We start from the raw sequence: 54,671 nt of genomic DNA on the forward strand, positions 1-54,671 counted from the left end.
CACCAGGCTGGGCCAGGGCCGGCACCAGCGTGATCGCCGTCGCCCCGGAGCCGACGACCACCACCCGGCGCCCGTCGTAGCTCAGGTCCGCCGGCCAGAACTGCGGGTGGACCACGTCGCCGGAGAAGTCCGCCAGCCCGGGGACCTGGGCGTCGTGCGGGTCGTCGTAGGAGTAGTAGCCGGTGCAGACGTGCAGGAACCGGCAGGTCCGCTCCTGCCGACCCTCCGGGGTCTGGACGGTCAGCGTCCAGCGGGCGGCTGCCGTGTCGAAGGAGGCACCGACCACCTTGTGCCGCAGCCGGACCCGCTCGGTGATGCCGTGCTCGGCAGCGGTCTGCCGGAGGTAGTCGAGGATCTGTGCCCCGGACCCGATCGCCTCCTGCTCGCGCCACGGGGCGAAGGGGTAGGCGAGGGTGAACATGTCGGAGTCGGACCGCACCCCCGGGTAGCGGAAGAGGCTCCACGTGCCGCCCAGGTCGTCCCGGGCCTCGAGGACCTCCAGGCGCAGGTGCGGCAGGGCCGTGCGCAGCCGGTGCGCGGCGCCGATCCCGGACAGCCCCGCCCCGACGACCACGACGTCGACGTCCACCGGCGCGCCGAGGTCGGCCAGCCCTGTCATCCGCGCGCCGACCCCAGCGACGCCTGCACGCCGGCCAGCAGCGCGACGCGGTCCCGGCGCCCTTCCGGGGTGGGCAGCAGGACGTGCACGTGCGGGGACCCTTCCGCCACCTGGACGGTGATGTCGGTCCCGGCCTCCCGGCAGCGACGCTCCAGGACCGCGACGTCGGGCCAGCAGATGTCCCGGGTGCCGGAGTAGACCTGGATCGGCGGCAGCCCGGAGAGGTCGCCGAAGACCGGGCTGACCCTCGGGTCCTGCAGGTCGAGGTCGCCGGCCCAGGCCTCCAGCAGCGGCGCGGTGCCGGCCCGGGAGAGCCACGGGTCGGAGGGCTCCACCTCCGCGATGGCAGGGTTGGACTGGCTCAGGTCGAGGGCCGGGCTGATCAGGGTCACGCCGACGAGCCGGGGGTCGCCGCGCAGGTGCTGGGCGGCCAGCAGGGCGATGGCGCCACCGGCGGAGTCACCGGCGAGGTGGATGCGCACGCTCGCCGGGCCGTCCCCCTCCCGGCGGGTGACGAGCTCCACCACCGCGTCGACCAGCGCGAAGACCTCCTCGCCCGTGTGCTGGGGCGCACGGCCGTAGTGCGGCACGTACACCGGCGCGCCGGTCGCGTCCGCGAGGTCGCCGATCAACCGCCAGTGCTGTCGGGCGATGCCGTGCACGAAGGCGCCGCCGTGGAAGTAGACGACCGCGGCCCTCGGAACGGATGGCCCCGGGGTCGTCGTCGTGGTCGTCGTCGGGGTCGTCGTCGGGGTCGTCGCCCTGGGAGCCGGCCGCACCCGGTCGAGGGCGGGCCGGCCGGGGACCGGCAGGGCGTGCCGGCGCACCCGGGCGCGCAGCGGGGCCGGGGGTGGAGCCGGCGGCTTCCCGCGGGTCAGCGAGCGCAGCCCGCGTGCGCGGGTGGCGGTGGCCGGGTGCAGGGCCAGGCGCAGATAGGTCACGACGCCTCGGTTCTGCCAGCTGGTCACGGGTGCGACGTTAGCGTTCGACGTGAACGTTCGACCTGAGCGGCCGACGTGAGCGCACCACCGTGGGACCTCCTACCCTGGTCCGATGCCGACATCACCCACCTGGCCGGAGCACGCGATCTTCTGGCACGTCTACCCGCTCGGGTTCACCGGCGCGCCGGTGAGCGGGGAGGAGGCGAGGGCGGAGATCGCGCCCGGGGCCACGCCATACCCGCGCCTGCGGCACCTCACCCGCTGGCTGGACCACCTGGTGGAGCTGGGCTGCAACGGGCTGCTGCTCGGCCCGGTCTTTGCCTCGGCCGGACACGGCTACGACACCCTGGACCACCGTCGGATCGACCCCCGGCTGGGGACCGAGGAGGACTTCGCGGCGCTCGTCGGCGGCTGCCGTGCCCGCGGTGTGCGGCTCGTCCTGGACGGGGTCTTCAACCACCTGTCCGCCGAGCACCCCGTCGTGCGGCGGGGCGTCGAGGGCGGGCCGGACTCGGAGGCGGGACGGTGGCTGAAGTGGGTGGACGGCAACCCGCGGTGGTTCGAGGGGCACTCGGCGCTGGTCGAGCTGGACCTGACCCACCCCCCGGTCCGCGACGAGGTCGCCTCGGTGATGACTCACTGGCTGGAGCAGGGGGCGGACGGGTGGCGGCTGGACGCCGCCTATGCCCCGGGAGCGGAGGTATGGCGTCCCGTCATCGAGCGGGTGCGCGCCACCCATCCGGAGGCGTGGATCGTCGGTGAGGTCATCCACGGCGACTACCCGGCCTTCGTGAGCGGGTCGGGCGTGGACTCGGTGACGCAGTACGAGCTGTGGAAGGCGACCTGGTCCGCGCTGCTCGACGCGAACCTCTACGAGCTGGACCACGGGCTGCGCCGGCACAGCGAGTTCCTGGACACCTTCGTGCCGCAGACCTTCGTCGGCAACCACGACGTCACCCGCATCGCCTCCAAGGTCGGCGAGGACGGGGCGGTCCTCGCCCTGACGGTGCTGATGACCGTCGGCGGGGTCCCGTCGGTCTACTACGGGGACGAGGAGGGCTACACCGGCGTCAAGGAGGACCGGGCCGGCGGGGACGACGCGGTGCGGCCACGCTTCCCGCACGAGCCCGGTGACCTGGGGACCTGGGGTCAGCGGGTGCACCGCGCGCACGTCGACCTCATCGGCCTGCGGCGCCGGCACCCCTGGCTGGTGCGCGCCCGCACCGAGACCGTGACGTTGACCAACGAGCACCTCGTCTACCGGTCGGCCGGCCCCGAGGGTCAGTCGCTCGAGGTCGAGCTCGACCTGCGCGGAGGCGCCCGCCGTGCGGTGGTCCGAGACGGCGAGGGCCAGCAGCTCTGGGCGTGGGGGTGATCCTGCCGGTGACCCGGCGTCAGCGGCGGGCGACGGCCAGGAAGACCGGGAAGACCTCGCCGTGCTTGACCAGCGTGGTGCAGTCCTCGACGGTCACGTCGGTGAAGCCGGCCGCGCGCAGCTGACGGGCGAGGCTCTGGCGGTCGAAGCCGTCGTGGCCGTCGAAGTCGTGCAGGTGGGTGTGGAAGCGCCCGTCGTCGCTGTCCAGGTCGGCGACGGCGAGGTGCCCGCCGGGCGCGAGCAGGCGGTGCAGGCCCGTGAGCACCGGGGCGAGGTCGGGGATGTGGTGCAGGACGAGGCTGGAGACCGCCAGGTCGAAGGCCTCGTCGGGTAGCTTCACGTCCGGGTCGGTGAGGTCCAGGTCCCACACCCGTGTGCCTTCGGGCAGCGACCCGACGGCCACCTTCTCCTCGGCCACCTGCCGCATACCGGAGGAGCTGTCGGCCAGGGTGAGCTGCCCCACCGCCCCCTGCAGCGCCTGGGCGACCAGGCCGGTGCCGGCGCCGTACTCGAGCACCCGCTCCCGACCGGTCAGCGGCACGGCCGCCCGGACCGCCTCGGCGATCTGCCGGGCGCGGTCCACCTTCTCCTGGTCGTCGTAGTCCTGCGCGATGCCGTCGAAGTGTTCCCGGGCCATGGGCTCAGCCTGCCAGGAGAACAGGTGACCAGGTGGACAGGTGGGCAGGCGAGGCCGGGTCAGTCCTCGGCCGGCAGCGGGAAGATCGCGCTGTAGAGCTTGACCATCCGGGTGCCCTCCCCGCCGTCCCCCTGACGGGCCGCCCGGGCTCTCTCCCCGTGCTCGGCCACGACCTGGGACAACGCGCGGGCGAGGTCCCCCACCTCCTCCGGGGTCATCCGGGTGGTGAGCTCGTCCATGAGTGCCACCTCCAGCCACTCGCGCTCCTCGTGGGGCTGGCGGTCGATCCACTCCAGCCCCCGGCGGGCACGTTCCTGGACCTGGTGCCGCTGGACCAGCTCCATGGAGGTGAACGCCCCGGGGTCCTCGGCGACCGCGTCGACACCGAAGGAGATGCCCTCGGCCCGCCACCAGCGTTCCCGTCCGGTGCCGCGACCCTCGACCTCGGAGACGACACCGTGCCGTTCGAGCTGACGCAGGTGGTAGCTGGTCTGCCCGGTGCTCTCCCCGGTCGCCCGGGCCAGCATCGTGGCCGTCGCGGGACCGTGGTCCTTGAGGTGGTCGTACAGGCGCAGCCGCAGCGGGTGGGCGAACGCCTTGAGGGCCGAGGTGTCGATGGCGGGGGCACGCCCGGGTGGGGGGTTGCGTTCGGTCATTGTGCAGAGCTACCTTTGCAGAGGATTCTTTGCAACGTTTCTTCTGCACCCAGTCTAGGAGCCGCCATCCGCCTCTTCCGTCTGCACCTCGCCGGGGTCGGCCTGGGCAACCTCGCCGACGGCATCGTCGCCGGAGCCGTGCCGCTCCTGGCGATCGCCCTGACCCGGGACCCCGTGCTCATCGGTCTGGTCCCCACCGCGCTCTGGCTGCCCTGGCTGCTGGGGGCCCTGCTCGTCGGGGCCGTCGTCGACCGGACCGACCGGGCCCGTCTGCGACGGCTGGCGCTGGCTGCCCGGGCCTGTGTCCTCGGCGCGGGGGCCGGCGCCGCGCTCGCGGACGTGCTCACCATCTGGGTGCTGCTCGGCCTGTGCCTGGCGTATGCCGCCACCGAGCTGTTCTCCGACCTGGCGGCGAGCGCGATGATCCCCCAGCTCGTGGCGCGGGAGGACCTGCCCCGGGCCAACGCCCGGGTGATGGGCACCGAGCGGCTCATGCAGGAGTTCGTCGGTCAGCCGATCGGCGGGGCCCTGGTGATCCTCGGCGCCGGCTGGGTGTTCGGCGGGGCAGCGGCCGTGGTGGTGCTCGTGGTGCTCCTGCTGGGCCGGCTGCGCCGGCCCGAGGGCTTCGTCGCCCAGCGCTCGACCCCGGCTACCACGGCGACCGAGGAGGCCGTGAGCGTGCGTCAGGACTTGGCCGAAGGTCTGCGTCTCGTGCTGAGCCACCCGGTCGTGCGGCCCTTCACCGTCTCGGCGGCGCTGACCAACTTCGCCAACACCGCCTACTTCTCGATGTTCGTGCTGTGGGCGGTGGGCCCGGGCTCGGCGGTCGGGCTGGAGCCGTGGCAGTTCCCGATCCTGGTCGCGGTGCTCTCGGCCGGCGCGATCGCGGGCTCGCTCGTGCCGAGCCGGTGGGTGGTCCGCGCGGGAGAGGTGCGGGTGATGATCGGCTGCTGGTTCGTCAACTCGGCGCTGCTGCTGGTGCCGGTGCTGGTCCCGACCTGGTGGGCCATCGGGACCGCCCTGGTGTTCATCGGCGCCACCAACATGGTGAGCAACGTCATCGGCTCCAGCATCCGTCAGCGGGTCGTCCCGGCCAGGCTGCTGGGCCGCACCGGCGGCGCGACCCGCACCCTGATCTTCGGCACGATGGCGATCGCCGGGCCCGTCGGTGGGCTGGTCGCCCGAGAGCTGGGGCTGCCGACGTTGTTCGTGGGCGCGACCGTGATGGCGCTGCTGGTCACCGCCTGGGTCGCGGCGCGGGTCGACCAGGGTGTCGTGGACCGCGCCGAGGCCGCGCTGGCCGAGCAGGAGGCCAGGTCGTTCGTCTGAGGCCGACGCCGCCCCGCGCCCTGCCGCGGTGTCATCCGTCGGTCAGCCGGAAGATCTCCTCCACCGGACGGGCGAAGAGGTGGGCCAGCCGTAGGGCGAGCGGCAGGCTGGGGTCGAACCGTCCGGTCTCGATGGCGTTGATCGTCTGTCGCGAGACCCCGACCTCCGCGGCCAGCCGGCCCTGGCTCCAGCCGCGCTCCTCCCGCAGGGCCCGCACGGTGCTGGTCGTCTCAGCCACGGAGCTTGGTCAGCTCCACGGCGTAGAGCACCCAGAAGAGCAGCGGCAGCGCTACCCAGGCGGCGATCGCCCAGACGCCGGGGACCGGGCCCGGGACGTAGAGCAGGGCGAGGACGAGCAGCCCGGCGATGATCAACGCGCCCGTGAAGGCGTGCGCTGCGGCGTTCTGCGCGGCCTGCCGCTCGACGCTGTCCGGGGAGTCCTCGCGCAACGTCCGCCGTCGACGACGGGCGGTGACGTTGACGGCCAGGGCGGTCGGGATGATGAGCAGCGCGAAGGCGAGCATGCGGAGCGGGGCACTACCCTGCTGGTCCGCGAACCACAGCGCAGCCACCCCTGCGAGCACCAGCACCGCGACGAGCACCCAGATGTCCCGAGATCGCATCTGTCATGTGTACTTGACAGTTCGACGGCGTGTCAAGTGCACTTGTCAGGGGTCGGCTGCCCCCGGACCCGGCTCGTCAGCGCTGCGGACCCCACGTCCGGTCGAGCGCCAGCTGCACGATCACCGCGGTGGGCTCGACGAGCGGGAAGTCCGCCCTCGGCACCCAGCGCGCGAAGTCGGTCGTCCCGTCCTGCTCCACGGTCCCGAGCTCGCCCCCGACGATGGTCGCCGCATACAGCAGCCGCTGGGAACGGAAGGGGCGGCCGGACTCCTGGTGACCGGTGAAGTGGTGCTCGGCGAGCAGGGGCCCGACCTCGACGGCATACCCGGTCTCCTCGTGGACCTCCCGGACCACCGCGTCCTCGAGCCGCTCGTCGAAGTCGACGCCGCCGCCGGGCAGGGACCAGCCGGGCCGCAGACCGCGTGGCCCGCCGTTGAACCAGGTCAGCAGGATCCGGTCCTGCGCGTCCACGAGGACGGCATAGACGGCCAGGCGGGTGTCGTACTCGGTGTAGTGCACGGCGAGAAACCTACCCGCGCCCGGTGCCCCGTCGGGTATGCCGCCGCGTCCGGCAGCGGGCCCTGGATCGTGTGCCAGGATCGGTGCGTGCTGGGTGAGCTGTGGGGGCGGGCGAGCGCCACGCAGCCCCCGTTGTCCTGGGAGACCAGCCTGCTGTTCGGTCGGGTCGCCCTGCTGGTGACCTGGAGCCCCGTCGGCCACCGGCTGGTGCGCCACCTGGTCACGCTGGTGCACGAGGCCGGCCACGCCGCGGTCGCGGGTCTTCTCGGACGCCGGCTCTCCGGCATCCGGCTGCACTCCGACACCTCCGGCGTGACCGTGTCCCGCGGCCGGCCGCGCGGGCCGGGCATGGTGGCGACCCTGCTCGCCGGGTACCCGGCCCCTGCCCTGGTCGGCCTGGTGGGGGCCTACCTCCTCGGTGCGGGGTATGCGGCGGCTGTCCTCTGGGCGCTGGTCCTCACCTGCGCGCTCGTGCTGCTGCTGGTGCGCAACCTCTACGGGCTGTGGGTGGTGCTCGTGCTGGGGGTGGGCGTGGCCCTGCTGTCCTGGACCGCGCCTGCTGCCGTGCTGTCGGGGACGGCATACCTCGTGGTGTGGGCCCTGCTCCTGGCGGCGCCCCGCGCGGTGGTCGACCTGCACCGCGAGCGCAGGCGCGGTCGGCGTGGGGGCAGCGACGCCGAGCAGCTGAGGAGGCTGACCGGACTGCCGGCGTGGCTCTGGACCGCCGCCTTCGGACTGGTGACCGTCGGCGCGCTGGTCGCCGGCGCCCGGGAGCTCGTGCCGGTGAGCTGAGTCGCTGGGCAGGCGACTGGGTCAGCGGTGCCCGGTGAGCGGTGCGGTCCGGGGCCCGCTGATCGACGTCAAGCCTGCGACGATAGGCCCGTGACGATCTCCCAGCAGACCCGTGCCGGCTCCCCGACCTGGCGGCACCGCCTCGTGCCGGTGCTGGTGCTGGTCGCCCTGATGTGGGTGCTGGAGCTCGTCGACCTGCTCCTCCCGCTGAACTTCGACCAGTTCGGGATCCGCCCGCGCGACACGGACCACCTGGTCGGGATCGTGCTCAGCCCCTTCCTGCACCTCGGCTTCGGCCACCTGGTCGCCAACACGACCTCGCTGCTCGTCCTGGGCGGGCTGCTGGCCCTGACCACCCGTCACCTGTGGGTGGTCACCGGGCTGGTCGTGCTGCTCGGCGGGGTGGGCGTCTGGCTGTTCGGCGGCTCGGGCAGCGTGCACATTGGCGCCAGCGGGGTGGTCTACGGCTACGCCGCCTTCCTTGCCGTCTACGGCTTCGTGGCGCGCCGCCTCGGTCCGGCGCTGGTCGGCCTGCTGGTCGTGGTGGCGTACGGCTCCCTGCTGTGGGGCGTGCTGCCGGTGCGCGAGGGGGTCTCCTGGCAGGCTCACCTCTTCGGCGCCGTGGCCGGGGTGCTCGTCGCGGTCTGGCTCGGGCGGCAGGACCGCGAGGCGCGCCCGGCACGCCGCTGAACCACCGCTGACAGCGACCTGGGCAAATCGTTGTCGGACCGTCACTGATCCGTGACCGTCTCGAGACCGGATCCGCAGATCGGCTTCCTATCCTGGCCCGGTGCTGTTCGTCGGACTCATCCTCGCTGCCCTCGCGGCGGTGCTGCACGTCTACCTCTTCTACCTCGAGTCCGTCGCCTGGACCTCTCGGGAGGCGCGCCGGATTTTTCGCACCACCCCGCAGGAGGCGCAGCAGCTGCGGCTCCTGGCCTTCAACCAGGGTTTCTACAACCTCTTCCTCGCCGTGCTCGTCGCCCTCGGCGCCGTCTCCTACGCCGTGGGCTCCACCACGGTCGGGCTGACCCTCCTGCTGGCCGGCACCGGCTGCATGCTGGCCGCAGCGGTCGTGCTCGCCCTCAGCTCTGCCGTGCACCGGCGGGCGGCCCTGCAGCAAGGTGCCCTGCCCCTCCTCGCCGTCCTGGCCCTGGTCGGCTCCCTCGTCTGAGACCGGCCCGGCCATGCTTGGGGAGGACCAGGGACTGGACGGGCACGGCCACGTCCGGCGCGAGGGGGACCTGAGCCTGGTGCAGCGGCCGTTCGCACCGCTGGTGCAGCAGTTCGTCTCCGCCGCCCGGGCTACCTTCGCGGCGGACCTGGACAGCGTCTACCTCTACGGCAGCATCCCGCGCGGCACCGCACGCGTCGGGGTCTCCGACCTCGACGGCCAGCTGCTGCTCCGGCGCGAGCCCACGGCGGATGACCGCGTGGCCGTGCGTCACCTGGAGGAGACGCTGGGAGCGGCTGCGCCGCAGGTCAGTTCCGTCGGGATCCTGCTCGACTCGCGCGCCGCCCTGGTCGACCCGGCCGAGCGCTACGACGGTGGCTTCCACATCCGGGTGCTGTGCACCCCCGTCTGGGGGCCGGACGCCGGTGCGGAGGTGTCGCCGCACACGGTGAGTCTCGAGCTCGCCAGGGGGATCCAGGGGGACTGGCGTGGTGCGCTCCGGCGGCTGCGGCAGCACGGGACGCACCCCCCTGCCGACCTCGGGCCGTTCTGCCGGTCCACCGGCCGGCGTCTCGCTCGCATCGCTTTCGCCTGGGTGATGCCCCGCTGGGGCGGCTGGAGCAGCGACCCGGCCGTCATGCACCGGGTGGTGGCCGGGCTCGAGCCCGGGTGGGCGGCGCCGATGGCCGCGGCCGTCCGGCTCGGCTGGGAGGGCGAGCAGTCTCTGGCATTGGCGCAGGAGCTGCTGGACGACTTCGCGGAGGAGCTGACCGTCCACGGCACCGCGCTCGGCGCCTGACCCGGGCACGACTCGCCGCCCGTGCCTGGCTCGTACCCCTGCGCCCCCCTACGCCAGGAGGTCGGCGTAGTCCGGGTGCTTGTCGATCCAGGAGGCCACGAAGGGGCACCGGGCCAGGACCTTGTGCCCACCCTTGCTGCGCACGTCGTCCAGCGCTCCCCGGACCAGCGAGCTCCCGACGCCCTTGCCCTCGTGGGCGTCATCGACCTCGGTGTGGGTGAAGACGACGACGTCGTCACCCAGCTGGTAGGCGGCGAACCCGGCGACCTCGCCGTCCAGGTGCGCCTCGTACCGGTGCTGCTCGGCGTTCTGCGTGACCGTGATCTCGCTCATCGCTCGACCGTAGTCCACTAGCCGAGCAGCAGCGAGCGGTCCGCGCCGAGCACCTCGGCGATCTGCCGCGCGGTCTCGCGGAGCACGCTGACCCCCTGCTCCACGGCCTCGTCGTCCATGCGGGCGCTCGGCCCGGACATGGACAGTGCCATCTTGCGCGGCGCGCCGGTCACCGGCACGGCCACGCAGCGCACACCGATCTCCTGCTCCTCCTCGTCCGTGGCGTACCCCCGGACCCGGGCCAGCGCCAGGTTCTCCAGGAGCTCCCCGGGTGTGGTGAGCGTGTGCTCGGTGAGGCGCGGCATACCGGTGCGGGACAGCAGCGCCCGGACCTCGTCCTCCGGCAGCTGGGACAGCATGACCTTGCCGACCGCGGTCCCGTGCGGCGGCACCCGCCGACCGACCTCGGTGAACATCCGCATCAGCGTGGTCGAGGGCTGGACCTGGGCGACGTAGACGACGTGGTCGTCCTCCAGGACGGCCACGTTCACCGACTCCCCGAGCTGCTCGACCGCCCGGGAGAGGTAGGGCCCGGCCCACACCCCGATGCGCCGGGCGGACTCCGCCGACAGCCGCAGCAGCTTGGGGCCCAGGGAGTACTGCCGGTTGGCCTCCTGGCGCACGTAGCCCAGGTCGACCAGGCTGCGGATGAGCCGGTGGATCGTGGCGGGCGGAAGAGACAGCTGCTCGGCCAGCTGCGAGAGGCTGATCATGCCCCCCGCGTCCGCCATCGCCTCCAGGATGCCGAAGGCCCGCTCCAGCGACTGCACGCCACCGGCGCGCGCCGCGGGTGCGCTGCTGGGTTCCGGCATCGGTGGTCCTTGCTCGTGCTGCTCGGCGGTCCTCGGTGATCTGGTGCAGTCCCCAGATCTTCCCCTGCCCCGCTTCGTGGGAGGAAAGTTCTGCTCTGCGAAAAAGTCTACCCCCGGCTGGGCGGCGACGAACCGGCCTCCGGCAGGCCGCGGGCGATCCGTCGGCCGACCTCCCGCAGGAGGACGCCAGGGCGGGTGAACGACTCCTCGGGGTGCGCGGCCAGGTCGGTGAGCGCGTGGGCGGCCCCGAAGCCGGCCCGTTGCAGCTGCTGCTCGTCGAGCGTCACCCGGCCCGCGACCGCGACCACGGGCACACCCGCGGCACGGGCCGCGGCCGCGACCGCCGCCGGCGCCTTGCCGTGCAGCGTCTGGTCGTCCAGGGACCCCTCGCCGGTGACGACCAGGTCGGCGCCGGCCAGGGCCCGGTGGAAGCCGGTGAGCTCGAGCACCACCTCGGCACCCGGCCGCAGCTCGGCCCCGAGGAGGGCCAGCGCGGCGAAGCCGACCCCGCCGGCCGCACCGGCGCCCGGGGCGTCCCTCAGGTCCTGTCCGGTATGCCGTGCGACCACATCGGCGAGGTGGGCCAGCCCTGCGTCCAGCGCCCGGACCTGGTGCTGGCCGGCCCCCTTCTGCGGGCCGTAGACGGCAGCCGCGCCCTGCGGACCGGTCAACGGGTTGTCCACGTCGCAGGCCACCGTGAGACGCGCCGCCGCCAGCCCGGGGTGCAGATCGCCCAGGTCCACGCGGGCGAGGCGGCCCAGACCGGCACCCCCCGGCGTGAGCGGTGACCCGTCGACCTCGAGCATCCGGACCCCCAGGGCCTGCAGGAGGCCCGCACCCCCGTCCGTCGACGCGCTGCCGCCGATGCCCACCAGCACGAAGGCGGCGCCGGCGTCGAGGGCGTGGGCGATGGCTTCACCCAGCCCGCGGCTCGTCGCCGCCATCGCGGTCATCTGCGTCGGCCGCCCGGGGAGGCGGGCGAGGCCGCATACCTCGGCCATCTCGACCACCGCCTCGCGCCCATCGGCCCGGACGGCGTAGGAGGTGAGGACCGGGTCCCCGAGCGGTCCGGCGGCGGTGAGCTCGACCGGCTCGAACCCTGCGGAGTTCGCCGCGGCCAGCAGACCGTCGCCGCCGTCGGCCACGGGCACCACGACGACCTCCGCGTCAGGGCGCTCCAGCGCGATCCCCTCGGCCAGGTGTCCGGCGACCTCGGCCGCGGTCAGCGTGCCCTTGAACTTGTCGGGGGCGAGCAGGACGCGGGGCGCGCGCGGTGCGGTGGACATCGTCGAGCCTCGTTCCGTCGGCGGTCGTCCCGGCCGTGTGCCAGCCGGGCTGCTCCGATTATCCGGACACCCTGGCGGGTCGCGCGAGCGAGGGGCTAGCCTGTCGCCCGCACCGTCGCGCCCTCGACGTGCCGCCCGGCCGCCGTCGGCCCTCGTCGGCCCGTCGTCGGACCAGCCTCCCCTCCCCGCCTGTCCCGCCCGCTAGGAACCTGCCTTGGCCTCCACCCCCGAGCCCGCCAGCACCCCTCCCACCAGCACCCCTGCCACCTCGCAACCCTCGCGCCAGGACGGCCCGAGCTCGGGCGCCGGTGGCCTGCTCGACCGCTACTTCGGCATCTCCGCCGTCGGCTCCACGATCCCGCGCGAGCTGCGGGCCGGGCTGACGACCTTCCTGACGATGAGCTACATCATCTTCGTCAACCCCTCGGTGCTCAGCGCGGCGATCGACGTCCCCAACGGCTTCGTCCAGCTGCTGATGGTGACCTGCATCGCGGCCATGTTCGGCTCGGTGATCATGGGCGTGGTCGCGAAGTACCCCTTCGCGCAGGCACCGGGGATGGGGCTGAACGCCTTCTTCTCCTTCACCGTCGTGCTGGGGATGGGGGTGGAGTGGCAGACCGCGCTGGGTGCCGTCTTCATCTCCGGGCTGCTCTTCGTCGTGCTCTCCTTCATCGGTGTGCGGCAGGCGATCGTGCGCGCCCTGCCGATGGGGCTGAAGCTGGCGATCACCGCCGGCATCGGCTGCTTCCTGGCCCTCCTCGGCCTCCGTACGGCAGAGATCGTCGTGCCCAACGAGGCCACGCTGGTGGGCCTGGGCGACCTGAGCGCCCCGACGGCCTGGCTGGCGCTGCTCGGCCTGGGCCTGACCGCGGTGCTCATGGCCCGCAAGGTCACCGGCGCGATCCTCTGGGGCATCCTGGTGATGTCCGCCGTCGCCGTGATCTCGCGCATCCCCGTCTACAGCGGTGGCGAGGACGACACGCTGCAGGCCTTCCCCGGCTTCTCCGACGGCGTCGTCGGGCTGCCGGTCTGGCCCGGCGACCTGGTCGGGCAGCTCGACATCATGGGCGCGCTCAGCCTCGGCCTGGTGACCGTGGTGCTGACCTTCTTCATCGTCGACTTCTTCGACGCGACCGGCACGCTCACCGGCCTGGCGCACCGCTCCGGCTACCTGGACGAGAACGGCGACATGCCGCGCGCCAAGCGGGCCTTCTCGATGGACGGCCTCGCGGGCATGTTCGGCGCCTTCATGGGCACCTCCACGGTGACGGCCTACGTCGAGTCCGCCTCGGGCATCGAGGAGGGCGGTCGCACCGGGCTGACGGCCACGACGACCGGTCTGCTGTTCGGTCTGGCGATGTTCCTGTGGCCGGTGGCGTCCATGGTGCCCGGCGCGGCCACCGCTCCTGCGCTGATCCTGGTCGGCGCGCTGATGATGCAGGGCATCCGGCACATCGAGTGGGAGAAGGTCTCGGAGAGCGTGCCGGCCTTCCTCACCATCATCCTGATGCCGCTGACCTTCTCGATCGCCAACGGCGTCTCGCTGGGCATCATCAGCTACTGCGCGATCAAGCTCGCCATCGGCGAGGGCCGCAAGGTGTCCTGGCCGCTCTACCTCATCGCCGCCTTCCTGCTCTCCCGCTACATCTTCTTCGCCGACGGCTGAGCGCGACCCGCGTCACGGGATGCGGTGGGTCCACTCCTTCGTGCTGAACTTGGTGTCGACCAGCTCCTGCGCCGCAGCCAGCTCGGCCTCGGTGTAGCCGCGGCGGGACACGTCATACCTGCCCTCGAAGTGGGACAGGAAGGCCTCGATGACCTGGTCCCGCGGCAGCCCCGACTGGGAGCGCATCGGGTCGACCCGCTTGTTGGCGGACGTGGTGCCCTTGTCGGACATCTTCTCCCGGCCGATGCGCAGCACCTCCAGCATCTTGTCGGCGTCGATGTCGTAGGCCATGGTCACGTGGTGCAGCACGACACCGCCGGCGAGGCGGCGCTGCGCGGCCCCCGCGATCTTGCCCTTCTCGGAGACGATGTCGTTGACCGGGACGTAGTGGGCTCTGATGCCCAGCTCGGCGAGCGCGCCCATGACCCAGTCGTCCAGGTACTCGTAGGCGCGCTGGAAGCTCAGCCCCTCGACCAGCGAGGCGGGCACGATGAGCGAGTAGGTGATGCAGTTGCCGGGCTCCATGAACATCGCGCCACCACCGGTGATCCGGCGGACCACGTCGATGCCGTGCCGCTCCCGCCCCTCGTCGTCGATCTCGTTCCGGTAGGACTGGAAGCTGCCGATGACGACCAACGGGCGGTCCCATTCCCAGAAGCGCAGGCTCGGGCCGATCTCACCGCGGGCCATCTCACCGGCCAGCACCTCATCCAGCGCCACGTGCATGCGCGGGTCCATCGTCACCGGCGGGATGAGGTCGAAGCGGTGGTCCTCCCAGCGTGAGGCGTGGCCCAGCGCCCGCCGCACGGCGATCCCGACCGCCTCCGGCGAGAAGCCGATCAGGTGGGCCTCGTCGGGGAGCCGCTGGCTGATCGAGGCGGCGATGTCGTCGACCTTGGCGTCGGTATGCAGCCCGAGCAGCGCCGCGTTGATGTCCTCCAGCGCCTCGTCGGGCTCGAGGAAGAAGTCACCCGACACGAACGCCTCGGTGATCCTGCCGTCGGCCGTCTCGAGCTCGACCGCGACCAGCTTGCCTCCGGGGACCTTGTACTCGCCTCTCACGGTGGGGACAACAGGTCGGCACGTCAATGCCTTCCCGAGCTCACCGTCCTCGCCCCGCCCGGCACCACCGTGCTCCCGCGGCGCCGGACGCCGGGGCGTGCCGTTCCCGCCGACGGCGGTGAACTAGCGTGGTCACTCCACAGTCGTCGAGGCGAGGGAGGGCCGCGCATGGCCGATCAGCCCTTGCCGTCCTCCCCGGCCGACCCAGGGGCTTCGCGGAGACCAGGGACGAGCAAGGTGGTGGTCGCGGCCGTCGGCAGCCGTGGGGACGTCGTGCCGTTCGCCAACCTGGCCGCCCGTCTCGCCGCGGCCGGCCACGACGTCACCCTGGTCACGCACGCGGCCTACGGCCATCTGGCCGACCCCTCGCTCCGCCTCGCGCCGGTGGCTAGCGACCCGAAGGCGCTGCTGGCGGGTCCGGCCGCACGAGCGGTGCGCAGGGCCAGCCCTCGGGGGCTCAACCGCACGCGTCACCACTTCGCCGACTTCCTGCACGCCGCGCAGGAGCCGGCCCGGGCGGTCCTGCCCGGTGTCGACCTGCTCATCGCCTCGACGTTCGCCGTCGCGGCCGTCGACGAGGCGCTGCGGCAGTCCGTGCCCGTCGTCCGCGCCCACATGTGGCCGGAGTACCCGGGCCTGGCGGGCCCGATGCCGCTGCTGCCGTACGGGTGGCTCCTGCCCGGGCCGGCCCGTCGCCTCGCCCGCGCCGGGCTCCGGCGCGCCGAGCCGTTCCTGGGCGGCCTGGACGGCTGGTGGGAGCGGGGGCGGCTGCACCTGGTCGCGCGGCACCCGGTCGGGCTCACGACGGCGACGCTGGGGGCGTTGTACGCCTTCAGCCCGCACCTCGTCGCGCCGCTGCCCCCAGACGGGGTGGTGACCGGGTGGTGGACCGATCCCGACCCGGCCAGGCTCTCACCCGAGGTGGCGCAGGCCCTCGACGACGGGGACGACTGGATCTACGTCGGGTTCGGCTCGATGGAGCAGGACGACCCGGAAGAGCTGCTGGGGCGGGTGGGCGCGGCGTGCGACCGCCTCGGGGTGCGTGCCGTCGTGCAGCTCGGACAGGTGCGCGGTCGTCCCCATCCCCGCCTGCTGTGCATCGGTGAGGAGCCGCACGACGAGCTGTTCGGTCGGACCCGGGCCGTCGTCCACCACGGTGGCGCGGGCACCACGGGCTCCGTCGTCCGCAGCGGCGTCCCCTCCGTGGTCGTCCCGCACTTCGCCGACCAGTTCTACTGGGCCTCCCGGCTGCACGCCCTCGGGGTCGCCCCACGGCCGGTGCCCAGGCTCTTCTCCTCGGAGCGGGTGCTGGCCGGGCGCATCGAGGACGCCCTGGCACCCCGGATGGCCAGGCGCGCCGCCGAGCTCGCCGACCGGGTGCGCACCGAGGACGGGACCGGGCACGCGGTACGACAGGTCGAGCAGTGGCTGGCCGAGGCGAGGAGCTGACACCCGCGCGCCGTGACGGCGTCGCGGGCGCGAGGGGTCCGGCCACCGGTTCCACGGGTGCCACCGGTTCCACGGGTGCCACGGGTGCCACGGCGCTGGAGCCGCAGGTCAGCCCGCTGAGGGTCGCGGCCGCCCCCATGCTCGCGGTCACGATCCTCCTTCTCGCGGTCGCGCCCCGCTACGGCCCGCACTGGGACGAGCTCTACTTCGGGATGCTGCCGCTGCAGTGGTGGTATGTCGACCAGCCGCCGCTCACCGTGTGGCTGTCCTGGCTGGCCACCCAGGTGAGCGACGCGATCTGGGTGCAGCGCCTGCCCGCGGTGGCGGCCGCGGCCGCGGGCGCCTTCGTGGCGGGCCTCTACCCCCGGGTGCTCGGCGCCGGCCCGCGCGCCCAGCGGCTGGCGGCGTGGGCGCACGCGTTCACGGTCTACCCGCTGATCATGGGGCACATCTTCACGACGGCGGCGATCGACCTGCTGGCCTGGCAGGTGATCATCCTCCTGGTGCTGCGGGCCACCGCCGGACACCCCCGGAGCCTGGTCTGGGCGGGGACGGTCGCCGGTCTCGCCGCGTGGAACAAGCTGCTCGTCGTCGTCCTGCTGCTCGCGCTGTTCGTCGGGCTGCTGCTGACCGACCGTGCCCTGCTGCGGACGCGCCACACGGTGGTCGGCGTGGCCGCCTTCGGGCTGCTGGCAGCCCCCCAGGGCCTGGCCCAGCTGCTGAACGGCATGCCGATGACGCAGGTCTCGGCCGGTCTCGTGGAAGCGCAGGGGGACCTCGTGCGGCTCGCGCTGGTCCCGGCCCTCCTGCTCTTCGTGGGTCCACCGCTCCTGCTCGTGTGGGCGGCCGGGCTGATCGACCCGTGGCGGAACCCGGGGCGGCCGGGACGTTTCCTGCTGCCGACCGTGCTGCTGCTGGTCGCGTGGACACTGGCCAACCCCTCGCAGCCGCACTACCCCGCGGGCGCGCTGCTGCCGGCCCTGGCGATGGGCTGGGCGAGCCCGTGGCTCCGAGCGCGCTGGTCGCCCGCCAAGAGACGAGGCGTCATCGCCGCCAACGCCGTGGTGGCCAGCCTGGTCTGCCTGCCGCTGCTCCCGGCGGCCGAGCCCTGGCTCACGCTCCAGTCGAGGATCAACCCCACCATCCGCGACCAGGTCGGATGGCCCGACTACGTGGACCAGGTCCGCGAGGCCCGACGTGACGGGGAGGAGGTCATCACCGACACCTACGCCCTGGCGGGCGCCCTGCACCGCTACGGCTCACCGGAGGAACGGGCCCGGGTGCACTCCGGTCACAACGCGCTGTGGGACCTCGGACCGCCCTCCGGGGACCGGGTGCTGCTGGTCGGCGAGCACGCCGTGGCGCAGAGCGAGGCCTTCCGCACGTGCACCCCGGCGGGGACGCTGCAGGCCAGGCCGGTCGCGCACCCTCAGCTCACCGACGCGCCGATGCTCCACTGCGAGGAGCCGTTGTCCGACTGGCAGACGCTGTGGCCGCAGTTCCGTCGGCTGAGCGGCTGGTAGGGCCCTGCGGACGCCCCTCCCGGCCACCGGGCCGCAGGCGCACCGCCTCCACCACGAGGGCGGCGACGAGGCAGAGCACCATGGCCAGCTCCCCCGCACCACGCGGAATGACCGGGTCCGGGAGGCGGCTCTCCGCGGCGAGCACCAGCGCCACCCCGGCGAGCAGGCCCCGCACCACCCGGGAGGAGTCCAGCCAGGCCGTCTCCGGCCGGACCGCCGACCACAGCAACGCCAGTCCCGGGGCGACGAGGGCGAGGACGACCCCGACCATGTGGGTCACCACATACTCGGTGGCGGTGAACAGCCCGGCCACGACGAGGCCGACGCCCATGACGACCACGCCGAGCGCCAGGACCCACCCCCAGAGACGAAGGAGCAGGCCACCGGCCAGGGCGAGCAGCCCGCCGGTGAGGACGAGCCCGGTGTTGAAGAGGACGTGAGCCGGTGAGCAGATCCACCGGGCGTCGCGCACGTGGCAGGACCGGTCACCCAGGTCGCTGAGCATGTTCAGGTGCCACACGTACGCCGTGCCCGTCGTCCCGACGGACAGCGCGAAGGCGGTCACGAAGGTGCCCACGGCCGCCAGCACCGCGACCGCCCCGAGCCGGGCCCGCAGGTCGGCCTGGACCGACGACGCGCCGGGCGCGGCACCACGCCCGCGCCCGCCGCCGGTGCGCGATCGGGGGGCCATGGACCGATCCTAGGATGGCCAGCACCCTGCGCTGTCCTGCTGCTTCGACCTGCTTCGTCGCCGACAGAGCTCCTGCCTGCTTCTCGCTGGCACTTCTCGCTGGCTTCCTCGCCTGCCCCTTACGGTCCGTCGGTCCCTGGGTGCACACTGATCGCCATGACTGCCGTCGACGCCAGCCCGCACCCGGCCGACACCCACGACACCATCCAGGTCCGGGGCGCGCGGGTCAACAACCTCCGGGACGTCGACGTCGACCTGCCCAAGCGGCGCCTCACCGTGGTGACCGGGGTCTCGGGGTCGGGCAAGTCCTCGCTCGTCTTCGGCACCATCGCCGCGGAGTCGCGGCGGCTGATCAACGAGACCTACTCCTCCTTCGTGCAGGCCTTCATGCCGACCGCCGCCCGCCCCGACGTCGACCACCTGCACGGGCTGACGGCCGCGATCGTCATCGACCAGGAGCGGATGGGCCAGAACCCCCGCTCGACCGTCGGCACCGCCACCGACGCCCTGGCCTGGCTGCGGGTGATCTTCAGCCGGCTGTCCACGCCCCATGTGGGCCCGTCGGCGGCGTTCTCCTTCAACACCGCCTCGGCCTCCGGCCAGGGTGCCGTCACGGTGCAGAAGGGGCCGGGCAAGCCGACCAAGGAGGTCAAGCGCTTCCAGGTCCTGGGCGGCATGTGTCCCGACTGCGAGGGCATGGGCACGCAGGCGGCCATCGACGAGGACGTCGTGGTCGACCGCAGCAAGAGCCTGGCCGAGGGCGCCATCCTGCTCCCCGGTTACCCACCCGACTCGTGGGGCTGGAAGGCGTATGCCGAGAACGGCCGGCTCGACCCCGGCAAGCGGCTCAGCGACTACACCGCCGAGGAGTGGGACTGGCTCATGCACGCCGAGCCGACGAAGGTGAAGGTCGCCGGCATCAACATGACCTACCTCGGCCTGGTCCCGCGCATCCGCCAGACCCTCTTCGGCGAGCGTCCGCCGAAGCAGGCGCACATGATCGCCTTCAAGGACAAGGTCGCGACCACGGGCCCGTGCCCGGCGTGCGGGGGCACCCGGCTCAACGAGCCGGCCCGCACCGCGACCGTCCGCGGCACCACCCTGCCCGAGTGCTGCGACTGGGAGATCAGCGACCTGCTGGCCTGGGTGGAGGCCCTCGACGAGCCCAGCGTGGCGCCGGTGCAGCAGGCGCTGGCCGAGATGCTGCGCGCGATGGTCGACATCGGCCTGGGCTACCTCTCGCTCTCCCGCGCCTCCGGCACCCTCTCCGGCGGGGAGTCGCAACGGGTCAAGATGGTTCGCCACCTGGGCTCGGCGCTCACCGACGTCACCTACGTCTTCGACGAGCCCACCGTCGGCCTGCACCCGCACGACATCGCCCGGATGAACACATTGCTCGGCCAGCTGCGCAACTCCGGCAGCACCGTCCTGGTGGTCGAGCACAAGCCCGAGGTCATCGACATCGCGGACCACGTGGTCGACATCGGCCCCGGGGCGGGCAGCGACGGCGGTGAGGTCGTGTATGCCGGACCGCGCGCGGGCCTGGAGGCCTCCGGGTCGGTGACGGGTCGCCTGCTGGACCGGCGACCCACCCTGCGCGACCCGGTGCGGGAGGGCACGGCATACCTGGAGATCCGGGACGCGCGGCGCAACAACCTGACCGGCGTGGACGTGGACATCCCGCTCGGGGTCCTGGTCGCGGTGACCGGGGTCGCCGGGTCGGGCAAGAGCTCGCTCGTGCACGGGTCGCTGACCGGCCGGGAGGAGGTGCTCGTCGTCGACCAGTCGGCGATCCGCGGGTCCCGGCGGTCCAACCCGGCGACCTACAGCGGGCTGCTCGACCCGATCCGCACGGCGTTCGCCAAGGAGAACGGCGTCAAGGCCGCCCTGTTCAGCCCCAACTCCGAGGGCGCCTGCCCCGCGTGCAGCGGCTATGGGGTGATCTACACCGAGCTGCCCGGTATGCCGCCCGTCGTCACCCCCTGCGAGGCGTGCGGCGGACGCCGCTTCCAGGAGGAGGTGCTGTCCTACACGCTGCACGGGCTGGCGATCGACGAGGTGCTGCGGCTGTCCGTGGCCGAGGCGGCGGAGGTGTTCACGACCGGTAAGGCGGCGACGATCCTGCGCCGGCTGCTGGACGTCGGGTTGCCCTACCTCAAGCTCGGCCAGACGCTGACCAGCCTCTCCGGCGGGGAGCGCCAGCGGCTCAAGCTGGCCTCGCAGCTGCGGACCTCGCCGGTCGTCGTGCTCGACGAGCCGTCCTCCGGGCTGCACCTCGCTGACACGGACACCCTCCTGGCGATGCTGCACGGGCTCGTCGACGACGGCACCAGCGTCATCGTCATCGAGCACAACCTGGCCGTGGTGAGCCAGGCCGACTGGATCATCGACGTCGGGCCCGGCGCCGGCCACGAGGGTGGGCGGATCATCTTCGAGGGCACCCCGGCACAGATGGTCGAGTTAGGCGACACGCTCACCGCCCAGTACCTGCGCGAGCGGCTGGGCCGTTGATCCGCGGCCTCTCCCACGAGGGCAGGCACCTGCTGCGTCAGCTGCGCGACCGACCCGGCGCGCGCGACCGGCAGAGGCGCCGCAAGGCTAGCCGCGCGGGCAGGCCGTAGGTCAGCGCGAACGGGGCCGGGGCGTCGATCGTGAGCCCGGCCCGGGTGCCGGCGGGCGTGGCGGTCAGGTCGTGCACCAGCGTCATGGCGACGCCGAGCACGGACACCGTCCACTGCCAGCTGTGGGCCGCCTCGTCCACCTCGTCCACGGTGAAGGGGACCCGCACTCCGAGGGGTGCCCGCACCCGGCCGGTCAGGCCTGGAGCCAACCGGTCCCCCGACGCCTCGACACCGCGCACCTGAGGCGCCCAGTCGGTCCAGCGGCGGATCTCGACGTAGCGCCCCCACGCCGTCGGCAGGTCGACCGGGCCGGTGACCGTGATCCGCCTGCGCATCGCGTCCCCTGCCGTCGGGCCGGCGCGGCCGGCGAGGTGCCGGACGAGCCTGCGTCCGGTCCCCCGAGGCTAGCCCGACGACGATCTCCAGCGCGCCTCGGAGCGCGATGGATCGGGGGCGGGCTGCCGCGCCGCGACGGAATGCCTGCCCGCCCACCGCGTTGACCGAGGTATGAAGCGCATCGGCTTTCTCTCCTTCGGGCACTGGACCCCGCACCCGCAGTCGGCGGCGCAGTCGGCGTCGGACGTGCTGCTGCAGTCGATCGACCTGGCGGTGGCGACCGAGGAGCTGGGCGGTGACGGCGCCTACTTCCGGGTGCACCACTTCGCCCGGCAGCTGGCCTCGCCGTTCCCGCTGCTCGCGGCGGTCGGGGCCCGGACCGAGCGGATCGAGATCGGCACCGGCGTCATCGACATGCGCTACGAGAACCCGCTCTACATGGTCGAGGACGCCGGCGCCGCCGACCTCATCTCCGGCGGTCGGCTGCAGCTGGGCATCAGCCGAGGCTCGCCGGAGCAGGTGATCGAGGGCTACGGCTACTTCGGCTACCGGCCCGCCGAGGGCGAGACCGACGCCGACATGGCGCGCCGGCATACCGCGACCTTCCTGCAGGCGTTGGCGGGTGAGGGCTTCGCCGAGCCGAACCCGCGCCCGATGTTCCCCAACCCGCCCGGGCTGCTGCGGCTCGAGCCGCACTCCGAGGGGCTGCGCGACCGCATCTGGTGGGGCGCCGGGTCGCGCGCGACCGCCGAGTGGGCCGGGCAGCAGGGGATGAACCTGATGAGCTCGACGCTGCTCACCGAGGACGCCGGAGTGCCCTTCCACCAGCTGCAGGCCGAGCAGATCCGGCTCTTCCACGACGCCTGGACGGCTGCCGGGCACACCCGCGAGCCGCGGACCTCCGTCTCGCGCAGCATCTTCCCGCTGGTCACCGAGCAGGACCACGCCTACTTCGGGCTGGAGCGGCGCAGCTCGGACCAGGTCGGGATGCTGGAGGGCGGACGGGCGATCTTCGGCAAGACCTACGCGGCCGAGCCCGAGGAGCTGGTGCGCCAGCTCGCCGAGGACGAGGCGATCGCCGCCGCGGACACCCTCCTGCTCACCGTGCCCAACCAGCTCGGCGTGGACTACTGCGCCCACATCGTCGAGCAGGTGCTCGAGGTGGCCAAGGACCCGGCGCTGGGCTGGCGCTGACTCGGCCAGGGTCGGCATGTGTCCTGCGGTTGCGGTCCTGCGGTTGTCGCGCGATAACGCCATCACCGCAGGACCGAGCCTGCAGGACAGGGGCGACCACGTCCCGTGCTCAGGGACGGTGCGGGTGACCGACGCGGAAGCGGCCGACCTCGCGGTGGGTCAGCGCCACGACCCCGGTGACGGCGAGGCAGGCCGCGCCCCCGAGCACGGCCGCCACCGACGGCGTCGTCAGACCGGCGACCAGGCCGGCGCGGGCGTTGCCGAGGTCGGGGCCGGCGACCCCGACGACGTGCTCGACGGCCGAGACCCTCCCCAGGTGGCTGTCCGGGGTGGCCAGCTGCACCATGGCGGCGCGGGAGGTCACCGAGGCCGTGTCAGCGGCGCCGGCGACCACCAGCGCGGCGAGCACGACCCAGGCCAGCCCGGCCGCCGCGCCGAGGCCGACACCCAGCAGGGCCACACCCCAGACCAGGACGGCGACCAGCTGGGCCCGTCCCAGGCGCGGGCTGCGGGTGATGACCCCTGAGGCCAGGCCGGCGGTGGCTCCACCGACGGCGAGGGCGCTCATGAACAGTCCGAGGGTCCTCGGGTCTCCGGCGAAGAGAAGCTGGTTGACCATCGGGAAGAGCGCGACGGGGAAGGACAGCACCATCGCGCCCAGGTCGAGCAGGAACGAGCCGCGCAGCACCGGGTCCTTGGCGACCAGGGACACCCCCTCGGCCAGATGGCTGAGGCCCCGCCGGGTGCGGCCCCACAGCAGGGCCCCGCGTCCGGGTGCCGTCGCCACCTCGCCCACCACCGGGCCTGCCACCGGGTCCGGTCCGGCCGCCTCGAGCTCACCGTCCCCGTCGAGGTGCTCGTCCCCATCGAGGCCCTCCGCCCCCTCGGGCTCCACGACCCGGCGCGGCGGCATCGGCGGCAGGCTCCACACGGCGCAGCAGGAGACGGCCAGCGCACACGCGTTGACGAGGTAGCACAGGGCGGGACCGACGGCGGCCACGAGCACGCCGCCCAGCGCCGGACCGACCAGCATGGCCAGCTGGAAGGAGAGCATCAGCAGGGCCACGCCTGCGGGGACCAGGGGCCGGGGCAGCAGCCGCACGGTGAACGTGCGCCGGGCCGGCGCACCGAGCGCGCTGCACGCCGTCTGCAGCGAGAGCAGCCCGAGCAGCAGCGGCAGCGGGTAGGCACCCAGCACGAGCTGGGCGGCGAGCAGCAGCGCCGCCCCGGCCTGCCCACACGTCGACCACATCCCCACCGTCCGACGGTCGAAGAGGTCGGCCAGCGGTCCGCCGAGCAGCCCCATCACGATCATCGGGACGGCCTGCGCCAGGCCGATGGCCCCCACCCAGAACGGGTTGCGGGTCAGGTCCCACACCTGGAAGAGGACCGCGACGACGGCCACCTGCTGACCCAGGCCGGACAGCAGCCCGCTGGCCCACAGCCTCCGGAAGGGCGCGCTCGCCCGCAGCGGCGCCAGGTCGATCAGGGCGCTGCGGGCGCTCACCGGCGGGCTCCGGCGTGGGTGGGGCCGATGCCCGCGGATCCGGTCGCCGCGCGCCTGCTCGACAGACCGTTCCCCCTCACCGGCCAGATGATACGGATCGCTCTGCCGCGACGAGGAGGCAAGGTCAGAGCAGAAGTGCGAGGAGGAACGCGCCGTAGGCGGCGAGCGCGGCCCACGCCAACCCGTCCCGCAGGTCCTTGGGTGCCCCGGCGGCCACGGCCAGCCCCACCGCGCTGAGCAGCGCCCACGACAGCGGGTGACCCAGCCGGATCGCCGCCGACTGCAGGCCGTCGGTCGTCGAGGCCTTCTCCGGGACGACCACGACCCACAGGGCGGTCATCCCCGCCGCGGCCACGGCCCCCACGAGCCCGAGCGTCCGCCGCCGCGACCTCCATCGCGCGCCACCAGCCGGGCCCGTCGTGCCGGTCGTCCTGCGGGACGCGTTGCTTGTCCTCCCCCTGGTCACCGCGTTGATCCTGGGCATGGTCGGGCGGGTCATGACGTCTCCTGGAGGTATGCGGTGGTGTCGGCGTTCCAGCGCAGGCCGGCGTCGACGAGGGCCTGGCCGTGGCGGACCGTGATGAGCCAGTACGGCTGGTCCGGCGAGTCCTCGGCGAGGAGGATGCGCTCGATCTCCCGGTAGCGCTCACGCGCGGCGGTGAGATGGTCCCGATGACGACGCAGGTGCTCCACCAGGACGCCGGGGTCGGCGTGGCGGCCGAAGAACAGCTGCAGGAGCAGCTCGTTGCGGTCAGGAGAGAGCGACTCGGCCTCGGTGGCCAGCCAGGCCCGGAGCGCCGTCCGGCCCTCGTCAGTCAGCTCGAAGGGCCGCGACCGGCCACCGTCAGGGCTCACCCGCCGGACCAGAGTCTCCCGATCCGCCGAGCGGTGCCCCGCCCTCTGGGCCCCTAGTGTGGGAGCACGCCGACGAAGGAGTGGTCATGGAGCAGCCGCAGCTCGAGGTCCGCAGCAAGGAGCTCGTCGAGGTCGGGGGGCTGCGGTTCAAGGACCTGAACGGCAACGGGGTGCTGGACCCCTACGAGGACTGGCGGCTCTCGCCGAAGGAGCGGGCGGCCGACCTGGTGGGACGGATGACCACCCAGGAGAAGGTCGGCTTCATGCTCATCAACAGCCGCTTCACCGGCTACCAGACCGACGAGGGCGATCCCACGTCGCACGACGGGGTGCTGGACGAGCGCATCATCGAGGGCGGCACGAGCATCTTCGCCACCCGCAAGGTCTACGGCACGACCCAGACGATCGAGCAGATGCACCTGCGGCGGTTCATCCTTCGGGAGAACGAGCCGCCGAGCAGGATCGCGGCCTGGGTCAACGCCATGAACGAGGTCGCCGAGGGCACCCGGCTCGGGATCCCGGTGCTGGTCACCTCCAACTCCCGCAACGAGAACGGCGAGATGGTCTTCGGGATGAACGACGCCGTCGGCATCTTCAGCACCTTCCCGGCCACCATGGGCATCGCCGCCGCCGTGCTCGGCGACCAGGCCGACGGCGGGGACGCCTCGCTGGTCGACGGGTTCGCCCGGGCCGTGCGCCAGGAGTGGGTCGCGACCGGGCTGCGCAAGGGCTACATGTACATGGCGGACGTCGTCACCGACCCGCGCTGGCAGCGGACCTACGGCACCTTCGGCGAGAGCCCGGAGCTGGTCGCCGAGATCATCACCCGCATCGTCGACGGCCTGCAGGGGGACCAGCTGGGGCCGGACTCCCTCTCCACCACCATCAAGCACTTCCCCGGCGGCGGGCCGCGCGAGAACGGCTTCGACCCGCACTACAAGGAGGGCAAGTGGAACTGCTACCCCACCCCGGGGAGCCTGGAGACCTACCACCTGCCGCCGTTCGAGGCCGTCGCCGCCAAGGCTGCCTCGTTCATGCCCTACTACTCCGCGCCGTCGGTGCAGCGCAGCGTCTACCAGACCTTCCGCGACGAGGAGGTCTTCTACGAGGAGACCGGTTTCGCCTTCAACCACTACTTCCTGCAGCACGTGCTGCGCGACCGGCTCGGCTTCACCGGCTACGTCAACTCCGACTCCGGCATCACCGACAACATGTGCTGGGGGGTCGAGGAGCTGGACCGTCCCTCGCGCTTCGCCAAGGCGATCATGTCCGGCACCGATCTCATCGCGGACACCAACAACATCGAGGACCTCCAGGCCGCGATCGACCAGGGCAAGGTGAGCATGGCGCGCGTCGACGAGGCGTGCCGCCGCCTGGCGGTGGAGATGTTCGCCCTGGGGCTCTTCGACGGGCAGACCTATGTCGACGCCGAGGCGGCGGAGGCGAAGGTGCGGTCGTCGCCGGGCTGGGAGCTCGCGGCACAGACGCACCGCAAGTCGGTGGTGGTGCTGAAGAACTCCGGCGGCACGCTGCCCCTGAGGGAGGGGACCACGGCCTACCTCGAGGTGTTCCACAAGAGCACCGACCAGGCGGCGCTGAAGACCACCCAGGCGCGCGAGCAGGTCGCGGCCGGCGGAGCGCTGGAGCTCGTCGACGACCCCGCCGCCGCCGACGTGCTCGTCCTCCTGCTCGACCCGCAGTCCGGTGACTACTTCAACGCCACGCCCGGCCTGCTGGAGCTGACCCTGTGCGAGGACAAGCCGCTGCGCTCGATCGCCGGGGAGCCCTACACCGAGACGACGCTCAGCGAGGTGCAGCGCTTCCGCGACCTGGCCACGTCGGCGCGCGAGCGCGGGGCCAAGGTCGTGGTCTCGGTCAACATCACGCTGCCGTGGGTCCTCGACGACGTCGAGCCGCTGGCCGACGCGGTCGTCGCCCACTTCTCCACCTTCTACGACGCCCAGGCCGACGTGCTGACCGGCCGGTCACCGGCCCACGGCAAGCTGCCCATCACCCTGCCCGCGAGCGAGGCGGTCATCGCGGTCGACGGGGAGGGCGTCTGCGTCTCCCCCAACGACGTGCCGGGCTACGCCAAGCAGGACCACCTGCCGGAGGGTATGCGGTACGCCTACGTGGACGCGGACGGCAACGCGTGGGAGCTGGGTCACGGCCTGCGCTACTGAGACGCACCGACCGTGAGCCGTCGTGCCAGCCGGCGCGGCACCCGAAGGGCCGCGGATCGGTTCACGGTGACGTGTCCGCCCCGCTGGTAGTCCAGATGACCGGGGTGGTGGGGTGGTAGGCGCACCAGGTGCCGGTCCTGACCGAGGAGCGGAGGTGCTCGGTCAGCCGGGGACAGTCGGTTCCGATCCGCTCGATCGCATCCCGCACGGTGCGGGTCACGTTGATCCGCGCCCGCTCGGCGTCGGACTTGTCCACCCGCAGCCGTCCGCCCAGCCCGGTGGCGCGGGCGAGCTCGGCGACCAGCGCGTCCCGCTCGTCCTGGGCGGTGCGCAGCCGGGTCTCGTCGCCGTCCTCGGTCGCCTCATCGATGTCTGCGTCCAGCGCGCCGAGCCGCGCGCGGTACGCCGCTACGGCCTGCCGGTCCAGCAGGGGCCCGGCGTCCCCGCCGGCGGGCTCTGCACCGTCGACCAGACCTGCCAGGGTGGTCGCGCGGACCGGCTGCTCGGGCCGGGTCAGGAGCGTGTGCAGGTGCCGCAGCCCCTTGGAGTCGGCCAGCACGGTGGACTCGTCCCCCAGCCGGACGACCCACCCGGTGCCCTGCCTGCGCAGGGTGGCGGTCTCCGGCCCGGCGTCAAGGAGCTCCAGCTCCCGAGCGCAGGCGAGCACGGTCTGCTGGTCCTGCATCTGCGCGGCTGCGGCGTGACCCTGCTGCGCGTAGGTGCGGGCGGTGTCCGCGTCGCCGAGGGCGCGCGACACCCGGGCCAGCGCGAGCAGGGACAGCGGCAGCGACCCGTGCGCGTAGCCGAGCCGGATGGCACCCAGGTTGCGCCGTAGTTCGAGCCCACGCGCGTAGTGGTCCCGGGCGGTCTCGTGGTCGCCGCGCCGCTCGGCCAGCTCACCCAGACTGTTGTGGCCGATCATCAGCTCCAGCCGACTGCCGTGCTCGCTCTGGATCTGGACCATCTCTCGGTAGTGCCGCTCGGCGGTCTCGGGCTCCCCCGCGCACTGATGGGCGAAGCCGACGTTCCACTCCGCGAACGCCAGGCCCCACGGGTCGGGGTAGCGGGCGATCAGGTCGCGACCCCGTCCTGTCAGGGTCACCGCCAGCTCTGTCTCGCCGGCGAAGCCGTGCGCCTCGCCGAGCAGGCAGAGCAGGTAGCCGAGGATCGGCGTCTCTCCCGGTTCTGCGCGCGGACCGCCGAGGAGGTCGACTGCCTCGCGGCAGTAGGTCGCCGCGGTCAGCCAGTCGTCGCCGTCGTGTGCCCAGAGGAACGCCATACCGAACAACGCGGCCCCCCGCAGCTCGACCGGTGCCGCCTCGCCCACCGTGTCCAGCGCGGAGCGCAGCCAGTCGAAGCCCTCCCGGTGCTGACCGCGGGTCCACCAGTACAGCGGCAGGTTCGCCGCCGCGGCGAGACCCTGCACCGCGAGGTCCCCGTCCGCGTCGCCGCGTCGAAGGGCCTGCGCGAGGGCCACCCGCAGGTTGGGTTCGTCGCTGATGAGCCCTTCGAGCCAGTCCCGCTCAGGGCCGCTCTTGAACCCCTCGCCTGCTCGGATCGCCGCCGTGAGGTAGTGCTCGGCATGCTTGCGGCGAATCTGCGCCTGTGCCTGCTCGTCGTCCCACCGTTCGCTGGCCCGCTGGCGGACGGTCTCCAGGAGCCGGTAGCGGTCGTGCCGGTGCTCGCGCACCACCAGCGACGTCTCCACCAGCTCGCTGAGTGCGTCGTCCCACTCGCCGATCGCGCCGGTGGTTCCGAGGACTGCGTCGACCGCCGCGATGTCGAAGCTGCCGGTGAAGACCGACAGTCCACGCAGCAGCGCCCGCGCCTGCTCGGAGAGCAGCTGCTCGCTCCAGTCGTAGACGGCCTCGATCGTGCGCACCCTGCCCGAGCCGTCGAGATGCTGCTGGCTCACCACGCCCAGGCCGGTCTCGAGCCGGGCGAGGAGCCGCGGGATGCCCAGGACGCTGGCCCTGCCGGCCGCGAGCTCTAGAGCCAGGGGCAACCCGTCGAGCCGACGGCACAGCTCGCCGACCGCGGACCACTGCCCGGTCGGCACGACGAAGCTGCGGTCCCGGCCACGGACTCGTTCGAGGAAGAGCGAGGCGCTCGGCGTGGCGGCCACCGCCTCGGGCGGGTCCTGCGGCCCGGGAAGGGCGAGGGGCAGGACGGGCAGCACCTGCTCCAGCGGTAGGCCAAGCGTGCGTCGGCTGGTGGTGAGCACGTGCAAGCACCCTTCGCGCCGCGGCTCCGCCAACAGGTGGGTCAGCACCTCCACAACTTCCTCGACCAGGTGCTCGCAGTTGTCGACGACCAGCAGCGCCCGACGTGGGCGCAACCACCTGGCCAGCGCCTCGGCCCGGTCTCCACCGCCGGTGCGGGGCAGCTCGACGGCCGAGGAGACCGCGTCGAGCACGGCACCGGCCCGCACCTCGGCGAGCCGGACCATCAGGACGCCGTCGGGGAACACGGGCTCGGCATGGGCTGCCACGGCCTCGGCGAGGGACGACTTGCCGACCCCGCCGGGTCCGGCCAGGGTCACGAGCGGGTGGGACACCACCAGCTCGGTGAGCTCGGTGAGCTCGGCCTCGCGACCATGGAGGTGGCGCAGCTCAGAGCCGCCGCCGAGGGCCTGGTGCTGCACCGCTGGTCACCCTTCCTCGTCGCGTCGCGACCTGGGTCTTCAGTCCCTGAGATCTTCTCAGACCCGGCGACCACGGGGGTGGTATGCGGAGGAGGTCTCGCCTCCTCCGGGGCAGCTACTCGACCAGCGTCGCGACAGGCCCGGCGTCGACGAGGTAGGCGTCACCGCTGCGGGCGGAGAGCCGGCCGTCGAGAAGGTCCAGCGCGACGTGCGCGACGTCCTCGACGGTCGCGAGCAGGCCGCTGGGGGCGAACCCCGCGGCGAAGTTGCCCTTGTCCTCCGGCGCCCCTCCGGTGAGACGGTCCACCATCGGTGTGTCGATCACCCAGGGGCACAGCGTGTACACGTCGATGCCCGCCTCTTCCAGGAGCGGCGCAGCGCTGCGGCCGGCGGCGACGACGCCAGCCTTCGCCGCGGCGTACGGCACCGCGATCGGCACCGGGAGTGCCGTTCCGACGAACGACGCGGTGTTGACGATCGCACCACCGCTGACCATCTGCTCCGACCCGTGCCGCAGTCCGGAGAGCACCCCCTTGAGGTTGATGTCGAGCTCGTGCCGCAGCGCGTCGTCGTTCCACCCCGACATCGGCCCGATCGGGCCCTCGACGCCGGCGTTGGAGAACCAGCAGTCGATCAGCCCGTCGCCCGCCGCCGTCCTGGCCAGCAGCTCCACCTCGGCGTCCACCGCCACGTCGGTGCGCACGAAGTGTCCCTGGCCCCCGCTCACGGTCACCTCGTGTGCGACCGACGCGCCCCGCTCCTCGTCGCGCCCGGCGACATACACCCGCGCGCCCTCCTTGCCCAGCAGGACGGCGATCGCGCGGCCGATGCCGCTCGTCCCGCCGGTCACGACCACGCTGCGGCCCTCAAAACGCTTCATCGCTGTCTCCTTCTCTGGTGACGGCCCTGCGCCGTCTCAACCCAGAGGCGTTCGGTGGGTGTTCGACCCGACCGAACATCCACCGAACGCCTCTCGGTGTCGCGGCCGCCAGCCGGCCGACCGCAAGGTGGAGCTCAGCTCAGCCCAGGATCCCCTCGTGCAGCGCCCGGAGCACGGCGTTGGTGCGGTCGCGGGCGTTGAGCTTGACCAGCACGGCGGACACATGGTTCTTCACCGTGCCCTCAGCCAGGTGGAGGGCACCGGCGATCTCCCGGTTGGTGTAACCCGCCGCCACCAGCCGCAGCACCTCCAGCTCGCGGGTGCTCAAGGGCTCGATCACCGCCTCGACCGGTGAGTGTGCCTCGGTCGGGGCAGGTCCGGAGCGCAGGGCCTGCAGGAGCCGCCCGGTGATGGACGGCGCGATCAAGGTGCCGCCCTCGGCCAGGGTGTGCACGCCGCGGGCGAGCTGCTCCAGGGTGACGTCCTTGAGCAGGTAGCCGCGGGCACCATGACGCAGGGCGTCCAGCACCAGGGTGTCGTCGTCGAAGGTGGTGAGCACGAGCACGGGCACCTCAAGGCCACGGTCCCGCAGCTCACGCAGCGTCCAGAGCCCGTCGTAACGGGGCATCCGCAGGTCGAGCAGCACCACGTCCGGGCGCTGCTCCCCGATCACCGCGAGCGCCTCCGCGCCGTCAGCGGCCTCGCCGACGACGCGGATCGACGCGAGGTCGAGCAGGGTCCGGATGCCCTGGCGCACCAGGGTCTGGTCGTCGACCACCACCACCCGGACCCGGTCCTCCGACGGCGCCGGCGGTGGCGTCGCCCCGGGGTCCGTCCCGACGTCCGCGCTCCTCATGTCGCCGGCACCCGCGCGGTCACCGCGAAACCGCCGGCACCGGGCCGCTGCCCGTCGAACCGCACCTCGCCGCCCAGCGCCTCGAACCGCTCGACCAGGCCCCGCAGCCCGTGGCCCGGCTCCACGCGCGCCGCCCCACGACCGTCGTCCCGGGTCTGCAACACCGTGCACCCTTCCCGGTCCGGCGCCACCCTCACCGTCAGAGTGCGGGCCTCCGCGTGCCGCAGGGTGTTGGTGACGATCTCCTGGACCGCGCGGACCAGCACGGCCGACTCCTCCTCCCCCACCTCGACGTCGTCCGCCACCTGCAGGCTCACCTCCAGGCCAGGTATGTCGCGCACCACCTGCTCCAGCGCGCCGCGCAGGTCGGCGGGTCGGGTGCGCAGCTCGTCGACCGCCGTCCGCACCTCGCCCAGCAGCTCCCGGGCCAACGACCCGGCCCGTACGACGTGCGCCCGCGCCTCCTGCCCCTCTCGGTGGCGGGCAGCCTCGAGCTCCAGGCTCAGCACCGTCAGCGAGTGGCCGACCGTGTCGTGCAGGTCGCGGGAGATCCGCAGCCGCTCCGCGGTCCGCGCCGACTCCTCCAGCAGGGCGGTGGCCGCCCGGAGCTCGACGTGGGCCTGCGTCAGCTCACGCCGCAGCCGCTGCTCGCGCACCAGGCTGAGCACGGACAGCGCCGAGATGATCTGCAGGAAGAGGTAGAGCGCAGCCGCGGTCACGACCTCCCACCAGGCATCATCGCCACCGGTCCAGGTCCAGGCCAGGACGAGCAGGGCGGTGTTCAGCCCGACGATGACTAGCACCACCCCGAACGGCACCAGGTAGACCGCCAGGGCGGCCACGACGACCAGCAGGATCGACAGGAAGCCGGACGGCGCACTGGCGACCAGCACCCAGGACCCGACCATGGCGACCCCCAGCGCGGCTCGGCTGAGCACCGGGGGGCTGCTCGGCTCCGACTGCAGCGCCGCGACCACCAGCGCCACCACCGTCACGGCATACGTGACTGACCACCAGAGGCGGGGCAGCTCGGTGTCGACCGCACCGGCCAGGACGGGCAGGCCGAGCGCGAGGAGCACGGCGAGCATGCCCATGCCCGCCCAGACCTCGGCGTCCACCTTGCGCATGGCACCACCCTAGGGCGGCCAGCTCGGACCGGGCGGGTGCCAGAAGTCATGCCGTGAGCTGGTGACGATCGGCACGCGCGCGAGGTGCCCCGGTTTCCATACCGTCGAACCATGACGAGCACAGAGAACCGGGCTCCCGCCGTGGCGGTCGAGCAGGTGCGCAAGCGCTACCGCTCGACCCAGGCCGTGGACGGGATCAGCATGACCGTCGCCCCGGGCGAGACGGTCGGGATCCTCGGGGCCAACGGCGCCGGCAAGACCACCCTGGTCGAGATGATCGCCGGCCTGCGCACCCCGGACAGCGGCTCGATCGAGGTCCTCGGGCTGCACCCGACCCGCGACCGGGCCCGGCTGCGGCAGGTCCTGGGGGTGCAGCTGCAGAGCGCCTACCTGCACCACGCCCTGACCGCCCGGGAGCTGGTCGAGCTCTACCGCAGCTTCTACCCCCACCCGCGGGGCACGGAGGAGACGCTCGACCTGGTCGAGCTGGGCCGGCACCGGGACACCCAGTTCGAGAAGCTCTCCGGTGGTCAGCAGCAGCGGCTCTCCGTGGCGCTGGCCCTGGTCGGTCGGCCCCGGATGGTGATCCTCGACGAGCTGACCACCGGGATGGACCCCCGTGCCCGGAGACGGATGTGGAGGGCGATCGAGGCCCTGCAGACCGACGGCGTGACGATCCTCATGGTCAGCCACGCCATGGACGAGGTGGAGCGGCTGTGCGACCGCGTGCTGCTCCTGCAGGACGGGCAGGTGCTCGCGCAGGGCACGCCCGCCGAGGTCATCGCGCAGGCGCAGGCGGCGAGCCTCGAGGACGCCTTCGTCGCACTGACCGGGACCACGATCGAGGACCTGCAGATGGAGGAGCTGTGATGACCACCGATATCCACGACACCGGCGGCTCCCCGCCGATCGAGGCCCGGCGGCCCGGGCCGCACGCCTGGCGCATGCTGGTGCAGTCCGAGGCCAAGATGGTCGTCCGGGACACCGCCGGCCTCATCGTCCCGCTCGGCCTGCCCCTGCTGATCCTGGTGATGAGCGCCTCGGCCGCCTCCGAGCACTCCGTGGGGATCCAGGGCCTGACCGGGCTGGAGGCCTACGTGCTGCCGCTCGTCTTCGCCGTGGTGATCGCCTCCATCGGGATCATCAACATGCCGAGCTTCCTGGCCTACTACCGTCGCACCGGCATCCTGCGCCGGCTCGGGGTGACGCCCGCCTCGCCCGTGATGGTGCTCGCGGCGCAGGTGCTGGTCAGCCAGGCGCAGGCGCTGCTCGGGATGGGGCTGGCGCTCGCCGTCGCCATGCTGGGCTTCGGCGCCCGGCTGCCCGACGCGCCGTTCACGGTGCTGGGGATCGGCCTGCTCGGCATCGCGGCGATGTATGCCGTGGGCCTCGTCGTCGCCGCGGTCGCCCCCACCCCCAACTCGGCGGTGGCGATCGGCCTGGTCGCCTTCTTCGCCATCGGTGCCGTCGGCGGGTTGTTCGGCGGCCAGGACGCGCTGCCGGACCGGCTGGCCACGGTCGGGGAGCACCTGCCCTTCGGGGCGACGGTGCAGGCGCTGGGCGCGGCCTGGGTCGGTGCGGACGTCGAGCCTTCGCACCTGGTCGCCCTCGGGGTCAGCGTCGTGGTCGGGAGCGTGCTGGGCACGGCGTTCTTCCGCTGGGACTGAGCGAGGCTGACCCCACCGGGCCATCGAATGCTGCAGCTGTGCCCGCCGGGAGCGCAGATCGCGTGCACCAACGCGTCACTCGGTGGGTAGCACCATGACGAGGACGTCGGGGCCCTCTTCGCCCACGACCGAGGTGAGCCACGGCGGACGGATCGCCAGCACGTCGCGCCAGCCGCCGGACAGGTAGAGGTGGCGCGCCCCGGCGTGGTGGGGGAGCACCTCCAGGCAGGGCCGGTGACCGGCTGCCCGCGCGTCCGCGACGATCGCGTCGAGCAGCGACCTGCCGACGCCGTGGCCACGGGCGCGCTCGGCGGTGAACAGCGAGCTGACGTAGGACAGGTCCTCGACCGCGCACCCATGGGCCCGAGCGCACGCCTCGTTCATCCGCGCGGAGTCCGGGAACCCGTGCGCCGGTCCGGTGCGGGCCACGTGACCGACCACGTCGCCGTCGATCTCCGCGACGTAGGCGCCGAGGGCGTCCTCGGCGTGCAGGAAGACGTCGGTGCTGACCGGCAGCGGGTCGCGGAAGGGGTAGCGGGTGCGCGGCTGCTGCTCCAGCAGGTCCGTGCCCAGGCCAGGCAGGTCGCTGGGACGCCGCCGCCGGACGGTCGGTGCCGCGGCGGGTGGCGGCGTTGCGGGTGGTCTCGCTGCCGTCATGCGGGCTTGTGCGCCACGGCGAAGATGCGGCGGAAGGGCAGGACGACGCCATACCCCTCGTCCGGGTAGGCCTCCCTCAGCCGCCGCCTGAACTCCGCCTCGAACTCCTCCCGCAGGCCGTCCGGCAGCGCCTGCAGGGTCGGCCGGGCGCCGGTGCCGGAGACCCAGGTGAAGACCGGGTCGGGGTCGCCGGCGCGGGCACCGGGCAGCACGTGCAGGTAGGTGGTCTCCCACGCGTCGACCGTGCAGCCCTGTTCCTGCAGCACGCGCAGGTAGACCTCGGGGTCGTGCGAGGACGGCACGGCCACACCCTGGGTATGCGGCGCGAACCGCGGCTCGCCGGCCAGGTCGCGGCGGATCGTGTGGCTGGGCTCGTCGAAGTTGCCGGGGACCTGCATCGCGAACCAGCCGCCCGGGGCGACCCGGTCGAGGAGGGCGGGGAGCAGGTCGAGGTGGCCCGGCACCCACTGCAGGGCTGCGTTGCTGACCAGGACGTCGACAAGGCCACCGTCACCGTCGGCGTCAGCCGTGGCCCACGCGGCGATGTCGGCCACCTGGGCGTCGATGCCCTCGACCTGGCGGGCCTGCTCGACCATCTGCGGGCTGGAGTCCAGGCCCAGGACGGAGGCCTGGGGCCAGCGCCGGGCGAGCAGCCGGGTCAGGCTGCCCGGTCCGCAGCCCAGGTCGACGACCCGACGAGGAGCGTCGGCTCCCACCCGCGCGAGCAGCTCGACGAACGGTCGACCTCGCTCGTCGGCGTAGGAGAGGTAGCGCTCGGGGTCCCACTGGTGGCCTGCACTGCTCGTCGGCGTCACGCGGGCCACGCTAGCCCGGACCTCCCACTTTGACGCGAGCCGGGACCGCTGCCACGTTCGGGTCCGTTCGGGTTCGTTCGGAGTCGTGGTCGCGGGGGCGCGGCCGGCCCAGAGTGGGACCTGCTCACCTTTCATCCGGCGCAGGTGCGGCCGGCGGCGACGCCCCGCGGCACCTGTGAACCACAAGGAGGAACCATGAAGAGGACGACAGCCGTCATCACGCTGGTGCTGGGGATGTTCCTGGTCGGTGCCCCGCAGGCCACCGCAGCCGTGCAGATCGGGTGCCACCCGACGATGGGCTGGTGCTACCTGAAGTGACCGGCGGCGCTGCAGCCCAGCGGCCGGGCCCGATCCTGCGACACCAGGATCGGGCCCGGTGCATCGCCCCGACTCGGACCCGGGTGGTCAGCGGTCGCCGACGACCGCCTCGGGCCGCAGGTCGACGCGGCGCAGGAGCTGGGCGTTGAGGGCGACCACCACGGTCGAGACCGACATCAGGATCGCGCCGACGCTCATCGGAAGCACGAAGCCGACCGGGGCCAGCACGCCCGCCGCGAGCGGCACCGCGAGGATGTTGTAGCCGGCAGCCCACCACAGGTTCTGCGTCATCTTGCGGTAGGAGGCGTGCGAGAGCTCGACGACCGACAGCACCGCGCGCGGGTCGGAGGAGGCCAGGATGACCCCGGCCGAGCCGATCGCGACGTCGGTGCCGGCCCCGATCGCGATGCCGACATCGGCCTGGGCCAGGGCGGGGGCGTCATTGACGCCGTCGCCGACCATGGCGACCTTGTGGCCCTCCTGCTGGAGCTCGACCACCTTGGCAGCCTTGTCCTCCGGCCGGACGCCGGCGAAGACCCGGTCGATGCCCAGTTCGGCGCCGACCGCGTGGGCCACCGCCTGCGCGTCACCGGTGACCATGGCGACCTCGATCCCGGCCCCGTGCAGGGCGTCCACGGTCGCGCGGGACTCGGGCCGGACCTCGTCGGCGAGCCGCAACGCGCCGATCACGGCACCGTCGGCCAGGACGTGCAGGATGATCGCGCCCTCCGCCCGCCACGCCTCGGCGACCGGCAGCTCGGGCAGGTGGTGCTCCTGGAGCAGGTACGGACCGCCCACCGCGATCCGCATACCCCTCACCTGCGCCTGCACGCCCACTGCCGGGGAGGAGGAGAAGTCAGAGGCAGACGGTATGTCGAGCTCCTGCGCCAGGGTGGCGCCGACGATCGCGCGGGCCAGCGGGTGCTCGCTGTCGGTCTCCGCGGCCGCGGCCAGGGCGAGCACCTCGTCCGCCGGGCGCCCGCCGGTCGGCTCGACGGCGATGACGGCCGGCTCACCCTTGGTGAGGGTGCCGGTCTTGTCGAAGAGCACGACGTCGACGGTGCGCATCGACTCCAGCGCGAGGCGGTCCTTGACCAGGACCCCGGCCCGGGCGGCGCGCTCGGTGGCGATCGACACGACCAGCGGGATGGCCAGGCCCAGCGCGTGCGGGCAGGCGATGACCAGGACGGTGACCGTGCGCACGATCGCGGACTCGGGCGTGCCCAGCAGCAGCCACACGGCGGCGGTGACCGCCGCCGCGCCCAGGGCGTACCAGAACAGCCAGCCCGCGGCGCGGTCCGCGACCCGCTGGGCCCGGGAGGAGGAGGACTGGGCCTCGTCGACGAGGCGCTGGATGCCGGCCAGGGTGGTGTCCTCCCCGGTGGCGGTGACCTCCACCCGCAGGCCGGAGTCGGTGGCGACGGTGCCGGCGACGACCTGGTCGTCCACGCCCCTGCGCACGGTGCGCGACTCTCCGGTGATCATCGACTCGTCCATGCTCGCCGAGCCGTCGACGATCCGGCCATCGGCCGGGACGGAGCCCCCGGGCCGGACGAGGACGACGTCGCCGTCCTGGAGCGCGTCGGGCGCGACGACGACGATCTGGTCACCGTCGACCTTCTCCACCTCGTCGGGCAGCAGGGCGGCCAGCGAGTCCAGCGCGGAGGTGGTCCGGGCCAGGGAGCGCATCTCGATCCAGTGCCCGAGCAGCATGATGACGACCAGCAGCGCCAGCTCCCACCAGAAGTTGAGCTCGTGGCTGAGCAGGCCGAGGCTGGAGCCGAGGGAGGCGACGAAGGCGACGGTGATGCCCAGCGAGATGAGGAGCATCATCCCGGGCTGGCGCGCCCGGATCTCCGACCGCGCACCGGTCAGGAAGGGCTGACCTCCCCAGAGGTAGATGACGGTGCCGAGCACCGGGGAGATCCACCGGACCCAGGCCGCGTCCGGCAGCGAGTAGCCGAGCAGGTGGGCGAACATCCCGTTGAACGCCACCACCGGCACCGCCAGCACGAGCATGATCCAGAACAGACGGCGGAACTGGCCGACGTGGTCGCCGTGGTCGTGGCCCGCGTGACCTCCGTGCGCCTCGTGGCCCGCGTGGTGGTGGCCCCCGTGCCCGTGGTCCTCTCGCGCCTCGTGGCCGTCGTGGCCGTCGTGGCCGTCGTGGCCGTCGTGGCCCTCGTGGGCCGGGGGAGCGTCGTGCCGGTGGGTCCCGTGGGCGTGCTGGGGACCCGGATGCTGACGGTGCTGGGGGTTGGCCATTCCTCTAATATACCCCCTGGGGGTATATGCCGCAAGGAGCGATCAGGACACCGACGCGTAGCCGCGGCCGGGGCGGCCAGGGCGGTCGGTGAGGAGTGAGCGGTCGGTGAGGTCGAGGGCGGCGGTCACCGCGTCCGTCAGGCTGGCCGCCAGCACGTCCGGCCAGGCGTCGGCGAGGTCGGGTGCCGAGGAGCGTCCGTAGACGACCGCCACCGTGCGCAGCTGGGCCTTGCGGCCCATGGTGACGGCGTCGGGCGAGTCACCGATGACCGCGACCCGGCTGCGGCACTCCTCCCAGCGGAGCAGGTTGAGCGCGCGGTGAGCCGGCAGGGGCGACGGCAGCCAGCGGGCCATGCCGGAGCGGGTCACGACGGCCTGGACGTAGGGCGCGAGCCCGGCCGCCCGCAGCAGCTCCTCGGCCCATCCGGCCGGCAGGGTCGTGAGGGCGGCGCAGCCGACGCGGTAGCCGGCGAGCCGCCGCAGCTGAGCCGGCACGCCGGGGCGGACCGCCCGGCCGATCTCGTGCGGCCCGAGCAGGTCGCGGGTCAGCGTGGTGTCGAGCAGGACACCGTCGAGGTCCAGCAGGACTGCGCGCGACCAGCGGTGGTCGGTCATCTCCCGTGCACCTTCCGTGAAACGGCGCTCGGCCGCCGGCCCGCGAGGGGCCGACGACCGAGGGCGTGGTGGGACCGGGTCACAGACCCCCGGTGTAGAGCAACCGGTTGGGAGATCCGGTGCCGATGCCGCTGAGCCGGCCAGTGGTGGCCTGGTTGGTCAGGGCAGACCGCACCTGCGCCGGGCTGGCGTTGACGTTGCGCTGCAGGTAGAGCGCCGCAGCGCCGGCCACGTGCGGAGACGCCATCGAGGTGCCCGAGATGGTGTTGGTCGCCGAGCTGCTCGTGTGCCAGGCCGAGGTGATGCTGGACCCGGGGGCGAAGATGTTGACGCAGGAGCCGAAGTTGCTGAAGCTCGACCGGGCGTCGCTGCTCGTCGTCGAGCCGACGGTGTAGGCGCTGCTGGCCCGGGCCGGGGAGACGTTGCAGGCGTTCTGCGACTCGTTGCCGGCCGCCACCACCACGGTCACGCCGGCGTTGGTCATCCGCGCCACCGCCTGGTCGACGGCGGTCGAGGCGCCACCGCCCAGGCTCATGTTGGCCACGCGCGGGTTGGCCCGCGACTGCCCGGCCACCCAGTCCATCCCGGCGATGATGCCGGCGTTGGTACCTCGACCGGCGCAGTCCAGCACCCGCACGGGCACCAGCGTGGTGCCCTTGGCGACGCCGTAGCTGCTCCCGCCGACCGTCCCGGCGACGTGCGTGCCGTGCCCGTTGCAGTCGTTCGTGCCGCGGCCGTCGTTGATCGCGGTGGCCCCGGCAGCGAGCCGGCCGGAGAACTCGTTGTGCGGGGAGATGCCGGTGTCGATGATGTAGCTCCTCACCCCGGCGCCCGTGCTGTTGTAGACATAGGTCCCGTTCAGCGGCAGCGCACGCTGGTCGACCCGGTCCAGACCCCAGGTCGCGTTGGTCTGCGTCGCCGACAGGGAGACCTCCTGGTCGGCCTCGATGTAGGCGACGTCCGGGTTGGCGCGCAGCTCGGACAGCTGCCTGGGTGCGAGCTCGGCGGCATACCCGCCGAGCGTGGTGTAGGTCTGGGTGACCTTGGCCCCCAGACCTCGGGCGACCTGGGCCTGGGCCTCGGCCGCTTCGGCGATCGAGGCGGTGCTGCGCGAGGACGTCTCCAGCATGACGATGTAGGACCCCTCGACCGTGTCTCCGCTGACATAGAGGGGTGCCAGGTCGGCCTTGTCGGACGTCAACGAGGCCGTGGCCGGCAGGCCGGTGCCCAGAGCCAGGGCGGCGGTGCCCAGGAGGCTCAGAGCGGTGCGTCGGGTGTGCTTCATACTCACTCCTTGCAGGGGGGACGCGGGGGACTCCGCGATGGCTAGGAAGACTGGCCCACGCGGGCACCACCTGGGTAGACCCAGAAGTCGGTTCCGGGCCGATCCTTGACAAACTCTGACTGCTGGTTTGCCCACCCTTGACCGGCTGTTCGCGTGTCGTTCACCTGTGCGGCGTGTCGCTCGCTCTCCCGCACGCGTGCCTCACTCTCGTGGCGTCTCTGCTGCACGCCCTGCCCTGCCTGGCGGTGCCTTCCCGTGCCTTCCCGTGCCTTGCCCGTGCCTGTTCCCGCTGTCCACCACCCTCGAACGGTCGCCCGCGGCAGGCCGTCGCACTATGGTCGGGCCATGTACGACATACGCCCCGTCCGGGCCAGCGAGTGGCGCGAGTCCCGGGACCTGCAGCTGCGGGCCCTGCAGGACGAGGACGCCGCGGTCGCCTTCTTCGAGACCTACGACGAGGCGTTGGTCAAGCCGGAGGGCGAGTGGCGCAACTGGGCCAAGATCGCCGGCTCGGACGCCGACGGAACCCCCTTCATCCGGGACTTCGTGGCGGTCACGCTCTTCGGGGAGTGGGTGGCGACCAGCACCCTGCTCATCCGGATGGCAGGAGACCCGGAGCTCGGCGGGGAGACGGTCGAGACCGACCGGGGCGACTTCATGGGGGTCTGGATCGACCCTTATCACCGGGGACAGGGGCTGTTCGCCCGCCTCGTCGATGAGGGTATGTCGTGGCTCGCCGACAACGGTGTCCCGCACTCGGCGTTGTGGGTGCACGAGGAGAACGGCCGCGCGCGACGCGCCTTCGAGGGCGTCGGTTTCGAGCGGACCGGGCTGCGCAGGATCGAGAGCAAGGGCCCGGAGATCCAGCTGGCTCGCCCGGTCCGGCCGGGGTCGTCGGCGGGACTCGGCGGGGCCGCCGGGGGGTAGCGACGACGTCACCACAGCGGCCCGAGCACCTCGACAGGGTCGGCCTGCAGCGACAGGTCGTCCAGCACGCTGAGCAGCGTCCGCACCTCGTAGCGGAAGTGGCTCTCCATGATCGCCTCGATGCCTTCCAGGTGCCGGTCGAGCTCGGCGGGCGGGGCCGCCTTCCCGACCGCCTCCGCCAGGGCCGTGAGGAGGTAGCCGATCATCGAGTGGTCCTGCTCAAGCCGGTCCAACGTCGGGCGCAGCTGCGGGTGGGCAGCGGCGAGGGCGGGGAAGAGCGTGTGGTCCTCACCCTCGTGGTGACCGTTCAACGCCGCGCAGAAGCCGTGGCAGAAGAGCAGCAGGTCACGGGTTGCGGACGCGGGGGCCACCCCCTCGCCCACCTGAGCGCGGGTCAGTGCGAGGGCCTCGCGCAGCCGCCCGTGCACCGCCCGGAGCTCCTTGCCCCAGGCGACGAGCCGGGCTCCCCCACCTTCGCCGTGGCTGCTGGGCGGCATACCCCCCACCCTAGCGAGTCGGACCCGGTCGACGCGGGTCTGCGCTGCCCGCCTCGCGTGCGGCGCCCCGGATCAGCCGTCCTCAGCGCGGTCCCGGCCGTCTGCGGTGTGCGGGTGCTCGTCGATCGCCTCGACCGCGGCGGAGAAGTCCGGCTCCGCCGCCGGGCGACGGTCCAGGTGGATGCCGGCGATCATGCAGCGCACCGACCCGCCGGCGAGCTCGATGGTGGGGATGTCGACCGCGAGGATCTCGCAAGACTCCTCGATGGCCGCGACCTGCTCCTCCCTCAAGCTCCGGCGGGCTCGCTCGGACATCGCCATGACATAGCGCCGCCTGCCCTCCGGTGTCCGCCCGCACAGCTCCACGGCGTTGCCGGCGAACTCGCGCACCTGCTCCTCGGTGAGCTCGACGACCCGGCGGCCGTTGACCGACAGCCGGGCGCGGACCTCCTCGCGGCGCTGCTCGTCACGGATCATCCCGAGGGCGAAGAGGGCGACGTCCGTGCCGACGCAGGCCATCACGTTGGTGTGGTAGACCGGCACGCCTGCGGAGTCCACCGCGTCGAAGGCCATCGGCTCGTAGCCGAAGTCGGTGCAGAAGCGTTCCAGGACATGGGAGTCCATGCGGTGGCTGCGCGCGGCATAGGCCACCCGTGAGACGTGGTCGAGCACCATCGCGCCGGTGCCCTCGAGGAAGACACCGTCCGGCTCCAGGCCGGAGTAGTCCATGATCGTCTGCACGCGGTAGGTGGACTTGAGCATCTCCAGCACATCGGCGCGACGCTCGTGGCGACGGTTGGAGGCGTACATGGGGTAGACGCCGACGTAGCCGCCGGCGTGGGTGGACAGCCAGTTGTTCGGGAAGACGCTGTCGGGGCGGGTGTGGTCCTCGTCCTCGAAGACGTGCACGGTCACGCCGGCTCGGCGCAGCGCCTCGGCGAGGGCGTCCATCTCGGCCAGGGCCGCAGCAGCGGTGTCGTCGAAGGACTGCCCGGTGGGGATGTCGGCCTGGAAGGCGTTGTCCGCGGCGGTCTCGGGGTTAGGGGCGAACCGCAGGGCGCGGATGAGGATCACGGAGGTAGGGGCCTGGGCACTCACGTGGGCGCAATCTAGCCCATCCCCTCAGGCGTGACGGCACGCACCATCTCCAGGACACCGGCGGCACGCCGGTGGCTGTCCGTCACCTCCAGCCCGGCGGCTGCCAGCAGCGTGCGCGGGCGTCGGCTGAAGTGCTCCCCCTGCAGCGGCACCGTGGCGACGTCCAGCAACCGCTGCCCCAGCCGCAGCGGCCAGGCTGTCGACCGGACGTGGTCCGCCAGCAGCAGCTGGCCACCGGGACGCAGCACCCGGGCGATCTGGGCCAGCGCCAGCGGCACGTCGGGCACGCAGCACAGGACGTAGGTGGCGACCACGGAGTCGAAGGAGCCGTCCTCGAACGGCAGGTCTCCCACGTCGGCGGCGAGGAGCCGGACCGGTCGGACCAGGCTCAGCTCCGGACCGGGGGAGGACGCCCGGTCCGATCTGGACGCGGGGCCGGCCTCCGACAGCTTGCGCCGCGTCTCCTCGAGCATCCTGGCGCTGGGGTCGATGGCGGTGAGATCGACGTCCGGTCCGTAGTGCGCGAGGTTGGCGCCGGTGCCGACGCCGACCTCGAGGGTCGCGCCGGTGGCACGGGCGCCGACCCAGGTGCGCCCGTGCGAGAGGAGACGCCGCTCCAACCAGGCGGTGCGAGCGTCATACCGGGGCGCGTGCCGGTCCCAGACCTCGCTGCGGGTCCTCCCGGTCATCGGTTCGCTCCTGCCGTTGTCGCTTCTGCCGTTGCGCTCCTGCCGCTCCGGCCCTGACTGCCGCCGTCGACCTCACCCGACCATCGTGGCACCTGGCCGGGTGGCTGCGGAAGGCCTCGCGCCCACGGTGGGTGGCAGCAGGAGCTCCGGGTGGCTGGTGCGGCCGGTGAGCGCGCGGAGTGCGTAGACGATGACGACCAGGTCCACCACCTCCTGGGTCAGCGCGCCCCAGACCGCCGGGATGTGGCCGAACGCCGCGACCACCATCAGGCCGACGCTGAGGGCGACCCCGATCCAGATCGAAGTCAGCGCGACCCGGTAGGTGTCCCGACCGATGTCGACGGCCTGGACGACCTTGCCGATGTCGTCACGCATGATCACCACGTCCGCGCTCTCGCTCGCCGCGGTCGAGCCGCGGGCGCCCATCGCGATGCCGACGTCGGCGGCCGCCAGGACCGGTGCGTCGTTGACGCCGTCACCGACCATGACGACCGGTGCAGGGAGGTCGTCGATGAGCCGGACCTTGTCCTCGGGCAGCAGCTGGGCGTGGACGACGTGGATGCCCGCCGCCTGGGCCAGTGCCCGGGCCGTGGCCTCGTTGTCGCCGGTGAGCATGGCGATGTTCTCGACCCCGCCCTCGCGCAGCACCCGCACGGTGTCGGCGGAGTTGGGCCGGAGCACGTCGCGCAGCACCATGGTGCCCACGAAACGGCCGTCGACCGACACGGCGACGGCGGTCTGGCCCGGGCCGAGCGGCTCGAGGTAGGACGCGGGGTCCACCTCGCGGATGAAGGCCAGCTTGCCGACGCGCACCTGCCGGCCCTCCACGATCGCGCTCACGCCCTGGGTGGCGACCTCGGTCGCGTCCACGGCAGGAGACAGGGCCAGCCCCCGCGCCTCGGCCGCCCGAATGACCCCGCCGGCCAGCACGTGCGAGGAGAACTGCTCGGCCGAGGCCGCCAGGCGGAGCAGCTCGTCCTCGTCGACGTCGCTGGGGCGGTCAGCCCCACGAGCCAGGTGGATCTGCAGCAGCTCGGGGTTGCCGGTGGACAGGGTGCCGGTCTTGTCGAAGGCGATCGACCGCGCACGGGCCAGCGCCTCCAGGGTCGCGCCGCCCTTGACGATGACACCCGACCGGGCGGAGCGGCTCATCCCGCCCATGAACGCGACTGGAGCGGCGATGAGCAGGGGGCACGGGGTGGCCAGCACCAGCACCTCGGCGAACCGCGTCGGGTCACCGGACAGGTACCAGGCGGTGCCCGCGATGAGCAGGGAGACGATGGTGAAGGGGACGGCGAAGCGGTCGGCGACCCGCACGGTCGGCGCCCTGGCCTCCTCCGCCTGGCTCACCAGGGTGAGGATGCGCTGGTACTGCGAGTCCGCCGCCGTGGCGACCGCCCGGATCCGGACCGCGCGGGTGCCGTTGACCGCCCCGCTGAGCACGCCGTCCCCGGGCTCCCGGGTGACCGGCAGGCTCTCCCCGGTCAGGGAGGCCTCGTCGAAGGACGCCGGCCCGTCCAGGAGGAGGCCGTCGACGGGCACCACCTCGGCGGGCCGGACCAGCAGCACGTCACCGACCCGCACGGCTCCCACGTCGACGTCCTCGAGGCGCTCCTCGTCCATGATCCGCCGGGCCCGGCTCGGGGCCCGGTCCAGCAGCGCCGTGAGCTCAGACCGGGCGCGCCCGGCGGCAAAGACCTCCAGCGCCTCCCCGCCGCTGAGCATGAGCACGATGATGAGCGAGGCGACATACTCCCCGACCGCCAGCGTGGCCACCATGGCGACGACCGCCAGGATGTCCAGGCCGTAATGACCACGGCGGATGTCCCGGACCATGTCCACCGCGGTGACGAGCACGACGATGCTGACGTAGACGGTCGCGGTCGTCCGGGCGGCCGGCCCTTCCCCCAGGCCGAGCAGGGCCAGCACCACGACACCCACGACGAGCGTCACCGCCACGACGGGGTAGCTGCGCACAAAGCCCACGCACCGGCCCATACCCCCTTGATAGCGGGTATGCCGTCCCGCTTCCAGGGAGGCAAGGCTGCCCTTGGTGCAGGTCGCCGAGGGCCACGGGTCGCACCGCGACGGCCGGTAGGAGATGCTTGGGTGACCCCGAACGTCCGACGAGCACGAGGAGCGTCACTCATGTCCGTGACCGACAACGGCCCCCGCCCCAACGCCTTCAACATCGAGGCGGAGACCCGCGCCAACACGACCTACCGCACCGTCGCGTGGACGGGCAAGTACCTGCAGGTGACGTTGATGTCGATCCCGGCCGGCGAGTCCATCGGGCTGGAGGTGCACCCGGAGACCGACCAGTTCCTGCGTCTTGACGCCGGGAAGGGCCGGTGCGTCATGGGCCCGGCCGAGGACGACCTCACCTTCGAGCAGGAGGTCACCGACGGCTGGTCGATCCAGGTGCCGGCCGGGATGTGGCACGACGTGATCAACACGGGCGATGAGCCATTGCAGATCTACGCGATCTACGCCCCGGTGCACCACGCCGCCGGTGTCGTGCACGAGACCGCTGAGGACTCCGAGCGCGACGAGGAGTCCGGTGAGGACGAGCCGCCGAGCTGGACCGTCCAGCCGGGCGACGGGGAGCCGGACCAGACGGCCTGAGCCGCTTGCCGCGCGCACGCGCGGGCTGACCGGCTCGGCCTGACCCGCTCGGCCTGACCCGATCGCCACCTGCTCGCCCCCTGGCCGCGGCATACTCGGTGGATGACGGAAGGTACGGCCCCGCCCTGGGCCGTCGACGCCGAGCGGTGCCTGGAGCGCGTGCGCGAGATCTGCCTGTCCTTCCCCGGCGCTGCCGAGAAGGTGTCGCACGGTGCCCCGACCTTCTACACCCGCAAGGTGTTCGCGGTGTTCGGCGGCTCGCTCAAGGGTGACCACTACGCGCCCGTCGCGCGCAACGCGCTGCTCTTCCTGCCCGATGCATCCGAGCGAGAGGCGCTGGTCCAGGAGGACGCCTACTTCATCCCCGCCTACTTCGGGCCGGCCGGGTGGCTGGGGCTCAGCTTCCACCGTCTCGGCGGTGCCGACCGCGTCGACTGGGTCGAGGTGGCCGAGCTCGTCGAGATGTCCTACCGGCTGACCGCGTCGGCCAGCCTCGTGCGCGAGCTGGAGGGTCGCGGCGGGTCGTCCTCGGGTCGATAGGCATGAGAGGCCGCGGCAGTTGGTGAGGTGCGGGAGCCCTTCATGCTCGGTGACTCGCGGGGTCGACTCCGTATCGGTGCAGGTCAGAGGTTTGTCGGTGCTGGCTGGTTGAGTGTGTTCATGGAGCAGGTATGGGGTGGTGCAGAAGCCGTCGGGGACGGTCTCCTCGGCGCTGCCTCGCCTGCGTCCTGGGCTCTGGAGCCTGACGGGGGGTGGGGTCGGGTGGGGGATGAGCTGCTCGCCGAGGCGCGCGCAGTGGAGCACGTGGAGCGTGCGGAGGCGGCGTGGTGGGCGGCAGTCATGGACGAGGTCGAGGAGTCGCTGCGGGAGGTTCTACAGCAGGCATCGCAGAGTCCCCTGCCCGCGCAGGTGTTGGAGGCTGGCCTGGTCACGGCCAGGCGCGGGATGGCGCAGGCACGTGCGGCCGTTCAGGACCGTGCGCGGCTGCTGGAGGACGACCTGCGGGGAGGGCTGACCCGGTTGGGTGAGCTGTCCCTGGCGACGGGGGCGGCGTTGTTCGCCCTGGCGTTGGAGGCTTCTGCTCGGGGTCTGCCCGGGCAGAGCGGTTTCGGAGTGGTCGACTGGCTCGCGCAGCGCTGCCCGTGGCTGTCGCGCAGTGAGCTGGGCGACATGGACGCCGTGGTCCGGGCCGCCAGGAGCGGGTTGAACATCCCGTTGGTGGAGGCTGTCGCGCAGGGCCGGACGCCGGCGCGGCGGGGTGCGGTCGTGGCGCGGGCGTTGGCCAAGCTGTCCCCGGTCCTGGATCCGGAGGGGTACGAGGCGTTCGTGAAGATCTTCGTCGACGCGGCCTGCGACCCGGCTATCACCGACGCGGTCCTGCACGAGATCATCGAGACCGCGATCAAGGCGTTGCTGGACGAGAAGGACAAGCAGCGTCGGGAGAAGCTGGCCCACGAGGCGCGCTCGTTCACCAGCCGGCGCCTGGCCAACGGGTTGACCCGGTTCACCATCGACGCCCCCGAGGCGGACGCGGCGGTGCTGAACGGGATCGTGACCTCCAAGCTGGCCGCGCCGGCCAGCACCGACGACGCCCCGGATCTGCGCAGCGCGACCCAGCGCCGGTATGACGCGTTCCGGTCGGTCCTGGGCCGGGGGACCACCTGCCCGACGGGCACACCGACCATGCCGCGGGCGACGCTCGTGATCACCATGCGTCTGTCGGACCTGCTGGGCCAGACCCGCGGTGCCGGCCTGACCACCACCGGTGAGGTGCTCTCAGCAGGACAGGTGCGGCGGTTGGCGTGCGAGGCCGAGCTGGTCCCGGCCGTCCTTGGCACCGAGAGCGAGATCCTCGACGTCGGTCGCGAGCACCGGTTGGCCACACCCGCGCAGGTCAGGGCGCTCCGGCTGCGGGACAAGGGCTGCACCTTCCCCGGCTGCACGGTGCCGCCGGAGTGGTGCATCGCCCACCACACCATCTGGTGGTCCCGCGGCGGCGCCACCGACATGGACACCCTCGCCCTGCTCTGCGAGCGACACCACACCCACGTGCACCAGCATGATCTCGAGGCAGAGATCAACGGCAGCCACGTCACCTGGCACGTCTAGCTACCCCGCCCCGCGCCCGACCCCCGGGGGCCGGGCGTTCAGGCCTGCCGCGCTACCGCCACGGCCGCCCGGGGTGTCGCTCCCCGCCGGCCTTAACCCCTGCCTATCCCCGGCGGCCGGACCCTTACACCCCGTAGACCCGCGTCCCTCCCGGTGCTTCACTGATGAGGTGAGGATCGATGTCAGCACCAAGGCTTCGCCGGACCAGGTCCGGCGTGCGCTCATCGACTTCACCGACCGTCGCCTGGAGATCTGGAGCCAGAGCCTCGACCCCAGGACCTATGAGCTGCGCGGGTCCGGCGAGGACTGGGCCGAGGCGAGGGAGAGCACCGCAGGATCGCCGTTCTGGGTCGTGGTGCGGTATGACTGGTCCGACCCCGACGTCGTCCGCTGGACGGTCACGGAGAGCAGCTACGGGGGTGGTGGCCGGGGTGTCGTCCGAGCAACGTCGCGCGCTGGAGGCGGCAGCCAGGTGACCGCGGAGTGGGACTACACCGGTGCCCGCCTACTCCAGAAGCCGCTGCTGTGGCTCATCGGGCACGGCCCGATCCGGCGCCTGATCGCCCGACGGTGGACCTCGGCCTTGGACCGGTTCGCCGAGGAGGACGGTTGAGCGGGAGTGTTGAGAAGGACGGTTGAGGGACGACGGTTGAGGGACGACGGTTGAGGGACGACGGTTGAGCGGGAGGGTTGCTGCGGCGACCGTCAGTCCGCTGCCGACAGCTTGGCCACCATGAGGTCCAGGCCGCGTCGGGCCGCCTGCTCGGCCGCACGGACCCGGCTGGCCATCTCCCGGGTCGCGGCCAGCGTGGCCGTCGCCCGGTCCACCGCCTCCCGACACGCCGCGACCCCGTCGGCGCGGTCCCGGGCGAGGTCGGCCTGATCCTGCTGGAAGCCCTGCACCTCCGCGGCCGCCAGCTCGGCCGCCCGGTCCAGGAGGAAACGGTAGGCGGCCCGTACCTTCTTCGGGGTCGTCTTACGCTCGAGGCCGTCGACCTCCTCGTCGAGGGTCTGGCGCATGAACGGCAGCGGGGTGGAGGTGTAGCGCTCGCTGGCGGCGGCCTCCTCGGCCCGGGCCAGCCGGTCCTGTGCCTCGGTCAGCTCCCGCTCCGCCTCGCGGACGGCCGCGGCAGCCGCGTCCCGATGAGCGGCGAACCGCGCCTCCAGGGCGTAGACCAGCTGCTCCTGCTCCCCTGGCGCCAGGCCCTCCCCTGCCGCACCCGCCGTCGCACGTGCCCGGTCCTGCTCAGACATGCCCGCACACCTCATACCTCTGGCTCATCACCCCACTGTCTCACCCAGACCCTCGCCCGGGAGAGGCGCCAGCCCGGTCCTGCGCGGTGCGCGCCCGGAGCCGGGGACGGGGCAGGGGCGCGGGCGCACGGCCTGACACCGGTGTGCGCACGAGCGAGGGCAGACGCGAGACCGCCGGCGATGCCAAGATGGCGGAGTGACCTCAGAGACGCGGATGGTGGCGCTGGGCTTCGGCAAGTTCGCCCGGGCCGACCGCATCTTCGCCCTGGAGCGGATCACCGGTGAGGAGCGGGGAGACGGTCGCCGCACCCGGGTCTGGATCGAGGGGGTGGCCGAGCCGCTGGTCGCCTCTCGGACCGAGAGCACGATCCTGCGCGACATGGGCCAGGACGCCGCGGTCGTCGGCCCCGAGCTCGACGAGGCCCTGGACCTCGCGCAGCGGCTCGCGTCGGCGGCCCAGGCGGGCCGCGTGGACCTCAACGACCTCGGCCGACGCGCGCGTCGGCTGCTCTCCTCCACCACCCGGCCGACCCCGCCGGGTTCCTGACCATCCCACCCACCACGCCAGGAGGCCCCTGATGACTGAGCACCCAGAGCTGATCGACCTCGAGCCAGCACCCACCGCGGTGATCCGTGGAGCGGTCTCGATGACGCAGGTCACGGACTTCTACGACCGGTCCTTCACGGAGGTCGCGGCCGCTCTCGCGGCACAGGGCCTGTCCCCCGGCGCGGCCTTCGGGCTGTACCTGGCGCCGCCGGGTGACGTGCTCGAGCTCGAGGTCGGCTTCGTCGTGAAGCGCCGCGTCGAGGAGCACGGCGACGTCGTGCCCTCCAGCCTCCCGGGCGGTCGCGTGGCCCGGCTGGTCCACACCGGTGCCTACGACGAGCTCAGCGAGGCGTGGGAGCGGCTGATGACCTGGGTGGGCGACCAGGGACTCACGCCTGCCGGTCCCACGTGGGAGATCTACGTCACCGAGCCCACGCCGGAGACGAACCCCGCGAGCCTGCGCACCGACCTCTTCTGCCCCGTGCGCTGACCGCTGTTCCGTGAGCACTCCCGCGCAGAGCACGACCGCAGAAGGCACGACCGCAGAAGGCGCGACCGCAGAAGGCACCACCAAGACACGCCGCACGACCTGGCTGGCCGCCGGAGGAGGCGTCATCCTCGGCGCGGTCGCGACCATCGCGGTCCTCTACGGTCTGGGCTGGGGGCCGGACGACGGGCTCGACGAGAGCACGATCACCTTGCCGGAGACAGCCGACGGTCTGCGCACCGAGACCGCCGTGGTCGAGGACCTGAGAGGGGAACCCCTCGCCGGCCGGGAGGAGGCTCTGACCGAGACGGCCGAGCTGCTGTCGGCAAGCCGGGGCGGAGCAGCGACCGCCGTGCAGGCCTACGCCAGTGACGACTATGACGAGCGGTTCACGGTCTGGGCCGTCGCGGACGAGTCACCATCGCTGTGGAGCGACCAGGAGTCCGAGGCCCTCGCAGAGTTGATGGGGCTCAAGACCTCGATGGAGTGGGTCGAGCGCGACGGCAACGTGGAGTGTCTGGTTGAGCCCGCGATGCCGATGTTGGACGGCAGCGACCGCGACGTGGAGCTGCGCGTCGGTCAGTGCCAGCTGGTGCAGGAGGGGATGACGCTGGTGCTGACCGGGATGGGCGACGGCACCCTCACCCGTCCTGCCGCCGTTCTGCGGGACGTCGCGGAGAACCTCACGCGCGGTTGAGCACGTCGCTGCCCTGAGGCACGGCGCGCACTGCTGTGACGCACGGTCGTGAGCGACGACGACGACGTCCGGGACGGACGGCACACTGGAGCGATGCGCATCGCCCTCCTCGCAGCCGGCAGCCGCGGCGACTACCAACCGGTCCTCGCCGTCGCCCGAGGCTTGGCGGGCCGCGGACACGACGTGGGTGTCACCGCGACCAGCGACTTCGTCGGGATGGTGCGCGCCGCGGGGGTGCGGCCCGAGGAGGTCGCTGTCGACGCCATGGGCTACTACCGCGATGACGCGCTGCAGCAGGGGATGCCGATCGGCCTGGAGGCGCAGATGGAGCTCCTCCGGGACGTCGCCCGGGTCCTGGCACCTGCGGTCCGCGCGGCGATGACCGACCTGCTGCCACGCTACGACGCCCTGGTGACGACGGCGATGACCTCGGCCTGGGCCGGGATGGTCGGTGGGCCGCGCAAGCCGCAGGTGCTGATGATGTTCGTGCCCGCTATCCCCTCGGTCTGGGGCGACTCCAGCCTGTTCTCGGTCCGGGCGGACCGGTCGGTGCACAACTTGGTGGCGGGCGTCCGCGCGCTGGGGCCGGCGATGCGGCTCGCCTCGGCCGACCCGGCTGCCACGTGGAGAGAGCGGCTGCGCGGCCTGCACCAGCTGGCAGGAGCACCGGCGTTCGTGGCGAACAGTGCCCAGATCGTGACGCCACGGCGGGTGAGCGGGCGGCTGGTCCGCACCACCGGCTACCCCTTCCGCGACCTGCCGGAAGACTCTGCCCTGCCGGAGCCGGTCGTTCGGTTCCTCGACGCGGGGGCTCCCCCGGTCTACGTCGGGCTCGGGTCGCACACGGTGCCGGCGGTGCGGGAGGCGATGCGCCATACCGTCGATGCCGCGGTGACGATCGGGCACCGCGCCGTCGTGCAGCGAGGGTCCGGGCTGGAGGACGAGGAGGGGTATGGCGATGGGTATGGCGATGGGTATGGCGACCAGGTCCTGTTCGTGGGCGACGTCCCCCACGAGCTGCTCTTCCCCCGCGCGGCGGCGGTGGTGCACCACGGCGGCGCGGGCACGACCGCGCAGGCGCTGCGGGCGGCCCGCCCGCAGGTCGTGATGCCGTTCACGATGGACCAGCCGTTCTTCGCCCGGCGGGTGCACGAGATCGGGGTGGCCTCGGCTCCGGTGCCCACCCCTCAGGCCTCACCGGAGCGGCTGCGCTCCGCGTTGGAGTCGGCCCTGCACCCCGCCGTCGTGGACCGGGCGGTCGAGGTCGGCCGTCGCGTCGGTGCGGAGGACGGGGTGCGCGGCGCTGTCGAACTCATCGAGCAGGAGCTGGGGGGCTGAGCCGGACCACCACGCCGGCGCCTTCCGCGGTGCGGCGAGAGCCCCGCCCGTGCCAGCCTCGGAGAGGTGATCGACACCATCCTGTTCGCGGGCTTCGCCCTGGCCTATGCCGCGCTGCTGGTCCGGGGTGTCGTCATGGTCAGACGCCTGGGCAGAGTCGTCGTCTCCGACGTGGTCCTGCTCGTCATCGCTGCCCTGGTCTACGACAACGCGATCATCGCCGCCGGCCGGGTCATCGGCGAGGGCCCGTTGCTGGAGGGACTGAACCTGGCGCGGTTCTGGGTGCACGCGCTGCTGACCCCGCTGCTGGTGCTCTTCGCCTGGCACGCCACCGCCCGTGCGGGCGTGCGCTGGGCCCAGACTCGGGTCGCCGCGCTCGTCTCGATCCTGGTCGTCCTGGCCCTGTACGTCCTGGAGTTCGTCACCGTGCTCGCCGGGCTGCGCATCGAGCCGGGCTGGGAGTACGGGGTGCTCTCCTACAGCGACGCCACGGGCGGCGGGGGACCGCCGATCATGGTGCTCGTCGTCGCATTCACCCTGCTGGTCGCCGGCTTCCTGGTCTGGCGACGGACAGGCTGGGTGTGGCTGCTGCTCGGCGCGGTGCTGATCACGGCCGGGAGCGCCGTCCCGGTGCCGGTGGACAGCGGCGCGATCACCAACGCCTTCGAGCTGGCGCTGCTGGTCTCGATCCTGGCGACCAAGGCGAACCAGGACCACCGGGAACGGGCCGCGGACGGACCGGTCAGCCCCTGAGCACGCGCCACATCCCGCGCATCTCCTGATCCCCCCAGCCCAGGCTGCGGTAGAGCTTCTCTGCCGCGGGCGTGGCGAACAGCCCGACGCAGCAGTGACCCGGGGCAGCGGCGCGCACCTGGTCCATGAGTGCCTCGACGACCCTCCGCCCGAGACCTTGTCGCTGGTGGTCCGGGTGCACCGCCACGTCCTGGACGTAGAAGTAGAACGCTCCGTCACCGACGACCCTGCCCATCGCGACCAGCTCACCATCGTCGGCGTGCACGACGACGCCGGCGGTGGATCCCTGGAGCGAGGCGGGCATCGAATCCCACCAGAACGAACCGCCCCAGCCGACAGACTCGGCGAGCCGCCGGTGCTCCTCCGGGGTGGGGATCCGAGGGGTGAGGGCGTACGGCATACCAGCTCCTTGGGGTCGCGCAGGGTCAGGCGGAAGGACCAGCGCAGTATGCAGGGGCAGGCACCCCTCGCGTGCGGGGTCAGCGGTCAGCGAGCGAGTCAGCGAGCGAGTCGGCGACGACCGTGGCGGCGGCAAGGGCGCCCGCGGCGACCGCCTGGGCGACCGAGGCCATCGGCATCGGCAGGGCGGGCACATGGGCCATGTCCCCGGCTGCATACACACCAGCCCGGCTGGTGCGGCCGCGCTCATCCACCCGCACGCAGCCGGAGGGGTTGAGCTCCAGGCCCAGCTGGTCGGCGAGCGGCGCGGTCTGGCGCAACGCGGTCCCGACGAAGACGCCGGCCGCCTCGACCATCTCACTCGAGCCCAGCGTGATCCGCACGCCTTCGCCGTGCCGCCGGACCTCGACCACCCGGTCCGTCAGCACGGGGACCTCGCCAGGGACCGGCAGGGCGCCGGTCAGTTCCTCGCCGTTCGTCAGGACGACGACCTTGCCGGCGACCGGGGCAAGAAGCCCAGGTAGGTGCCCAGCGGGACCCGCCCCGATCACGGCGACCGTCCGTCCGGCGAACTCATGCCCGTGGCAGAAAGGGCAGTGCGCGACCAGGTCGCCCCACAGCTCCCTCAGGCCCGGGATGTCGGGCAGCTGGTCCCGCACGCCGGTCGCGAGCACGACCCGACGCGCGGTCAGCTCCGTCCCGTCATCCAGCGTGATGCGGAAAGCGCTCGACCCCGGCTGCTGCGGCTCGGGGAGGTCGGTGACTGCACTCACCCGGGCCTGCCGCACCACGACGGTCGGGTATGCCGCGAGCTCGGCATGCGCGAGACGACGGAAGTCCGCGGGGGGTGTCCCGTCGCGGGTGATGAAGTTGTGCATCTCGGCGGCGGGTGCGTTGCGACCCTCGCCCGCGTCGAGCAGGACGACGTCACGATGGACGCGGCCGAGGGTGAGGGCTGCCTGGAGGCCGGCCGGGCCGCCTCCGACCACGACGACGTCGAGAGCGTGGAAAGGGCTGTCGGGACCGCCCGCGAGTCGATCGGCGTGAGCCTCGAGGCGGTCGCGGCGGTCTGCTGAGTGCTGGGTGCTGTTCATGAGGCCGATGCTGTACCTTCAGGTTGACATGAAGGCAAGCCCACC

At 72.7% G+C, this 54,671-nt stretch carries 58 protein-coding genes (2 of these 58 cut by a window edge); 26 read left to right on the forward strand and 32 right to left on the reverse strand.

Annotation, left to right across the window (positions count from 1 at the left end):
• A protein-coding gene (locus tag ESZ52_RS18425; RefSeq protein WP_131106215.1) for a flavin-containing monooxygenase crosses the window boundary here: on the reverse strand, nt 1–619 show its start. 917 nt of this gene lie to the left of the window's left edge; only the first 619 of its 1,536 coding nucleotides appear in the window; it begins with the start codon at nt 617–619; its stop codon lies off the left edge, out of view.
• Nucleotides 616–1,587, reverse strand: coding sequence for an alpha/beta hydrolase fold domain-containing protein (locus tag ESZ52_RS18430; protein ID WP_131106216.1), 972 nt, complete (start codon nt 1,585–1,587; stop codon nt 616–618). The genes ESZ52_RS18425 and ESZ52_RS18430 overlap by 4 nt, the downstream gene beginning before the upstream one ends.
• An 85-nt stretch (nt 1,588–1,672) precedes the next feature.
• Between ESZ52_RS18430 and ESZ52_RS18435 the strand changes: the two genes are divergently transcribed.
• The gene (locus ESZ52_RS18435; protein ID WP_131106217.1) at nt 1,673–2,935 is read left to right on the forward strand and encodes an alpha-amylase family protein; all 1,263 of its coding nucleotides are present in this window, start codon (nt 1,673–1,675) and stop codon (nt 2,933–2,935) included.
• A 19-nt stretch (nt 2,936–2,954) separates the two neighbouring features.
• Here the strand turns inward: ESZ52_RS18435 and ESZ52_RS18440 are convergent, their stop codons facing one another.
• Nucleotides 2,955–3,572 (reverse strand): class I SAM-dependent DNA methyltransferase, encoded by a 618-nt coding sequence (locus tag ESZ52_RS18440; protein ID WP_131106218.1) that lies wholly within the window; start codon nt 3,570–3,572, stop codon nt 2,955–2,957.
• A 59-nt stretch (nt 3,573–3,631) separates the two neighbouring features.
• Nucleotides 3,632–4,228 (reverse strand): ArsR/SmtB family transcription factor, encoded by a 597-nt coding sequence (locus tag ESZ52_RS18445; RefSeq protein ID WP_131106219.1) that lies wholly within the window; start codon nt 4,226–4,228, stop codon nt 3,632–3,634.
• A gap of 15 nt (nt 4,229–4,243) precedes the next feature.
• Between ESZ52_RS18445 and ESZ52_RS18450 the strand changes: the two genes are divergently transcribed.
• Entirely contained in the window at nt 4,244–5,557 is a 1,314-nt protein-coding gene (locus ESZ52_RS18450) for an MFS transporter (RefSeq protein ID WP_181009852.1), read from the forward strand.
• Between the two features lie 31 nt (nt 5,558–5,588).
• Here ESZ52_RS18450 and ESZ52_RS18455 read toward each other — a convergent pair whose 3' ends face one another.
• The 3 genes from ESZ52_RS18455 to ESZ52_RS18465 form a co-directional block, all read right to left on the reverse strand.
• Nucleotides 5,589–5,795 (reverse strand): helix-turn-helix transcriptional regulator, encoded by a 207-nt coding sequence (locus ESZ52_RS18455; protein WP_131106221.1) that lies wholly within the window; start codon nt 5,793–5,795, stop codon nt 5,589–5,591.
• Entirely contained in the window at nt 5,788–6,180 is a 393-nt protein-coding gene (locus tag ESZ52_RS18460; protein WP_131106222.1) for a hypothetical protein, read from the reverse strand. The genes ESZ52_RS18455 and ESZ52_RS18460 overlap by 8 nt, the downstream gene beginning before the upstream one ends.
• A gap of 76 nt (nt 6,181–6,256) precedes the next feature.
• Nucleotides 6,257–6,700 (reverse strand): NUDIX hydrolase, encoded by a 444-nt coding sequence (locus ESZ52_RS18465; RefSeq protein WP_131106223.1) that lies wholly within the window; start codon nt 6,698–6,700, stop codon nt 6,257–6,259.
• 87 nt (nt 6,701–6,787) lie between these two features.
• On the opposite strand from ESZ52_RS18465, the gene ESZ52_RS18470 reads away from it, so the two are divergent.
• The 4 genes from ESZ52_RS18470 to ESZ52_RS18485 all read left to right on the forward strand — a co-directional run bounded on the left by ESZ52_RS18470 (nt 6,788) and on the right by ESZ52_RS18485 (nt 9,465).
• Nucleotides 6,788–7,492, forward strand: coding sequence for a M50 family metallopeptidase (locus ESZ52_RS18470; RefSeq protein ID WP_131106224.1), 705 nt, complete (start codon nt 6,788–6,790; stop codon nt 7,490–7,492).
• 90 nt (nt 7,493–7,582) lie between these two features.
• A complete protein-coding gene (locus tag ESZ52_RS18475; RefSeq protein WP_131106225.1) occupies nt 7,583–8,182 on the forward strand; it encodes a rhomboid family intramembrane serine protease in 600 nt (199 codons plus the stop codon).
• A 100-nt stretch (nt 8,183–8,282) separates the two neighbouring features.
• On the forward strand, nt 8,283–8,666 hold the full coding sequence (locus ESZ52_RS18480; protein WP_131106226.1) for a DUF1304 domain-containing protein: 384 nt from the start codon (nt 8,283–8,285) through the stop codon (nt 8,664–8,666).
• Between the two features lie 13 nt (nt 8,667–8,679).
• Nucleotides 8,680–9,465 carry a nucleotidyltransferase domain-containing protein gene (locus tag ESZ52_RS18485; protein WP_131106227.1) on the forward strand — a complete coding sequence of 262 codons (786 nt, stop codon included), beginning with the start codon at nt 8,680–8,682 and terminating at the stop codon, nt 9,463–9,465.
• Between the two features lie 48 nt (nt 9,466–9,513).
• On the opposite strand, the gene ESZ52_RS18490 is transcribed toward ESZ52_RS18485, so the two are convergent.
• From ESZ52_RS18490 to ESZ52_RS18500, 3 genes are all read right to left on the reverse strand, one after another.
• Nucleotides 9,514–9,798 carry a GNAT family N-acetyltransferase gene (locus tag ESZ52_RS18490; RefSeq protein ID WP_131106228.1) on the reverse strand — a complete coding sequence of 95 codons (285 nt, stop codon included), beginning with the start codon at nt 9,796–9,798 and terminating at the stop codon, nt 9,514–9,516.
• A gap of 17 nt (nt 9,799–9,815) precedes the next feature.
• Nucleotides 9,816–10,610 (reverse strand): IclR family transcriptional regulator, encoded by a 795-nt coding sequence (locus ESZ52_RS18495; RefSeq protein WP_131106229.1) that lies wholly within the window; start codon nt 10,608–10,610, stop codon nt 9,816–9,818.
• Nucleotides 10,611–10,717: 107 nt separating this feature from the next.
• Nucleotides 10,718–11,896 (reverse strand): glycerate kinase, encoded by a 1,179-nt coding sequence (locus ESZ52_RS18500; RefSeq protein WP_131106230.1) that lies wholly within the window; start codon nt 11,894–11,896, stop codon nt 10,718–10,720.
• Between the two features lie 214 nt (nt 11,897–12,110).
• On the opposite strand from ESZ52_RS18500, the gene ESZ52_RS18505 reads away from it, so the two are divergent.
• Nucleotides 12,111–13,562 carry an NCS2 family permease gene (locus ESZ52_RS18505; protein WP_202865380.1) on the forward strand — a complete coding sequence of 484 codons (1,452 nt, stop codon included), beginning with the start codon at nt 12,111–12,113 and terminating at the stop codon, nt 13,560–13,562.
• 12 nt (nt 13,563–13,574) lie between these two features.
• Here ESZ52_RS18505 and lplAB read toward each other — a convergent pair whose 3' ends face one another.
• A complete protein-coding gene (lplAB, locus tag ESZ52_RS18510; protein WP_131106231.1) occupies nt 13,575–14,624 on the reverse strand; it encodes a lipoate-protein ligase LplAB in 1,050 nt (349 codons plus the stop codon).
• A 168-nt stretch (nt 14,625–14,792) separates the two neighbouring features.
• Here lplAB and ESZ52_RS18515 point away from each other — a divergent pair, with 168 nt between their 5' ends.
• Both ESZ52_RS18515 and ESZ52_RS18520 read left to right on the forward strand, forming a co-directional pair.
• Entirely contained in the window at nt 14,793–16,073 is a 1,281-nt protein-coding gene (locus tag ESZ52_RS18515; protein WP_131106232.1) for a glycosyltransferase, read from the forward strand.
• On the forward strand, nt 16,049–17,596 hold the full coding sequence (locus ESZ52_RS18520; protein WP_131106233.1) for a glycosyltransferase family 39 protein: 1,548 nt from the start codon (nt 16,049–16,051) through the stop codon (nt 17,594–17,596). Before ESZ52_RS18515 ends, ESZ52_RS18520 begins: the two co-directional genes overlap by 25 nt.
• Here the strand turns inward: ESZ52_RS18520 and ESZ52_RS18525 are convergent.
• Nucleotides 17,508–18,287, reverse strand: a complete 780-nt coding sequence (locus ESZ52_RS18525) for a hypothetical protein (RefSeq protein ID WP_131106234.1) — start codon at nt 18,285–18,287, stop codon at nt 17,508–17,510. The two genes, ESZ52_RS18520 and ESZ52_RS18525, sit on opposite strands and share 89 nt — an antisense overlap.
• A 156-nt stretch (nt 18,288–18,443) precedes the next feature.
• Between ESZ52_RS18525 and ESZ52_RS18530 the strand changes: the two genes are divergently transcribed.
• A complete protein-coding gene (locus ESZ52_RS18530; RefSeq protein WP_131106235.1) occupies nt 18,444–20,798 on the forward strand; it encodes an excinuclease ABC subunit UvrA in 2,355 nt (784 codons plus the stop codon).
• Nucleotides 20,799–20,835: 37 nt separating this feature from the next.
• On the opposite strand, the gene ESZ52_RS18535 is transcribed toward ESZ52_RS18530, so the two are convergent.
• A complete protein-coding gene (locus tag ESZ52_RS18535) occupies nt 20,836–21,243 on the reverse strand; it encodes an SRPBCC family protein (RefSeq protein ID WP_202865381.1) in 408 nt (135 codons plus the stop codon).
• 172 nt (nt 21,244–21,415) lie between these two features.
• Here ESZ52_RS18535 and ESZ52_RS18540 point away from each other — a divergent pair, with 172 nt between their 5' ends.
• Nucleotides 21,416–22,438: an LLM class flavin-dependent oxidoreductase gene (locus ESZ52_RS18540; RefSeq protein ID WP_131106236.1), complete on the forward strand. Its 1,023-nt coding sequence runs from the start codon at nt 21,416–21,418 to the stop codon at nt 22,436–22,438.
• Nucleotides 22,439–22,547: 109 nt separating this feature from the next.
• Here ESZ52_RS18540 and ESZ52_RS18545 read toward each other — a convergent pair whose 3' ends face one another.
• The 3 genes from ESZ52_RS18545 to ESZ52_RS18555 all read right to left on the reverse strand — a co-directional run bounded on the left by ESZ52_RS18545 (nt 22,548) and on the right by ESZ52_RS18555 (nt 24,800).
• A complete protein-coding gene (locus ESZ52_RS18545; protein ID WP_131106237.1) occupies nt 22,548–23,945 on the reverse strand; it encodes an MFS transporter in 1,398 nt (465 codons plus the stop codon).
• Nucleotides 23,946–24,069: 124 nt separating this feature from the next.
• A complete protein-coding gene (locus tag ESZ52_RS18550) occupies nt 24,070–24,444 on the reverse strand; it encodes a hypothetical protein (protein ID WP_131106238.1) in 375 nt (124 codons plus the stop codon).
• A complete protein-coding gene (locus tag ESZ52_RS18555) occupies nt 24,441–24,800 on the reverse strand; it encodes a virulence activator alpha C-terminal domain-containing protein (protein WP_181009853.1) in 360 nt (119 codons plus the stop codon). The genes ESZ52_RS18550 and ESZ52_RS18555 overlap by 4 nt, the downstream gene beginning before the upstream one ends.
• A gap of 86 nt (nt 24,801–24,886) precedes the next feature.
• Between ESZ52_RS18555 and ESZ52_RS18560 the strand changes: the two genes are divergently transcribed.
• Nucleotides 24,887–26,983, forward strand: coding sequence for a glycoside hydrolase family 3 protein (locus ESZ52_RS18560; protein WP_131106240.1), 2,097 nt, complete (start codon nt 24,887–24,889; stop codon nt 26,981–26,983).
• A gap of 61 nt (nt 26,984–27,044) precedes the next feature.
• Here ESZ52_RS18560 and ESZ52_RS18565 read toward each other — a convergent pair whose 3' ends face one another.
• From ESZ52_RS18565 to ESZ52_RS18580, 4 genes are all read right to left on the reverse strand, one after another.
• Nucleotides 27,045–29,627, reverse strand: coding sequence for an ATP-binding protein (locus tag ESZ52_RS18565; RefSeq protein ID WP_131106241.1), 2,583 nt, complete (start codon nt 29,625–29,627; stop codon nt 27,045–27,047).
• 115 nt (nt 29,628–29,742) lie between these two features.
• Nucleotides 29,743–30,507 carry an SDR family NAD(P)-dependent oxidoreductase gene (locus tag ESZ52_RS18570; protein WP_131106242.1) on the reverse strand — a complete coding sequence of 255 codons (765 nt, stop codon included), beginning with the start codon at nt 30,505–30,507 and terminating at the stop codon, nt 29,743–29,745.
• A gap of 139 nt (nt 30,508–30,646) precedes the next feature.
• Nucleotides 30,647–31,363 (reverse strand): response regulator, encoded by a 717-nt coding sequence (locus tag ESZ52_RS18575; RefSeq protein WP_131106243.1) that lies wholly within the window; start codon nt 31,361–31,363, stop codon nt 30,647–30,649.
• Nucleotides 31,360–32,490 carry a sensor histidine kinase gene (locus tag ESZ52_RS18580; protein ID WP_238154380.1) on the reverse strand — a complete coding sequence of 377 codons (1,131 nt, stop codon included), beginning with the start codon at nt 32,488–32,490 and terminating at the stop codon, nt 31,360–31,362. Before ESZ52_RS18580 ends, ESZ52_RS18575 begins: the two co-directional genes overlap by 4 nt.
• A 111-nt stretch (nt 32,491–32,601) precedes the next feature.
• On the opposite strand from ESZ52_RS18580, the gene ESZ52_RS18585 reads away from it, so the two are divergent.
• The gene (locus ESZ52_RS18585) at nt 32,602–33,360 is read left to right on the forward strand and encodes an ABC transporter ATP-binding protein (protein ID WP_131106244.1); all 759 of its coding nucleotides are present in this window, start codon (nt 32,602–32,604) and stop codon (nt 33,358–33,360) included.
• Nucleotides 33,360–34,157 (forward strand): ABC transporter permease, encoded by a 798-nt coding sequence (locus tag ESZ52_RS18590; RefSeq protein WP_131106245.1) that lies wholly within the window; start codon nt 33,360–33,362, stop codon nt 34,155–34,157. The genes ESZ52_RS18585 and ESZ52_RS18590 overlap by 1 nt, the downstream gene beginning before the upstream one ends.
• Before the next feature lie 75 nt (nt 34,158–34,232).
• On the opposite strand, the gene ESZ52_RS18595 is transcribed toward ESZ52_RS18590, so the two are convergent.
• Both ESZ52_RS18595 and ESZ52_RS18600 read right to left on the reverse strand, forming a co-directional pair.
• The gene (locus ESZ52_RS18595) at nt 34,233–34,814 is read right to left on the reverse strand and encodes a GNAT family N-acetyltransferase (protein ID WP_131106246.1); all 582 of its coding nucleotides are present in this window, start codon (nt 34,812–34,814) and stop codon (nt 34,233–34,235) included.
• Nucleotides 34,811–35,629, reverse strand: coding sequence for a methyltransferase domain-containing protein (locus ESZ52_RS18600; RefSeq protein WP_238154381.1), 819 nt, complete (start codon nt 35,627–35,629; stop codon nt 34,811–34,813). Before ESZ52_RS18600 ends, ESZ52_RS18595 begins: the two co-directional genes overlap by 4 nt.
• 195 nt (nt 35,630–35,824) lie before the next feature.
• Between ESZ52_RS18600 and ESZ52_RS19950 the strand changes: the two genes are divergently transcribed.
• The gene (locus ESZ52_RS19950) at nt 35,825–35,947 is read left to right on the forward strand and encodes a hypothetical protein (protein WP_272948391.1); all 123 of its coding nucleotides are present in this window, start codon (nt 35,825–35,827) and stop codon (nt 35,945–35,947) included.
• Between the two features lie 87 nt (nt 35,948–36,034).
• On the opposite strand, the gene ESZ52_RS18605 is transcribed toward ESZ52_RS19950, so the two are convergent.
• The 3 genes from ESZ52_RS18605 to ESZ52_RS18615 all read right to left on the reverse strand — a co-directional run bounded on the left by ESZ52_RS18605 (nt 36,035) and on the right by ESZ52_RS18615 (nt 40,112).
• Nucleotides 36,035–38,212 carry a copper-translocating P-type ATPase gene (locus ESZ52_RS18605; RefSeq protein ID WP_131106248.1) on the reverse strand — a complete coding sequence of 726 codons (2,178 nt, stop codon included), beginning with the start codon at nt 38,210–38,212 and terminating at the stop codon, nt 36,035–36,037.
• Nucleotides 38,213–38,254: 42 nt separating this feature from the next.
• The gene (locus ESZ52_RS18610; RefSeq protein ID WP_131106249.1) at nt 38,255–38,827 is read right to left on the reverse strand and encodes an HAD family hydrolase; all 573 of its coding nucleotides are present in this window, start codon (nt 38,825–38,827) and stop codon (nt 38,255–38,257) included.
• 79 nt (nt 38,828–38,906) lie between these two features.
• Nucleotides 38,907–40,112, reverse strand: a complete 1,206-nt coding sequence (locus ESZ52_RS18615; protein WP_131106250.1) for a S8 family peptidase — start codon at nt 40,110–40,112, stop codon at nt 38,907–38,909.
• A gap of 345 nt (nt 40,113–40,457) precedes the next feature.
• On the opposite strand from ESZ52_RS18615, the gene ESZ52_RS18620 reads away from it, so the two are divergent.
• Complete coding sequence (locus tag ESZ52_RS18620; protein WP_131106251.1) at nt 40,458–41,039, forward strand: GNAT family N-acetyltransferase; 582 nt, start codon at nt 40,458–40,460, stop codon at nt 41,037–41,039.
• A gap of 8 nt (nt 41,040–41,047) precedes the next feature.
• On the opposite strand, the gene ESZ52_RS18625 is transcribed toward ESZ52_RS18620, so the two are convergent.
• From ESZ52_RS18625 to ESZ52_RS18640, 4 genes are all read right to left on the reverse strand, one after another.
• Entirely contained in the window at nt 41,048–41,536 is a 489-nt protein-coding gene (locus ESZ52_RS18625; protein WP_131106252.1) for a hemerythrin domain-containing protein, read from the reverse strand.
• A 72-nt stretch (nt 41,537–41,608) separates the two neighbouring features.
• A complete protein-coding gene (gene ctlX, locus ESZ52_RS18630; RefSeq protein WP_131106253.1) occupies nt 41,609–42,634 on the reverse strand; it encodes a citrulline utilization hydrolase CtlX in 1,026 nt (341 codons plus the stop codon).
• 11 nt (nt 42,635–42,645) lie between these two features.
• Nucleotides 42,646–43,323 (reverse strand): class I SAM-dependent methyltransferase, encoded by a 678-nt coding sequence (locus ESZ52_RS18635; RefSeq protein WP_131106254.1) that lies wholly within the window; start codon nt 43,321–43,323, stop codon nt 42,646–42,648.
• A 72-nt stretch (nt 43,324–43,395) separates the two neighbouring features.
• On the reverse strand, nt 43,396–45,321 hold the full coding sequence (locus ESZ52_RS18640) for a heavy metal translocating P-type ATPase (RefSeq protein ID WP_131106255.1): 1,926 nt from the start codon (nt 45,319–45,321) through the stop codon (nt 43,396–43,398).
• Nucleotides 45,322–45,471: 150 nt separating this feature from the next.
• On the opposite strand from ESZ52_RS18640, the gene ESZ52_RS18645 reads away from it, so the two are divergent.
• From ESZ52_RS18645 to ESZ52_RS18660, 4 genes are all read left to right on the forward strand, one after another.
• Nucleotides 45,472–45,948 carry a cupin domain-containing protein gene (locus tag ESZ52_RS18645; RefSeq protein ID WP_131106256.1) on the forward strand — a complete coding sequence of 159 codons (477 nt, stop codon included), beginning with the start codon at nt 45,472–45,474 and terminating at the stop codon, nt 45,946–45,948.
• A gap of 102 nt (nt 45,949–46,050) precedes the next feature.
• Nucleotides 46,051–46,488, forward strand: coding sequence for an MmcQ/YjbR family DNA-binding protein (locus ESZ52_RS18650; protein ID WP_131106257.1), 438 nt, complete (start codon nt 46,051–46,053; stop codon nt 46,486–46,488).
• 222 nt (nt 46,489–46,710) lie between these two features.
• Nucleotides 46,711–48,057 carry an HNH endonuclease signature motif containing protein gene (locus ESZ52_RS18655; RefSeq protein WP_181009854.1) on the forward strand — a complete coding sequence of 449 codons (1,347 nt, stop codon included), beginning with the start codon at nt 46,711–46,713 and terminating at the stop codon, nt 48,055–48,057.
• A 169-nt stretch (nt 48,058–48,226) separates the two neighbouring features.
• Nucleotides 48,227–48,670, forward strand: coding sequence for an SRPBCC family protein (locus ESZ52_RS18660; RefSeq protein WP_131106259.1), 444 nt, complete (start codon nt 48,227–48,229; stop codon nt 48,668–48,670).
• Between the two features lie 92 nt (nt 48,671–48,762).
• On the opposite strand, the gene ESZ52_RS18665 is transcribed toward ESZ52_RS18660, so the two are convergent.
• Nucleotides 48,763–49,311, reverse strand: coding sequence for a hypothetical protein (locus ESZ52_RS18665; protein WP_131106260.1), 549 nt, complete (start codon nt 49,309–49,311; stop codon nt 48,763–48,765).
• Between the two features lie 196 nt (nt 49,312–49,507).
• Here ESZ52_RS18665 and ESZ52_RS18670 point away from each other — a divergent pair, with 196 nt between their 5' ends.
• The 5 genes from ESZ52_RS18670 (at nt 49,508) to ESZ52_RS18695 (ending at nt 53,133) form a co-directional block, all read left to right on the forward strand.
• Entirely contained in the window at nt 49,508–49,858 is a 351-nt protein-coding gene (locus ESZ52_RS18670; RefSeq protein WP_131106261.1) for a hypothetical protein, read from the forward strand.
• A gap of 31 nt (nt 49,859–49,889) precedes the next feature.
• Nucleotides 49,890–50,348: a GyrI-like domain-containing protein gene (locus tag ESZ52_RS18675; RefSeq protein ID WP_131106262.1), complete on the forward strand. Its 459-nt coding sequence runs from the start codon at nt 49,890–49,892 to the stop codon at nt 50,346–50,348.
• A 10-nt stretch (nt 50,349–50,358) separates the two neighbouring features.
• Entirely contained in the window at nt 50,359–51,042 is a 684-nt protein-coding gene (locus tag ESZ52_RS18680) for a hypothetical protein (protein WP_131106263.1), read from the forward strand.
• A 93-nt stretch (nt 51,043–51,135) separates the two neighbouring features.
• On the forward strand, nt 51,136–52,380 hold the full coding sequence (locus ESZ52_RS18690; RefSeq protein ID WP_181009855.1) for a glycosyltransferase: 1,245 nt from the start codon (nt 51,136–51,138) through the stop codon (nt 52,378–52,380).
• 66 nt (nt 52,381–52,446) lie between these two features.
• Nucleotides 52,447–53,133: a hypothetical protein gene (locus ESZ52_RS18695; RefSeq protein ID WP_202865382.1), complete on the forward strand. Its 687-nt coding sequence runs from the start codon at nt 52,447–52,449 to the stop codon at nt 53,131–53,133.
• On the opposite strand, the gene ESZ52_RS18700 is transcribed toward ESZ52_RS18695, so the two are convergent.
• Nucleotides 53,123–53,533, reverse strand: a complete 411-nt coding sequence (locus ESZ52_RS18700) for a GNAT family N-acetyltransferase (protein WP_181009856.1) — start codon at nt 53,531–53,533, stop codon at nt 53,123–53,125. The two genes, ESZ52_RS18695 and ESZ52_RS18700, sit on opposite strands and share 11 nt — an antisense overlap.
• Before the next feature lie 79 nt (nt 53,534–53,612).
• Complete coding sequence (locus tag ESZ52_RS18705) at nt 53,613–54,626, reverse strand: NAD(P)/FAD-dependent oxidoreductase (protein ID WP_131106267.1); 1,014 nt, start codon at nt 54,624–54,626, stop codon at nt 53,613–53,615.
• A gap of 28 nt (nt 54,627–54,654) precedes the next feature.
• Between ESZ52_RS18705 and ESZ52_RS18710 the strand changes: the two genes are divergently transcribed.
• Nucleotides 54,655–54,671 carry the 5' portion of a MerR family transcriptional regulator gene (locus ESZ52_RS18710; protein ID WP_131106268.1) on the forward strand. Its footprint extends 502 nt past the window's final position, so 17 of the gene's 519 nt are visible here — the first part of the coding sequence; its start codon is at nt 54,655–54,657; the stop codon falls past the right edge of the window.

It is taken from the genome of Ornithinimicrobium sufpigmenti, assembly GCF_004322775.1.
In the GTDB taxonomy this organism is placed as follows: Bacteria; Actinomycetota; Actinomycetes; order Actinomycetales; family Dermatophilaceae; genus Ornithinicoccus; species Ornithinicoccus sufpigmenti.

Excerpts from the sequence above, each read along its gene's own strand:
- ESZ52_RS18540 (WP_131106236.1), top strand. The coding sequence starts at position 21,416 with ATGAAGCGCATCGGCTTTCTCTCCTTCGGGCACTGGACCCCGCACCCG.
- ESZ52_RS18650 (WP_131106257.1), top strand. The coding sequence starts at position 46,051 with ATGACGGAAGGTACGGCCCCGCCCTGGGCCGTCGACGCCGAGCGGTGC.
- ESZ52_RS18640 (WP_131106255.1), bottom strand. The coding sequence starts at position 45,321 with ATGGGCCGGTGCGTGGGCTTTGTGCGCAGCTACCCCGTCGTGGCGGTG.
- ESZ52_RS18705 (WP_131106267.1), bottom strand. The coding sequence starts at position 54,626 with ATGAACAGCACCCAGCACTCAGCAGACCGCCGCGACCGCCTCGAGGCT.
- ESZ52_RS18580 (WP_238154380.1), bottom strand. The coding sequence starts at position 32,490 with ATGCGCAAGGTGGACGCCGAGGTCTGGGCGGGCATGGGCATGCTCGCC.
- ESZ52_RS18590 (WP_131106245.1), top strand. The coding sequence starts at position 33,360 with ATGACCACCGATATCCACGACACCGGCGGCTCCCCGCCGATCGAGGCC.
- ESZ52_RS18610 (WP_131106249.1), bottom strand. The coding sequence starts at position 38,827 with ATGACCGACCACCGCTGGTCGCGCGCAGTCCTGCTGGACCTCGACGGT.
- ESZ52_RS18620 (WP_131106251.1), top strand. The coding sequence starts at position 40,458 with ATGTACGACATACGCCCCGTCCGGGCCAGCGAGTGGCGCGAGTCCCGG.
- ESZ52_RS18615 (WP_131106250.1), bottom strand. The coding sequence starts at position 40,112 with ATGAAGCACACCCGACGCACCGCTCTGAGCCTCCTGGGCACCGCCGCC.
- ESZ52_RS18665 (WP_131106260.1), bottom strand. The coding sequence starts at position 49,311 with ATGTCTGAGCAGGACCGGGCACGTGCGACGGCGGGTGCGGCAGGGGAG.
- ESZ52_RS18585 (WP_131106244.1), top strand. The coding sequence starts at position 32,602 with ATGACGAGCACAGAGAACCGGGCTCCCGCCGTGGCGGTCGAGCAGGTG.
- ESZ52_RS18570 (WP_131106242.1), bottom strand. The coding sequence starts at position 30,507 with ATGAAGCGTTTTGAGGGCCGCAGCGTGGTCGTGACCGGCGGGACGAGC.
- ESZ52_RS18490 (WP_131106228.1), bottom strand. The coding sequence starts at position 9,798 with ATGAGCGAGATCACGGTCACGCAGAACGCCGAGCAGCACCGGTACGAG.
- ESZ52_RS18500 (WP_131106230.1), bottom strand. The coding sequence starts at position 11,896 with ATGTCCACCGCACCGCGCGCGCCCCGCGTCCTGCTCGCCCCCGACAAG.
- ESZ52_RS18525 (WP_131106234.1), bottom strand. The coding sequence starts at position 18,287 with ATGGCCCCCCGATCGCGCACCGGCGGCGGGCGCGGGCGTGGTGCCGCG.
- ESZ52_RS18560 (WP_131106240.1), top strand. The coding sequence starts at position 24,887 with ATGGAGCAGCCGCAGCTCGAGGTCCGCAGCAAGGAGCTCGTCGAGGTC.
- ESZ52_RS18625 (WP_131106252.1), bottom strand. The coding sequence starts at position 41,536 with ATGCCGCCCAGCAGCCACGGCGAAGGTGGGGGAGCCCGGCTCGTCGCC.
- ESZ52_RS18550 (WP_131106238.1), bottom strand. The coding sequence starts at position 24,444 with ATGACCCGCCCGACCATGCCCAGGATCAACGCGGTGACCAGGGGGAGG.
- ESZ52_RS18675 (WP_131106262.1), top strand. The coding sequence starts at position 49,890 with ATGACTGAGCACCCAGAGCTGATCGACCTCGAGCCAGCACCCACCGCG.
- ESZ52_RS18635 (WP_131106254.1), bottom strand. The coding sequence starts at position 43,323 with ATGACCGGGAGGACCCGCAGCGAGGTCTGGGACCGGCACGCGCCCCGG.
- ESZ52_RS18575 (WP_131106243.1), bottom strand. The coding sequence starts at position 31,363 with ATGAGGAGCGCGGACGTCGGGACGGACCCCGGGGCGACGCCACCGCCG.
- ESZ52_RS18700 (WP_181009856.1), bottom strand. The coding sequence starts at position 53,533 with ATGCCGTACGCCCTCACCCCTCGGATCCCCACCCCGGAGGAGCACCGG.
- ESZ52_RS18645 (WP_131106256.1), top strand. The coding sequence starts at position 45,472 with ATGTCCGTGACCGACAACGGCCCCCGCCCCAACGCCTTCAACATCGAG.
- ESZ52_RS18460 (WP_131106222.1), bottom strand. The coding sequence starts at position 6,180 with ATGCGATCTCGGGACATCTGGGTGCTCGTCGCGGTGCTGGTGCTCGCA.
- ESZ52_RS18535 (WP_202865381.1), bottom strand. The coding sequence starts at position 21,243 with ATGCGCAGGCGGATCACGGTCACCGGCCCGGTCGACCTGCCGACGGCG.
- ESZ52_RS18445 (WP_131106219.1), bottom strand. The coding sequence starts at position 4,228 with ATGACCGAACGCAACCCCCCACCCGGGCGTGCCCCCGCCATCGACACC.
- ESZ52_RS18530 (WP_131106235.1), top strand. The coding sequence starts at position 18,444 with ATGACTGCCGTCGACGCCAGCCCGCACCCGGCCGACACCCACGACACC.
- ESZ52_RS18515 (WP_131106232.1), top strand. The coding sequence starts at position 14,793 with ATGGCCGATCAGCCCTTGCCGTCCTCCCCGGCCGACCCAGGGGCTTCG.
- ESZ52_RS18495 (WP_131106229.1), bottom strand. The coding sequence starts at position 10,610 with ATGCCGGAACCCAGCAGCGCACCCGCGGCGCGCGCCGGTGGCGTGCAG.
- ESZ52_RS18485 (WP_131106227.1), top strand. The coding sequence starts at position 8,680 with ATGCTTGGGGAGGACCAGGGACTGGACGGGCACGGCCACGTCCGGCGC.
- ESZ52_RS18690 (WP_181009855.1), top strand. The coding sequence starts at position 51,136 with ATGCGCATCGCCCTCCTCGCAGCCGGCAGCCGCGGCGACTACCAACCG.
- ESZ52_RS19950 (WP_272948391.1), top strand. The coding sequence starts at position 35,825 with ATGAAGAGGACGACAGCCGTCATCACGCTGGTGCTGGGGATGTTCCTG.
- ESZ52_RS18435 (WP_131106217.1), top strand. The coding sequence starts at position 1,673 with ATGCCGACATCACCCACCTGGCCGGAGCACGCGATCTTCTGGCACGTC.
- ESZ52_RS18595 (WP_131106246.1), bottom strand. The coding sequence starts at position 34,814 with ATGACGGCAGCGAGACCACCCGCAACGCCGCCACCCGCCGCGGCACCG.
- ESZ52_RS18605 (WP_131106248.1), bottom strand. The coding sequence starts at position 38,212 with ATGGCCAACCCCCAGCACCGTCAGCATCCGGGTCCCCAGCACGCCCAC.
- ESZ52_RS18440 (WP_131106218.1), bottom strand. The coding sequence starts at position 3,572 with ATGGCCCGGGAACACTTCGACGGCATCGCGCAGGACTACGACGACCAG.